Genomic DNA, 48,915 nt, shown 5'->3' on the forward strand with positions numbered 1-48,915 from the left:
CGTGGCGCCAAACATGCTGCCGCACGCGGTGACGCGGTTATCCAGGGGCACGCCGCCCAGCCATTTGCGCGTTAGAAAACCGGCGAAGCCATAGCACGTTGTTGCCACCAGGCAGGCGAGCGCCCCCCACAGCAACTGCGCATCAAAGGCCACCGGGCCGGTGCGGGTGAGCAAACCGACGCCGAGCAACCCCAGCACCACGCCCAGCGACTTGGTCGGCGTTGGCGGCTCGGCGAAAAACAGCATGCCGATGAGCACACCCATGAGCGGTGTGGTGGCGTTGAAAATAGAGGAGTAGCCAGCGGGCAAAACCATAGCGGCCAGGCAATACATGGTCGCCGGCAAGCCGGAGTTGATAACGCCCAACACCAGCAAGTGGCGTATTTTGCCGTGGAAGTTCCACTGCACACGCATGACCCAGAGAATCACGATCAAACCGACCGCCGCGAGCGCGACGCGAAAGAACGCGCTGGGCAGGGGGCCGAGCACTGGCACAATTACCCGCATGAACAGAAAGCTGGCGCCCCAAATGGCAGCCAAACTCAGCAGGCGAACGTAATCGGCAAGTCTCACAACTGTCTCCAGCCTCGGATAAAGAGGCGAGAGTGTTGCCGCTGGTTCGGCGAATGGCAATCCGATTGTTGCGCTTGAATATGCCTACGCAGGGAAGTAAGACATGCACACTTCCTACACAAGAATTAGCGCCATTACCCAATCGGAACGATTGCTTCAGGGCGTAGGGTCGGGCTCGGCAACGTCAAGACCCGCTTCTTCTTCCATGTGGGAAGGCAGCATGACCATCAGCTCATGCATGTCCACCATCAAGTAGCGACCGATGCGGCGGGTGGGCAGCACGCCTTGATCTACAAGGCGCTCAATGTGCGCTTGGCGCTTGGTTAAACCAGCGGCCTCGCAAAAACGCTGAACGCTCAAATAACGAGGGCATTCCCGGAACCATGCCTGGGTGAGCTGTATTTCTTTCATAGGGCTTCCTGCACCATCGCGACCTGTCAACGCACTGACAGGTTTGGTTTCCTTAATCTCTGCTCCGCATTCTATTACTAAAGGTTAGGTGTTTAATCCGGTTTGTACCTAACTGGTAGTAAAGATCGGAAATACGGTATCTCGACAGGAAGTACAGATGAACAATCAACGTTTTCTCTTCACCGCTGGCCAACGACTGCGCGGTTTGCGCGAGTTGATGGGCTTGAGCCGCCCAGCGTTTGAGAAATTGACGGGTATCGACAGGAAGCGCCTGGAAAATATTGAAAGCGGTCAGCAACGCATGCACGACATTGATTTTGAGAAAGTCTGCAGCCTTTACCCCGAATTCTCACGCTGGATCACATACGGCGGTCCGGTGGATGGCGAAGTGGAATTGAAGGTGGCGGATTCCGGGCAACTGAACGCGGTGTACCTGGTGCAGCGCAACCCGGCGCTGCTGGAAAATCTCGGGCTGACGCTGGAAGACTGGACCGATCGCCACCAACCGCAGTTGCAGCTGATCAGTGAAAGTGAGGCGCTGCAAGAGCGCCAGTCTGCACTTGAGGCGGAGCAGGGGAGCGACGTGGACGAAAAAGCGGCAGCGACCGACCCCGATAACGCTCAGCGCTGAGTGATCGTCTTCGCCAACTGACACAAATACGCCACCACATCCGGCGCGCCGGCCAGGCGCAAGCCTTCGCCCAAGGCGGTGGCTTCGGCGGAATGCTTGGGCAGCAACAAGAACTCTGGCGCGCCGGGAGTACGCAGCATGGCCAGCCGCGCGTAGGGCACGCCTTTGTCGAGCAACAACCCCATGAATTGCGGATCGCTCCAGGCCTGCACGGGCATGGCCAGCATGTGATAACCGGCCTGCAGGGCATGCAGCCCGGCTTCGTTGATGCGGTAGCGGGTCAGCTCGGCGGGCAAGGCCACGTCCAATCCCCGCAAACGTGCATAGGCAATGGCGCTGGCAAAGGCCTCATGGTGGTGCTCGCCGGCCCAATACACGCGATTGCCTACCCAGTCGGCCTGGCGCAGCACGATGCGCTCGCCGGCCAGAAAACGCGGAAGTGCGGTGCTGATAACTCTGACGAAATCTTTGTAGCTAATGATGCGTATGCCTTTACACGCCTCGCTGCTGGCGTACTGCTCGAAGCTGGCGAAGGGTGGGGCGCTGAGGTCGCTGCCGCACAGGCCGTCGATCAAGCGCAGGTCAAAGGCGTTGAGCTGCTGAGTGTCGTGCTCGACCACTTTGATCAGCATGGCGTGAGCCTCGGCTTTGTCTTCCTGCACCGGGCCGGAGAGCGCGTTACGCGGCAGGTCGACCAAGCGTTGCAGCGGTGCGCCGTTTTGCCACCAGATTTGCTCGCTGGGCTGCGGCAATACCTGAAACGGCAAACGCAGTTCGCTGGCACGTTGCAAGATATGCCGCGGCCCACGGCCACTCAAACCCAGGCGCTGCGCCAGGGCTGAAATGCGTTCGGTAAGGGAGGCGGGATGCTCGCTGGGACTCATGGCCAAATGCTAGTTCCTGGGTCATGCAAGCCAGTGTGGCAGACGATGTGCAAATGTGCCGGAGCAATTGTCCAACCATTCATAACGGTCGTGCAGCCGGGCATGCCCAGCCAGCGGCCATGCGCCTGCGACCCATTGGTGGTCTGTGGCAGTATTGCGGGAATCATTTGCGAGGTAGCCTCCATGCCAAGCCTGGAGTTGGATATTGCCCTATCTGTCGAACGTTTGCGCGCGGTCTATCAGGGGCAGGCCAACCGAATCCTGTTACGTAGCCGCGATGGTCGGCGTGTCAGCCTGCCGGCGCACCACTTGCGGCCTTTTCTGACCCACGACGGCGTCTACGGTTCATTCGAGCTGGAGTTTAACAGCGCCGGCGAGCTTGTCGCCCTGCGGCGTCTTACAGCAACGCGCTAGCGCCTCGCCGTGCAGCGCCGGGCAGGGCTATAATCGCCGACCTTTTTTCTCGAGCGAAGCCCGCCCATGTATACCCTGGCCCGCGACCTGCTTTTCAAACTCTCTGCAGAAACCTCTCACGAGTTGTCGATCGACATGATCGGCGCCGGCGGCCGCCTGGGCTTGAATGGCGTGTTCTGCAAACAGCCGGCGCGCGTGCCGGTGCGGGTGATGGGCCTGGATTTCCCCAACCCTGTCGGCCTCGCGGCCGGGCTGGACAAGAACGGCGACGCCATCGATGGCTTCGCCCAGTTGGGGTTCGGCTTTGTGGAAATCGGCACCGTGACGCCGCGCCCGCAGCCGGGCAATCCCAAGCCCCGCCTTTTCCGCCTGCCGCAAGCCGAAGCCATCATCAACCGCATGGGTTTTAACAACCACGGCGTGGACCATTTGCTGGCGCGGGTTCAGGCGGCGAAATTCAAAGGCGTGCTGGGCATCAACATTGGCAAGAACTTCGACACGCCGGTCGAGCGCGCCGTCGATGATTACTTGCTGTGCCTGGATAAGGTCTACGCCCACGCCAGCTACGTGACCGTCAACGTCAGCTCGCCCAACACCCCGGGCCTGCGCAGCCTGCAATTCGGCGACTCGCTTAAACAACTGCTTGAAGCACTGCGTCAACGCCAGGAAGACCTGGCCCAAGTGCACGGCAAGCGCGTGCCGCTGGCGATCAAGATTGCCCCGGACATGAGCGATGAAGAAATCGTCGAAGTGGCCAACGCCTTGGTGCAGGCCGGAATGGATGCTGTCATCGCCACCAACACCACCTTGAGCCGCGACGGCGTGCAAGGCCTGGAGCACGGTGACGAGGCGGGCGGGTTGTCCGGGGCGCCGGTGCGTGAGAAGAGCACCTACACCGTTCGTGCACTGGCCGCTGAATTGGGCGGACGTTTGCCTATCATCGCGGCGGGCGGCATTACCGAGGGCAAGCACGCTGCCGAGAAAATCGAGGCGGGCGCGAGCCTGGTGCAAATTTATTCGGGCTTTATCTACAAGGGGCCCGCGTTGATCCGCGAAGCGGTGGATGCCATCGGGGCGATGCCCAAGGCCAAATAACCCAAAGGCGAAAAAACGCAGCCAATAAAAAGGCCTCCTTAAAGGAGGCCCTGGGCTCTCGCCCGCCGTCCGGATGGGACGTGCATGGTTAAGCGGAGAGTAAATAAGTAGTCGGAGTTTCCCTGTTTAACCGACTGCGTTGAGTTCATTAAGCCTATGGATACCGGCGGTGCCGATCAGTCCGTCCCAATTGTCACCGCGACCTTCTCGCCAGCCGTTGATCCAGGCTTGGCGCACGGACGGAAGAGTAAATGGACACAATTCACGAGATTTGCCATGGACGCCAAATTGATAGCCGCGCAAAAAAGCTCTTTCTAAAGGATCACGCTTAAGTCTTCTCATAGGGTGTTGCCCTCACTTGTTGACTGTTATGTCCTGGTTCGCCTCTTGGCGAGGCCTGGCAGAAAGCCTCTGCCAGTGGAGCCCGCTGCCGGCGTTACGGTCTCCTCCCAACGCCGTTGCGACGTTGGGCTGAGTTGATTTCTATCGAATGCGGCCGGTGCTGGGAATGATCGTTTTGTCATAAGCACGTAACGTTTGTCGTGGTGCGGCCATAAGCAAACCGTTACGGTACGGCCTGCGCCAACGGGGCCGGGGCTGGAGCTGGAAATAACGGCGATTGGCCAGTGCGATCTTTTCGCACTTGCGATGTTCATCGATTCCGACGAAGGGTCTCGAATATGTTTTTTTGCGGTGTCCGTCGCCTTTTGTTGTTGTCGGATACCGCCGCCAAACCTGCAAGCAGGCGCGGCAAAGGGGTTGCGTCTAGGCTGCTTTCACACGGGCTGGCCTGGCAGCTTGAGCCGTAAGGCTCACCAAGCGCTTCATTTCGATGCGCGGGACCGGCGGGTAGAACCCCGGTTTTTAACCGGGCACGCAGCTCACCTGCGCGCCATTACGCTTAGGCACTGGAATACACATGTCGGATCGTTTCGAACTTTTTCTTACTTGCCCCAAGGGCTTGGAAGGCTTGCTTGCTGAGGAAGCCACCGCGCTGGGGTTGGAAGAAACCCGTGAGCACACCTCGGCGATCCGCGGCTTCGCGCAGATGGAAACGGCCTATCGCCTGTGCCTCTGGTCGCGCCTGGCCAACCGCGTGTTGCTGGTGCTCAAGCGCTTTCCCATGGCCAATGCCGATGACCTCTATGACGGCGTGCTGGACGTCGACTGGGCTGAACACCTGGACGCGGCCGGCAGCCTGGCTGTCGAGTTCAGCGGCAATGGCTCGGGTATCGACAACACCCACTTCGGCGCCCTGAAAGTCAAAGACGCCATCGTCGACAAACTGCGCACCAGCACGGGCGAGCGCCCGTCCATCGACAAACTCAACCCGGACCTGCGCATTCACCTGCGCCTGGACCGTGGCGAAGCCATTCTCTCGCTCGACCTCTCTGGCCACAGCCTGCACCAGCGCGGCTACCGCCTGCAGCAAGGCGCCGCGCCGTTGAAAGAAAACCTCGCCGCCGCTGTGCTGATTCGCGCCGGCTGGCCGCGCATTGCAGCGGCTGGGGGCGCGCTGGCGGACCCGATGTGTGGCGTCGGCACTTTCCTGGTCGAAGCGGCGATGATCGCTGCCGATATCGCGCCGAACCTCAAGCGTGAGCGCTGGGGCTTTACCGCCTGGCTCGGCCACGTGCCGGCACTGTGGAAGAAGCTGCATGCCGAGGCGCAGCAGCGTGCTGACGAAGGCCTGGCGAAACAGCCGTCGTGGATTCGCGGTTACGAGGCCGACCCTCGACTGATTCAACCCGCGCGCAACAACATCGAGCGCGCCGGCCTTTCCAACTGGATCAAGGTGTACCAGGGCGAAGTGGCCACCTTCGAGCCGCGTCCGGACCACAACCAGACCGGTCTCGTGGTGTGCAACCCGCCGTACGGCGAGCGCTTGGGCGACGAAGCCAGCTTGCTTTACCTCTACCAAAACCTCGGTGAACGCCTGCGCCAGGCGTGTATGAACTGGGAAGCGGCGGTGTTTACCGGCGCGCCAGATCTGGGCAAGCGCATGGGCATTCGTAGCCACAAGCAATACGCCTTCTGGAACGGCGCACTGCCGTGCAAGCTGCTGCTGATCAAGGTGCAACCCGAGCAGTTCGTTACCGGCGAGCGCCGCACCCCTGAGCAGCGCGAGCGCGAGCGTGAGCAAGCGGCCCAGGGGCATGAAGTCGAGGCGCCGGCCAGCGCGCCAGTCGAGCAGGCGCGCCTGAGCGAAGGCGGGCAGATGTTTGCCAACCGATTGCAGAAAAACCTGAAAACCCTGGGCAAATGGGCGCGCCGTGAGGGCGTGGATTGCTACCGTGTTTATGACGCGGACATGCCTGAATACGCCCTGGCTATCGATCTGTACCACGACTGGGTGCACGTTCAGGAATACGCGCCGCCCCGCACCATCGACGCCGACAAGGCCCAGGGGCGGCTGTTCGATGCCCTGGCGGCCATCCCGCAGGCGCTCGGTATCGATAAATCGAAGGTGGTGATCAAGCGTCGCGAGCGTCAGAGCGGCACCAAACAGTACGAGCGCCAAGCCAGCCAAGGCACCTTTACCGAGGTCAGCGAAGGCGGCGTGAAGTTGCTGGTCAACCTCACCGATTACCTCGACACCGGCCTGTTCCTCGATCACCGTCCGCTGCGCCTGCGCATTCAGCGTGAAGCGGCCGGCAAGCGTTTCCTAAACCTGTTCTGCTACACCGCCACGGCGTCTGTGCACGCGGCCAAAGGCGGCGCGCGCACGACCACCAGCGTCGACCTGTCGAAAACCTACCTGGACTGGGCGCGCCGCAACCTGTCGCTGAACGGCTTCTCGGACAAGAACCGTTTGGAGCAGGGCGATGTGATGAACTGGTTGGCCGCAGATCGCGAGGAATACGACCTGATCTTTATTGACCCGCCGACCTTCTCTAACTCCAAGCGCATGGAAGGCGTGTTCGACGTGCAGCGCGACCACGTGCAGTTGCTGGACCTGGCCATGGCGCGGTTGGCGGCCGGTGGCGTGCTGTATTTCTCCAACAACTTCCGTAAATTCCAGCTCGATGAAGGACTGGCGGCGCGGTATCAGGTGGAAGAAATTACCGCCAGCACGCTCGATCCGGACTTCGCCCGCAACGCGAAAATCCACCGCGCGTGGCGCTTGATGGCGAAATAACTGATCTGACGCGCACAAAAAAGCCGCTCAATTGAGCGGCTTTTTTGTGCGCGCTTACTGCGCGTCGAACGCTTGGCCGTTCACGCCTTGGCTGTCTGGCCCCATCAGGTACAGGTACACCGGCATGATCTCGGCGGGCAGCGGATTGTTCATCGGGTTTTCGCCGGGGTAGGCGTGGGCGCGCATGTCGGTGCGGGTGGCGCCCGGGTTGATGCTGTTGGCGCGCACATTGGTGATGTCGGCCACTTCGTCCGCCAGCGTTTGCATCAGGCCTTCGGTGGCAAATTTCGAGACGCCATAGGCGCCCCAATAGGCCCGGCCTTTGCGTCCTACGCTGCTGGAAGTGAAGATCACCGACGCATCGGCAGACAGTTTCAGCAGCGGCAGCAAGGTGCTGGTGAGCATAAACATGGCGTTCACATTCACCTGCATCACGCGCATGAAATTGTCGCCCGACAGCTGCTCCAGCGGCGTGCGCGGGCCAACGATGGAGGCGTTATGCAGCACGCCGTCGATGTGGCCAAATTCGTTTTCGATCATCACCGCCAGTTCGTCGTACTGGTGCGCCAATGCCGTTTCCAGATTGAACGGAATGACCACCGGTTGCGGGTGCCCGGCCGCTTCGATCTCGTCGTACACGGCGCTCAGGTTGGCTTCGGTCTTGCCCAGCAGCAGAACGGTGGCGCCATGGGCGGCGTAGGTTTTCGCAGCGGCGGCACCGATTCCACGGCCGGCGCCAGTCACGAGAATGGTACGGCCCTTGAGCAAGTCGGGGCGGGCGGAATAGTCGAACATCAGCAGTCTCTCTAGGAATAAGCCGGGCGGGCGCTGGGAAGCGGCCGACCGGGAATCAAACGGTCAGCAGCTGCACAGCGCCCGATCCAGCACGGCGCGCAGTTCCGACGGGTGATCAACCACCACGTCGGCGCCCCAATGGCGGGGGTTGTCGTCGGGGTGGATATAGCCGTAGGTCACGGCTGCGGTTTTGGTGCCGGCGGAGCGGCCCGATTCGATGTCCCGCAAGTCGTCGCCGATATACAGCACGCTTGCCGGGTCCAGGCCAAGCCGCGAGCAGGCCAGCAGCAGCGGCTCGGGGTCGGGCTTGCTGTGGGTGACGTGGTCCGGGCAGATGAGGATGGCCGAGCGTTCGGCCAGCCCCAGCTGTTCCATGATCGGCGCCGCGTAGCGCACCGGCTTATTGGTGACCACGCCCCAGATCAGCTTGGCGTGTTCGATGTCGGCCAGCAGCTCGGCGATGCCGTCGAACGGCTTCGTCAACACGGCGCAGTGGTCCTGATAGCGCTCCAGGAACTCCAGGCGCAGGGCTTCGAACTGCTCGGACATGGGGTCGACGTCAAAGGCGCGCAGCACCATGGCGCGGGCGCCGCCGGAGACGTGGTCGCGAATCAGCTTGTCTTCCATCGGCGGCAGGCCGCGCGCGGCGCGCATGGCTTGGGCGATGGCAATGAAGTCTGGCGCGCTGTCGAGCAGCGTGCCGTCCATATCGAAAAGAACCGCTTGCAGGCGCATCAGGCCCCCTTCACGGTCTGGATCATGTAGTTGACGTCTACGTCGTTGGCCAGCTTGTAGTGCTTGGTCAGCGGGTTGTAGGTCAAGCCGATGATGTCTTTGACTTCCAGGCCGGCGGAGCGGCTCCACGCGCCGAGTTCGGACGGGCGGATGAATTTCTTGAAATCGTGGGTACCGCGCGGCAGCAGGCGCATCAGGTATTCGGCGCCGACGATGGCGAACAGGTACGCCTTGGGGTTGCGGTTAATAGTGGAGAAAAATACCTGGCCGCCGGGTTTGACCATGGCGTAGCAGGCGCGAATCACCGAGGCCGGATCGGGCACGTGTTCGAGCATTTCCAGGCAAGTGACCACGTCGAACTGCTCGGGCATTTCGTCCGCCAGGGCTTCGGCGGTGCACTGGCGATACTCCACCTGTACGCCGGATTCCAACTGGTGCAAGCGCGCCACCGCGAGCGGCGCTTCGCCCATGTCGATGCCGGTGACGGTGGCGCCGCGCTGAGCCATGGCTTCGCTGAGGATGCCGCCGCCGCAGCCGACGTCGAGCACTTTCTTGCCGGCCAGGTTGACCCGTTCATCAATCCAGTTCACCCGCAGCGGATTGATGTCGTGCAGCGGCTTGAACTCGCTTTCGCGGTCCCACCAGCGGTGGGCGAGGGCGGAAAATTTGGCGATTTCGGCGTGGTCGACGTTGCTCATACAGGTTTCCTCAAATCGAATTCGGTGGCGGCCAGCAAGTGCGTGGTCACTTCAAGGGCGCGCGGCTGGTGGCGATCTTCTGGCCCCAGGCGCGGGCGCTGGCGTGCAGTTTGTCTTCGTCCATGCGGGTCAGGCGGCGGTTGTCGAGCAACTGCTTACCGCCGACCCAGACATGCTTGACGCTGTTGCGGTTGCTGGCATAGATCAATTGAGAGACCGGATCGTACACCGGTTGTTGCGCTAATTCGGTGAGGTCAAATGCCACGATGTCGGCGGCCTTGCCGATTTCCAGCGAGCCTATTTCGGTTTCCAGGCCCAGCGCGCGGGCGCCGTTCAAGGTGGCCATGCGCAGGGCCCGGTGTACGTCCAGGGCGGTGGCAGAACCGGCCACGGCTTTGGCCAGCATGGCGGCGGTGCGGGTTTCGCCGAGCAGGTCGAGGTCGTTGTTGCTGGCCGCGCCGTCGGTGCCGATGGCCACGTTCACGCCCGCTTGCCACAAGCGCTCGACCGGGCAAAAGCCGCTGGCCAGCTTCAGATTCGACTCGGGGCAATGAATGACGCTGGCGTTGCTTTCGACCAGCAATTGCAGGTCGTCGTCATTTACCTGAGTCATGTGCACGGCTTGAAAACGCGGGCCGAGCAGGTCGAGCCGGGCCAGGCGGGCCATCGGGCGCTCGCCATGCTGCTCCAGGCTTTGCTGCACCTCAAAGGCGGTTTCCTGCACATGCATATGAATGCCAGCATCCAGCTCCTCGGCGAGCATGCGGATGTTTTCCAATTTGTCGTCGCTGACGGTGTACGGCGCGTGCGGGCCGAACGCCACCTTGATGCGCGGGTGCAGGCGCAGGTCGTCGAACAGGTTCAGCCCTTTGCGCAGGGCCTCGTCGGCGTCACGGGCGCCGGGGATTGGGAAGTTCAGCACCGGAATGGTGATCTGCGCGCGAATGCCGCTGGTGTGCACCAGCTCGCTGGCGACTTCCGGGAAAAAGTACATGTCGGAGAAGCAGGTGATGCCGCCCTGCAACTGTTCGGCGATTGCCAATTCGGTGCCGTCGCGAATAAAGCTTTCATCCACCCATTTGGCTTCGGCCGGCCAGATGTGGTCTTGCAGCCAGTTCATCAGCGCTTTGTCGTCGGCCATGCCCCGGAACAGGCTCATCGCCGCGTGGCCGTGGGCGTTTACCAGCCCCGGGCTCAGCAACATGCCTGGCAGTTCGCGCACCTCGGTAGCGGGATGGCGCAAGGCCTCCTGGCGTGGGGCGATCAAGGCGATGCGGCCGTCGCGAATACCCAAACCGTGCTCCTGCAACACCACGCCGGCAGGCTCGACGGGCACCAGCCAGGTTGGCAGGAGCAGCAGGTCGAGCGGGGCGGCGGTGTTGGGCATGGCGGTATCCAAAGGCTATAACGATGGGCGTGTAGCAGTAGGCTTTCGACAGTATCGCCTACGTCTACGTAGGAAGTTGACTACGTCCGGCTCGGAACGCCGGCCTGGACGGGTTTTCGCGCCGACGAAGTATACCCGAGCGCCCAGGTGTGGGGCTCGCTATAATCCGCGGCTTTTCGCTTCTGAGTACGAGGATGGTCATGCGCGAGCAATTGTTGGCAGCAGAGAAGGTTACAGCCATCGATTGGCGGGATGGCGCGCTGTACCTGCTGGACCAGCGTGCGTTGCCTTTCGAGGAAACCTGGGTGCGCTTCGACTCGGCGGCCGGTGTCGCCCAAGCGATCAAAGACATGGTGGTGCGCGGCGCCCCGGCTATTGGTATTGCTGCCGCTTATGGCCTGGCGCTCGGTGTGCGGGCGCGAATGGCCGAAGGCGATGACTGGCAGATGGCGCTGGAAGAAGACTTCGAAACCCTCAATAACTCGCGGCCCACGGCGGTCAACCTGTTCTGGGCGCTGAACCGCATGCGTGAGCGCCTGTACCGCATCAAAGACAGCGACGATGCGTTGGCGATCATGAATGCCGAGGCCGAGGCCATTCACGAGAGCGACCGCGAGGCCAATCTGACCATGGCGCAATTGGGCGTCGACCTGATTCGCCGCCATCAAGGCAACCTGCAAACCTTGCTGACTCACTGCAACACCGGCGCCCTGGCCACTGGCGGCTTCGGTACGGCGTTGGGCGTGATTCGGGCGGCCTACCTGGATGGCTTGGTCGAGCGCGTGTATGCCGACGAAACCCGGCCGTGGCTGCAAGGCTCGCGCCTGACCGCTTGGGAACTGCTGAACGAAGGTATTCCGGTGAGCCTGAACGCCGACTCGGCGGCGGCGCATCTGATGAAAACCAAAGGCATCACCTGGGTAATCGTCGGCGCCGACCGCATCACCGCTAACGGCGATGTGGCCAACAAGATCGGCACCTATCAATTGGCCGTAAACGCCATGCACCACGGCGTGCGCTTTATGGTGGTGGCGCCGAGTTCGACCATCGACATGAACCTGGAAAGCGGCGACGACATTCCGATTGAAGAACGCGCCGGCAGCGAGTTGCTGGAGCTGGCCGGCAAGCGGGTGGCGGCGGATGTGCCGGCGGTGAATCCGGTGTTCGATGTGACCCCAGCTGACCTGATCGATTTCATCGTTACCGAGAAGGGTGTGGTCGAGCGTCCGGACAAGGCCAAGATGGCCCTGCTCATGTGCCGCAAGCGCCTGCACTAACGCCTTCATATATTAGCGTTTGTGCCCGTTCGGGTGATGTCATTTATATGGCCTCGCCTGACGCGCGGCCTGCGTTGCGGGGATAGGTTCAGGGCATCGGTTGTGGTACTCTCCGTCAGTTTTCAAGGGGGCCTGCCATGGCCACACCAATTGCGCAGATCCATGCCATAACTCGTTGATTTGTCATGTGTCGTTGTGGCCTGAAGGCGGCAACGGCGAACTCCCCGTCATTCAGGATGAATGCGCGGAGTTTCACCAGAAAAAGGAACCAGGCTTCTCATGGGCGAACTGGCCAAAGAAATCCTCCCGGTCAATATCGAAGACGAGCTGAAACAGTCCTACCTCGACTACGCAATGAGCGTAATCGTAGGGCGCGCCTTGCCGGATGCACGTGACGGCCTCAAGCCCGTGCACCGTCGCGTTCTGTACGCGATGAGCGAGCTGGGCAACGACTGGAACAAGGCTTACAAGAAATCCGCCCGTGTGGTCGGTGACGTAATCGGTAAGTACCACCCCCACGGTGATACGGCGGTTTACGACACCATCGTCCGTATGGCGCAGCCCTTCTCCTTGCGCTACCTGCTGGTCGACGGCCAGGGCAACTTCGGTTCGGTTGACGGCGACAACGCCGCCGCCATGCGATACACCGAAGTGCGCATGACCAAGTTGGCCCATGAACTGCTGGCCGACCTCGACAAAGAAACGGTCGACTGGGTGCCCAACTACGACGGCACTGAAATCATCCCGGCCGTTATGCCCACCAAGATTCCCAACCTGCTGGTCAACGGTTCCAGCGGTATTGCCGTGGGCATGGCGACCAACATTCCGCCGCACAACCTCACCGAGGTTATCGACGGTTGCCTGGCGCTGATCGACAACCCCGAGCTGACGATCGACGACCTGATGCACTACATCCCCGGTCCGGACTTCCCGACCGCGGCGATCATCAACGGTCGTGCCGGCATCATCGAGGCCTACCGCACCGGTCGTGGTCGCATCCAGATTCGCGCCCGCGCCATGTTCGAAGACATCGACAAAGTCGGTGGCCGCCAGCAGATCGTGATCACCGAGCTGCCGTATCAGCTCAACAAAGCCCGTGTGATCGAAAAGATCGCCGAGCTGGTGAAAGAGAAGAAGCTCGAAGGCATCACCGAACTGCGCGATGAGTCCGACAAAGACGGCATGCGCATCGTCATCGAGCTGCGTCGCGGCGAAGTGCCGGAGGTGATCCTCAACAACCTCTACGCGCAGACCCAACTGCAAAGCGTATTCGGCATCAACGTGGTGGCACTGATCGACGGCCAGCCGAAGATTCTGAACCTCAAGGATCTGCTTGAAGCGTTCATTCTTCACCGCCGTGAAGTGGTTACCCGCCGTACCGTTTACCTGCTGCGCAAAGCCCGTGAACGCGGCCATATCCTTGAAGGTCAGGCGGTTGCGCTGTCCAACATCGACCCCGTTATCGCGGTCATCAAGGCCTCGCCTAGCTCGGCTGAAGCCAAGGAAGCGTTGATTTCCCAGGCTTGGGAATCCAGTGCCGTGCAGGGCATGGTTGAAGCGGCTGGCGCCGAAGCGTGCCGCCCGCAAGACCTCGACCCGCAATATGGCCTGCGTGACGGTAAGTACTACCTTTCGCCGGAACAGGCTCAGGCGATTCTCGACCTGCGTCTGCACCGCCTTACCGGCCTGGAACACGAAAAACTGCTGGCCGAGTACAAAGAAATTCTCGACCAGATCGGCGAGCTGATCCGCATCCTGACCAGCGCCACGCGCCTGATGGAAGTGATCCGCGAAGAGCTGGAAGGCGTGAAGGCTGAATTCGGCGACAAGCGTCGCACTGAAATTCTCGACACCCGTCTGGACCTGACGCTGGGTGACCTCATCACCGAAGAAGAGCGTGTGGTCACCATTTCCCACGGTGGTTATGCCAAGACCCAGCCGCTGTCGGCCTATCAGGCCCAGCGTCGCGGCGGTAAAGGCAAGTCGGCTACCGGCGTGAAAGATGAGGACTACATCGAGCACCTACTGGTCGCCAATAGCCACGCCACGCTGTTGCTGTTCTCCAGCAAGGGCAAGGTGTACTGGCTGAAAACCTACGAAATCCCGGAAGCGTCCCGCGCTGCCCGTGGTCGTCCGTTGGTGAATTTGCTGCCGCTGGACGAAGGTGAATACATCACCACCATGCTGCAGATCGATCTCGAAGCCCTGCAGAAAACTGCCGGCGCCGATGAAGATCTGGACGACGCCGAAGACGTGATCGAAGGCGAAGTGGTGGAAGCCGAAGAAGCGGCGGAAGTCGAAGAAGTCGAAGGCGAGACCGCTGAGTGGGTGGCTGAGCCGACCGGCGAGTACATCTTTATGGCCACCGCAATGGGCACCGTGAAGAAGACCCCGCTGTCGCAATTCGCCCGCCCGCGCACCAGCGGCTTGATCGCGCTGAAGTTGAAAGAAGGCGACACCCTGATCGCAGCGGCCATCACCGACGGCGCCAAGGAAGTGATGCTGTTCAACGACTCCGGCAAGGTGATTCGCTTCGCTGAAAGCTCGATCCGTGTCATGGGCCGTGGCGCTCGTGGTATTCGCGGTATGCGTTTGGGCAAAGGTCAGACCCTGATCTCCATGCTGATTCCCGAATCCGGCGCGCAGATTCTCACTGCCTCCGAGCGCGGCTTCGGCAAGCGCACCGCGTTGAGCAAATTCCCACGTCGCGGTCGTGGCGGTCAGGGCGTTATCGCCATGGTCACCAAAGAGCGTAACGGCAAGCTCATCGGCGCCATTCAGGTGCAGGACGGCGAGGAAATCATGTTGATTTCCGATCAGGGCACCTTGGTGCGTACCCGTGTGGACGAAGTGTCCAGTTCGGGCCGTAACACCCAGGGCGTCACGCTGATCAAGCTGGCCTCTGACGAGACGCTGGTTGGCCTGGAGCGTGTGCAGGAACCTTCGGAAGTGGAAGGGCAAGTGCTGGTTGGCGAAGACGGTGAAGTGCTGGAAGGCGCTAAGCTGGATGATGCCGACATCGATGCTGCGGACTTGCACAGTGCCGATCTGGACGACGCGATTGACGCGGTGTCCGACGACGCTGCCGAGGCGCCAAGCGAAGACTAAGCGGGCAGGGCGCGCTGCTTTCGGTGGCGCGCCTGACACCTGCACGAATGACAGCATGCACCGTCGCTCGGTTGACGGTGTAGAACGAGAGAGACTGACGTGAGCAAGCGAGCCTTTAACTTCTGCGCAGGCCCAGCCGCGCTTCCCGAAGCTGTACTGCAACGTGCTCAGGCCGAGCTCCTGGACTGGAATGGCAAAGGCCTTTCGGTCATGGAGATGAGCCATCGCAGCGATGACTACGTGGCCATTGCTGAGAAAGCCGAGCAAGACCTGCGCGACCTGCTCGCTATTCCGTCGAACTACAAAGTGCTGTTTCTGCAAGGCGGCGCCAGCCAGCAATTTGCCGAAATCGCGCTTAACCTGCTGCCAGAAGACGGCACGGCCGACTACATCGACACCGGCATCTGGTCGAAGAAAAGCATCGAAGAAGCGCGTCGCTACGGCAACGTCAACGTCGCCGCCAGTGCCAAGCCGTACGACTACTTCGCCATCCCTGGCCAGAACGAATGGCAGCTGACCAAAGACGCCGCTTACGTTCACTACGCCAGCAACGAAACCATCGGTGGTCTGCAATTCGACTGGATTCCGGAAACCGGTGACGTGCCGTTGGTGGTTGATATGTCTTCGGACATTCTGTCGCGCACCCTCGACGTGTCGAAGTTTGGCCTGATTTACGCCGGCGCCCAGAAGAACATCGGCCCGTCCGGTTTGGTCGTGGTGATCGTCCGTGAAGACCTGCTCGGTCGTGCTCGCTCCAGCACGCCGACCATGCTCAACTACAAAGTCGCGGCCGATAACGGCTCGATGTACAACACGCCAGCGACCTTCTCCTGGTACCTCTCTGGCCTGGTGTTCGAATGGCTGAAAGAGCAGGGCGGTGTCGCGGCAATGGAGCAGCGTAACCGGGCGAAGAAAGAGCTGCTGTACGGCGCCATCGACGCCAGCAATCTGTACAGCAACCCGATCGCCGTGAATGCGCGCTCGTGGATGAACGTGCCGTTCCGCCTCGCAGACGAGCGTCTCGACAAGCCATTCCTGTCCGGCGCCGACGCCCGTGGCCTGCTCAACCTTAAAGGCCACCGTTCGGTCGGCGGCATGCGCGCCTCTATCTATAACGCCGTCGGCCTCGATGGCGTTCAAGCGCTGGTTGCCTACATGGCGGAGTTCGAGAAGGAGCACGGCTAGATGACAGGTGTACCTTCCGAGCACGAGCTCAAAGCGCTGCGGGTTCGCATCGATAGCCTCGACAAGCGAATCCTCGATTTGATCAGCGAGCGCGCCAGCTGCGCGCAAGAAGTGGCGCGCGTCAAAATGGCCGCGCTGCCCGAGGGCGAGAAGCCGGTTTTCTACCGTCCAGAACGCGAAGCCTGGGTGCTCAAGCACATCATGGAACTGAACAAAGGCCCGCTGCCAAATGAGGAAGTGGCGCGTTTGTTCCGTGAAATCATGTCGTCGTGCCTGGCGCTTGAGCAGCCGCTGAAGGTCGCTTATCTGGGGCCGGAAGGTACGTTTACCCAAGCAGCAGCCATGAAGCATTTCGGCCATGCGGTAATCACCGTGCCGATGGCTGCCATCGACGAAGTGTTCCGCGAAGTGGCCGCTGGCGCGGTGAATTTCGGCGTGGTGCCGGTGGAAAACTCCACCGAAGGCGCGGTGAACAACACCCTCGACAGCTTCTTTGAACACGACATGGTGATTTGCGGCGAAGTTGAGCTGCGCATCCACCATCACCTGCTGGTTGGCGATGTAACCAAGACCGACCGCATCACCCGCATTTACTCCCACGCTCAGTCCTTGGCGCAGTGCCGTAAGTGGCTGGACGCGCATTACCCGAACGTGGAACGCGTAGCAGTTTCGAGCAACGCCGAAGCCGCCAAACGGGTGAAAAGTGAGTGGAATTCGGCGGCAATTGCCGGCGACATGGCCGCGGGTTTGTACGGCTTGAGCAAGTTGGCCGAGAAGATCGAAGACCGTCCGGATAATTCCACGCGCTTCCTCATTATCGGCAGTCAGGAAGTGCCGCCGACCGGCGACGACAAAACGTCGATCATCGCCTCCATGCGCAACCAGCCGGGCGCCTTGCATGAGCTGCTGGTGCCGTTCCATGCCAATGGCATCGACCTGACCCGCATCGAAACGCGCCCTTCGCGCAGCGGCAAATGGACGTATGTGTTCTTTATCGACTTTGCCGGCCACCACCGTGATCCGCTGATCCGTGACGTGCTGGAAAAGATCAATCAGGAAGCGGTCGCACTGAAAGTATTGGGCTCGTATCCCAAGGCAGTGCTGTGACCTCCACGATTCTCTGAGGAGAACCCATGAGCAGTGATTTCCTCGCCCTGGCCCAGCCCGGCGTGCAAAAGCTTTCGCCTTACGTGCCGGGTAAACCGGTAGACGAGCTCGCCCGTGAGCTGAATCTGGACCCGGCTAGCATCGTCAAATTGGCCAGTAACGAAAACCCGCTGGGGCCGAGTCCGAAATCGCTGGAGGCCATTCGCCTGGCGGCCGCCGAATTGACGCGTTACCCGGACGGCAACGGCTTCGAATTGAAAGCAGCGCTGGCTGAGCGTTGCGGTGTGCAGACTAACCAAGTGACGCTCGGCAACGGCTCGAACGACATTCTTGAGCTGGTCGCCCGTGCGTATTTGGCACCGGGCTTGAACGCGGTGTTCAGCGAGCACGCGTTTGCCGTGTATCCCATCGCTACCCAGGCGGTCGGCGCTCAGGCCAAAGTGGTGCCGGCGAAGGAGTGGGGGCACGACCTTGACGCCATGCTCGCGGCCATCGACGCCAACACCCGTGTGGTGTTTATCGCTAACCCGAACAACCCGACCGGCACCTGGTTTGATGCCGATGCGTTGCGCCGTTTCCTCGCCAAGGTGCCGGCGCATGCGTTGGTAGTGCTGGACGAGGCTTATATCGAATACGCCACTGGCGGCGAGCTGCCGGACGGGCTGAATTACCTCGCCGCACACCCGAACCTGTTGGTGTCGCGGACATTCTCCAAGGCGTATGGACTGGCTGCGTTGCGCGTGGGCTACGGCGTATCGTCGCCCGCCATTGCCGACGTGCTAAACCGCGTTCGCCAGCCCTTCAACGTCAACAGTCTCGCCCAGGCGGCGGCCTGTGCGGCGCTGGCGGATGCGGACTACCTGAATGAAAGCCGCGCGCTGAACGATGCCGGCATGCAGCAGTTGGAGCAGGGATTCCGCAAACTTGGCCTCAGCTGGATTGCCTCAAAAGGCAACTTCATCGCTGTGGACCTGGGCCGCGAAGGCATGCCGGTTTATCAGGGCCTGCTGCGCGAAGGCGTAATCGTGCGTCCGGTTGCCAACTACGGCATGCCCAACTTCCTGCGCGTCACCATCGGTTTGCCGACTGAAAACACCCGCTTTCTGGATGCGCTGACCAAGGTTCTCGCCAGTGGCTGATGTCATGGCGGCGCAACAGCGTGCACCTATGATCGAGCGCCTGGTGGTGATTGGCCTGGGGTTGATCGGCGGGTCGTTCGCCAAAGGCTTGCGCGAAAGCGGCTTGTGCCGCGAAGTGGTCGGCCTCGACCTTGACCCCGAGTCGCGGCGCATGGCCGTCGAGTTGGGTGTGGTGGATCGCTGCGAAGCTGAATTGGCTGCCGCCTGTCAGGGCGCCAGTGTGATTCAGCTGGCTGTTCCTATTCTGGCGATGGAAAAGCTGCTGCGCGAATTAGCCAAGCTCGACTTGGGCGACGCCGTGTTGACGGATGTCGGCAGTGCCAAAGGCAACGTAGTGCGCGCGGCGCGTTTGGCCTTCGACGGTTTGCCGGCGCGGTTCGTGCCCGGTCACCCGATTGCCGGGTCGGAGCAGAGCGGTGTCGAAGCCTCGAATAGCGAGTTGTTCCGTCGTCATAAAGTCATTTTGACGCCGCTTGAACAGACGGATTCGGCAGCGTTGAGCCTGGTCGACGCGCTGTGGCGTGCGCTGGGCGCCGACGTTGAGCATATGGCGGTGGAGCACCACGATCAGGTGCTGGCCGCCACCAGCCACTTGCCGCATCTGTTGGCATTTGGGTTGGTGGACTCGCTGGCCAAGCGCAGCGAGAACCTGGAGATCTTTCGTTACGCCGCTGGCGGCTTTCGCGACTTTACGCGAATCGCCGGCAGCGACCCGGTGATGTGGCATGACATCTTTCTCGCCAATCGCGAGGCGGTGCTGCGCACGCTGGACACTTTTCGCAGCGACCTCGACGCCCTGCGCGACGCGGTCGATGCCGGGGATGGGCATCAGCTTCTGGGCGTTTTCACTCGCGCTCGAGTGGCCCGTGAGCATTTCAGCAAAATTTTGGCCCGTCGGGCCTATGTGGACGCTATGAATACCAACGATCTGATTTTCCTGGCTAACCCAGGTGGCCGTTTGTCCGGCCGTATTCGTGTACCGGGCGACAAATCCATTTCCCACCGCTCGATCATGCTCGGCTCGCTTGCTGAAGGCGTGACCGAGGTGGAAGGTTTCCTCGAAGGCGAAGACGCCCTGGCGACCCTGCAAGCGTTCCGCGATATGGGCGTGGTGATTGAAGGCCCGCATCACGGCCGCGTGACCATTCACGGCGTTGGTCTGCATGGTTTGAAGGCGCCGCCCGGCCCGATTTATCTCGGTAACTCCGGCACGTCGATGCGTTTGCTGTCGGGCCTGTTGGCCGCGCAACCGTTCGACGTCACCCTGACGGGCGATGCGTCGCTGTCGAAACGTCCGATGAATCGCGTGGCCAAGCCACTGCGTGAAATGGGCGCCTTGATCGACACCGCTGCTGAAGGGCGTCCGCCCATGACCATTCACGGCGGCCGTCGCCTGGGTGGCATGACCTACGAAATGCCGATGGCCAGCGCTCAGGTGAAATCTTGCCTGCTGCTCGCCGGTCTGTACGCTGCGGGTTCCACTACCGTGATTGAGCCTGCGCCGACCCGCGACCACACCGAGCGCATGCTGCGCGGTTTCGGTTACCCGGTGACGGTCGACGGCAACAAGGCCACCGTTGAATCCGGCCACAAACTGACCGCGACGCACATCGAAGTGCCGGCAGATATTTCCTCCGCCGCTTTCTTCCTGGTGGCTGGTTCCATTGCCGAAGATTCCGAGCTGGTGCTGGAACATGTCGGTATTAACCCGACCCGTACCGGCGTTATCGACATCCTGCGTCTGATGGGCGCCGACATTACGCTGGAAAACCAGCGCGAAGTCGGTGGCGAGCCAGTAGCCGATTTGCGCGTTCGCTCGGCCAAACTCAAGGGCATCGACATTCCGGAAGACTTGGTGCCGTTGGCCATCGATGAATTCCCGGTACTGTTCGTCGCTGCCTCTGTGGCTGAAGGGCGCACTGTGCTGCGCGGCGCTGAAGAGCTGCGGGTAAAAGAGTCTGACCGTATTCAGGTGATGGCCGATGGGCTGCTGGCGTTGGGCGCGAAGGTCGAGCCGACGCCGGACGGCATCATTATTGATGGCGGCACCCTGGGCGGCGGCGAAGTGCACAGCCATGGCGACCATCGGATTGCCATGTCATTCAGCGTCGCTTCGCTGCGCGCTACTGCGCCAATCCGCATTCACGATTGCGCCAACGTCGCCACCTCGTTCCCCAACTTCCTCGGCCTGGCCGCGCAAGTGGGCATTCGTGTCGCTGAAGAGGGCAAATCATGAGCATTCAGGCGCCAGTCATCGCAATCGACGGTCCAAGCGGTTCGGGCAAGGGCACCATTGCCAGCTTGGTCGCCAAAAAGCTGGGCTGGAGCTTGTTGGATTCTGGTGCGCTGTATCGCTTGTTGGCATTCGCAGCGCGCAACCATGGCGTCGACCTGACTAATGAAGAAGCGCTGAAACTGCTCGCCGCTCATCTGGATGTGCAATTCGTTGCGGCCGCCAATGGGCAGCCGCAACGCATCATTCTGGAAGGCGAAGAAGTCACTGATGCGATTCGCAACGAGCAGATTGGCGCAGGTGCTTCACAAGTCGCCGCGCTAGGCGCCGTGCGGGATGCGCTGTTGCAGCGGCAACGCGCTTTCCAGGAAATGCCCGGGCTTGTAGCGGATGGTCGCGACATGGGCACCGTGGTGTTCCCTGACGCGCCGCTTAAGATTTTCCTGACCGCCAGCGCGGAAGAGCGTGCTCGACGCCGGTACTTGCAGTTGAAGGCAAAAGGCGACGATGTTAATCTTGCGAGTCTGCTAGACGAGATTCGTCTGCGCGATGAGCGCGATACTCAGCGCACGGTGGCACCGCTCAAACCAGCGGCTGACGCCATTGTGCTGGATTCCACCGAACTCTCGATCGAGCAGGTGCTGGAACGCATTCTGAACGAAGTCGCCAACCGCGACCTCGCTGGATGACAGAGCAGGTCTGTGAGGAACCCAGTCTTTATCCCACGCCCGGCTTTTAAACTAACGAAACCCACATTGTCTGGAGTGTGGATGCTGGGCGGGTTTATCCGTCCTAGATCAATCAGGAATTAACATGAGCGAAAGCTTTGCAGAACTTTTTGAAGAAAGCCTAAAAACCCTCGACATGCAGCCGGGCGCAATCATCACTGGTATCGTTGTTGATATCGATGGTGACTGGGTTACTGTCCACGCCGGTCTGAAGTCTGAAGGCGTCATCCCGCTCGAGCAGTTCTACAACGACGCTGGCGAGCTGACCATCAAGGTCGGTGACGAAGTACACGTTGCACTGGACGCGGTTGAAGATGGCTTTGGTGAAACCAAGCTGTCCCGTGAAAAAGCCAAACGTGCAGAGTGCTGGATCGTTCTGGAAGCGGCTTTCGCAGCTGAAGAAGTGGTTAAGGGCGTTATCAACGGTAAGGTTAAAGGCGGCTTCACTGTCGACGTTAACGGCATCCGTGCGTTCCTGCCAGGTTCTTTGGTTGACGTTCGCCCAGTGCGCGACACCACGCACCTCGAAGGCAAAGAGCTGGAATTCAAAGTCATCAAGCTCGACCAGAAGCGCAACAACGTTGTCGTTTCCCGTCGCAGCGTCCTCGAAGCCGAGAACTCCGCCGAGCGTGAAGCTCTGCTGGAATCCCTGCAAGAAGGCCAGCAAGTCAAAGGTATCGTCAAAAACCTCACCGACTACGGCGCATTCGTCGATTTGGGTGGCGTGGATGGCCTGCTGCACATCACCGACATGGCTTGGAAGCGCATCAAGCATCCATCGGAAATCGTCAACGTTGGCGATGAGATCGATGTAAAAGTGCTGAAGTACGATCGCGAGCGCAACCGTGTATCCCTGGGTCTGAAGCAACTGGGCGAAGACCCATGGGTTGCTATCAAAGCGCGTTACCCAGAAGGCACCCGCGTGACTGCTCGTGTCACCAACCTGACCGACTACGGCTGCTTCGCTGAGCTGGAAGAAGGCGTTGAAGGCCTGGTACACGTTTCCGAAATGGACTGGACCAACAAGAACATCCACCCGTCGAAAGTCGTACAAGTTGGCGACGAAGTGGAAGTTATGGTTCTGGACATCGACGAAGAGCGTCGTCGTATCTCCCTGGGTATCAAGCAGTGCAAAACTAACCCGTGGGAAGATTTCTCGGGTCAGTTCAATAAAGGCGACAAGATCTCCGGCACCATCAAGTCGATCACCGATTTCGGTATCTTCATTGGTCTGGATGGCGGCATCGACGGCTTGGTTCACCTTTCCGACATCTCCTGGAACGAAGTAGGCGAAGAAGCTGTACGCCGCTTCAAGAAAGGCGACGAGTTGGACACCGTGATCCTGTCGGTTGACCCAGAGCGTGAGCGCATCTCCCTGGGCATCAAGCAACTGGAAAGCGATCCGTTCTCCGAATACGTTGCTACCAACGACAAAGGCGCGATCGTTCGCGGCACCGTCAAAGAAGTAGACGCCAAGGGCGCTGTAATCACCCTGGCCGAAGGCATCGAAGCTGTATTGAAAGCCTCCGAAATCAGCCGCGACCGCGTTGAAGACGCCCGCAACGTGCTGAAAGAAGGCGAAGAAGTAGAAGCTAAAATCATCAGCGTTGACCGTAAGAGCCGCGTAATCAGCTTGTCGGTTAAGTCGAAAGACGTTGAAGACGAAAAAGAAGCCATCAAAGAAATGCGCAAGCAGGAAGTTGAAACTGCTGGTCCGACCACCATCGGTGATCTGATCCGCGCACAAATGGAAAACCAGAACTAAGTTCTGAGCTTCCGTTAAGAAAAAAGGCGACTTCGGTCGCCTTTTTTTGTTTTTGAATTCAACAAGCTGCAGCGTTCAGGGGGCTGTTCAAAGCGCTGCGGTCATGCTAAAACCTTTGCAAGCTGATCTAGTCGCTTGAAAACGAAGGGAAAATCATGACCAAGTCCGAACTGATCGAACGCATAGTCACCCATCAAGGCCTCTTGTCTCCAAAAGACGTTGAGTTGGCTATCAAGACCATGCTGGAACAGATGTCCCAAGCGCTGGCGACGGGAGATCGTATCGAGATTCGGGGATTTGGCAGTTTTTCACTTCACTTCCGTGCACCGAGAGTCGGGCGCAATCCCAAGACCGGGCAGTCGGTTCGGTTGGACGGAAAGTTTGTCCCGCATTTCAAGCCGGGGAAAGAGTTGCGCGATAGAGTCAACGAAGACGAGTAGGCCGGCTTAACACTTCAGCGTTCACCCACCTTTCCCCATGCACACTACGCTGAACCGCTTGAACTGGTTTCTGCAAAATTGATTGCCCTGTAAGGCTCGCGAGTTATTTACCGTTTGAGGTAGAATTCGGCCTTCGCAGGATGGTCCAAGCCCTACATTTTTCAGGCTTGTATGAAATGGATTTTTCAGTTAACACGTTGAAAAATCGACGAATTTCACAGGCTTGTGGCCTGCCTTTCTCTCCTGCTTAATTATTTCGTCGCCGTGACCAACTGGCTTCGTCGCGAGCGTTCATAAGCATTGGCAGGTAAGGTTTTCATGAAAGCGGTAATTCTTGCAGGCGGCCTCGGCACGCGCATCTCTGAAGAGTCCCATCTCAAACCTAAGCCAATGATCGAGATCGGTGGAAAACCTATCTTGTGGCACATTATGAAAATTTACTCCTACTACGGAATAAATGACTTCGTGATCTGCTGTGGTTACAAAGGCTATGTAATAAAAGAATACTTCGCCAACTACTTTCTCCATATGTCAGACGTAACGTTTGATATGTCTAACAACACCATGGAAGTTCACCAGCGCTATGTAGAACCATGGCGAGTTACGTTGGTGAATACCGGTGAAGAAACGCTGACCGGCGGGCGACTTAAGCGCGTTCGCGAACACCTGGGCGATGAGCCTTTCTGCTTTACCTATGGTGATGGCGTAGCGGACGTCAACATTCGCGACCTCGTCGATTTCCATCTTGCCCACGGCAAACCTGCCACCGTAACTGCCATTCAGCCGCCAGGTAGATATGGCGCGCTTAACTTGCAGGGCGGCTCGGTGCAAAGCTTTCAAGAGAAGCCGGCCGGCGATGGTGCCTGGATCAACGGTGGCTATTTCGTCTTGAATCCCTCTGTCATCGATTACATCGCCAACGACCAAAGTAGCTGGGAAGCTGAACCGTTAATGCGTTTGGCCACCGAAGGTAATTTGATGGCCTACGAGCACAGTGGCTTCTGGCAGGCGATGGACACGCTACGTGACAAGAACCACTTGGAAGATCTTTGGAGCAACGGCACTCCCCCCTGGAAAGTGTGGGCATGAAACTTTTCGGTGATATCTACCGCGGCCGCAAAGTGCTGTTAACCGGGCACACCGGTTTCAAGGGCAGTTGGCTTGCTGCCTGGCTCACGGAGCTGGGCGCTGAGGTCACCGGGTTCGCTCTGGAGGCGGGCACCCATCCTAGTCACTGGTCGCTGCTGAACAGTTGTGCTCGAGACATTACCGGCGACATTCGCGATGCCAAGGCGGTGCAAGACGTATTTCACCAAGTCCAGCCAGACATCGTTTTTCACCTTGCGGCGCAAGCGTTGGTCCGCCGCTCGTATCGAGACCCGCTGGAAAGCTGGTCCACAAACGTAATGGGCACGGCCAATGTCCTCGAAGCCTGCCGCACGACCGCAAGCGTCACCGCCGTGGTCGTCATCACCACCGACAAGGTCTACGCCAATAACGAATGGCCGTGGGGCTATCGGGAAGTCGATCGTCTCGGCGGCCACGACCCCTATAGCGCGTCCAAAGCCGCCAGTGAGCTCGTCGTCGAAAGTTATCGCAAGTCGTTCTGGTCCAGCGAAGGCGCGCCGTTGATGGCGTCCGCGCGAGCCGGCAACGTGATCGGCGGCGGCGATTGGTCTGAAGATCGGCTCATCCCCGACCTGGTTCGCGCCGTCGCGGCCAATGCGTCGCTGGAAATACGCTCGCCGCAGTCGACGCGCCCTTGGCAGCACGTTTTAGACTGCCTTTCCGGCTACCTGCTCCTCGGTCAGCGTTTGTTACTCGGGGATAAAACCGCCGCCGATGCCTGGAATTTCGGCCCAGCACCCGAAGACAATCGAACCGTTGCCGATGTGTTGAAAAGCCTCCAGATACATTGGTCACAGATGGTCTGGCATACCTCGCAAGCCACGCAACCGCACGAAGCCAATCTGCTTTATCTGGACTGCGCAAAGGCTCATGCCCATCTCTCTTGGCGGCCGGTATGGACTATCAGCGAAAGCCTGGCAATGACAGCTCAATGGTACAAACATCACCACACCACCGGCGTGGCGCTAACGGGCGAGCAACTCAAACGTTACGTTGAAGCGGCGCGCGAAGCCGGTAGCGTGTGGGTCGAAGCATGATTGTCACTCACACCAAAATCGACGGTCTTGTGGTCGCCCAACAACTTCCATTCGAGGATAACCGTGGCGCTTTCGGCCGGCTTTTCTGCGAACGGAGCCTCGCAGAGCAGTTGGGTTCTGAGCACATCGTGCAGATCAACCATTCCCGTACCCGTACAGTCGGGGCGGTAAGAGGTATGCACTTCCAGCATCCGCCCCACGCTGAAATAAAAATGGTCCGCTGCCTGAAAGGGCGGGTTTGGGACGTGGTCTTGGATTTGCGCGCGAACTCGCCGACGTTCCTGCAATGGCACGCCGAAATGCTGACCCCGGAATCTGCGAATATGTTGGTGATTCCCAAAGGCTGCGCGCACGGGTTTCAAGTATTGGAAGCCGAGAGCGAGCTGCTTTACCTGCACACCGCTTTCTACGAGCCCGCGTCCGAAGGCTCCGTTCGTTTTGACGATCCTCTTGTCAACATCACGTGGCCGTTGCCGGTCACCGATTTATCACAGCGCGATACGAATCATCCGCTGCTAACTCCCGATTTTGCCGGACTGTATCTATGAACTGTCGTCACTGTGCCGAGCCGCTCCAACACACCTTCGTTGACCTCGGGTTCGCGCCGCCTTCGAACGCCTACCTTAGTGAGGCAGAACTCAGCGCGCCGGAAACTTACTTCCCGCTCAAACTGAAAGTGTGCAGCCACTGCTGGCTGGTGCAGACGGAAGACTACGCCCAGGCCGATCTGTTTTTTTCCAAGGACTACGCCTACTTTTCTTCGACCTCCAGCAGTTGGCTGGAACACGCAGCGGCTTACGCCAAGGCTACGACCGAGCGTCTCGCACTCGGTAATGAAAGCTTCGTGATCGAAGTCGCATCCAACGATGGATACCTGCTGAAAAACTTCGTGGCCAGCGATATTCCATGCCTGGGAATCGAGCCGACCGCCAGCACCGCAGCCGCTGCGGAAAGTCTCGGGATTCCCGTATTGCGCGAGTTTTTCGGCGAAGCGCTGGGCAAGCGTCTGGCAAACGATGGGCGCCAAGCCGACTTGATCGCCGGCAACAACGTTTATGCGCACGTCCCCGACATCAACGACTTCACTCGTGGTTTAAAAGCCGCCTTGAAACCTGGCGGTACGATCACGCTGGAGTTTCCACACCTGATGCGCCTGATCGAACACACCCAGTTCGACACCGTCTACCACGAGCACTTTTCCTACCTGTCGCTGTACACCGTCTCGCAAATCTTCGCCGCGGCGGGCTTGTGCATCTACGACGTGCAAGAACTTCCAACCCACGGCGGAAGCTTGCGCATATTCGGCGCCCACATAGAACAGGCGCCCGCTACCAGCGCCGCCGTCGCTGCGGTACTGGAAGCCGAAGCAAGTGCCGGCCTGCAAAATCTGGCCGTGTACGAAAGCTTCCAACAACGCGCGGATGAATTGAAAAATAACCTGCTGAATTTCCTTATCGAACAAAAGCGAGCAGGGAAAAAAGTGGCCGCCTATGGGGCCGCTGCCAAAGGAAATACGTTGTTGAACTACGCCGGGGTTAAACCTGACCTACTGTCCTTCGTGTGTGATGCAGCGCCCTCGAAGCAGGGGAAATATTTGCCTGGCAGTCATATTCCCGTATTTGCACCGGAAAGAATGATTACGGAGCGCCCGGATATCGTCGTGATTCTGCCGTGGAATATTGCAACCGAAGTTATGCAGCAGACTGGCTATATCCGTGAGTGGGGCGGTCAGTACGTCACTGCAGTTCCGATGCTGGAGTTAAAATGAGCGAACGCATCTATTACACCAAACCCTCAATTACCGAACTCGAGGTTGAATACGCAACCGACGCAGCCAGGAATGGTTGGGGTGATCGTTGCTACGAATACATCTCACGGTTCGAAGAAGCCTTTAAAGCTCATCTCGGCGTTAAATACGCGATCGCTACCTCCAGTTGCACTGGAGCGTTGCACATGGGCATGGCCGCGCTCGGTATTGGCCCTGGCGACGAAGTGATTATGGCGGACACCAACTGGATCGCCACTGCATCGCCGATTGTGCAGCTTGGAGCGACCCCAGTTTTCGTCGACATATTGCCCGACTCCTGGTGCCTGGACCCGGCCCAAGTGGAAGCGGCCATTACGCCTCGTACCAAAGCGATCGTCGCGGTACATCTTTATGGCAATCTTTGCGATATGGATGCGCTGCTTAGTATCGGGCGTAAGCATAACCTTCCGGTTATTGAGGATGCTGCAGAGGCCCTTGGTTCGCAATACAACGGAAATAAAGCCGGAAGTATGGGCGCGTTTGGCGCGTTCTCTTTTCACGGCACCAAGACAATGACCACCGGGGAAGGCGGCATCTTTGTAACCAACGATCCTGCACTCTACGAGGCGGTGTTGACTCTATCGAACCATGGTCGAGCGAGAAGCCAGAAAAAGCAGTTTTGGCCGGATGTTGTAGGTTTCAAATACAAAATGTCCAACATTCAAGCTGCCATTGGATGCGCTCAAATTGAGCGTATTGAAGAGCTTGTTGATAGAAAGCGTCAGATACTCTCTTTCTATCGAGATTCACTCGCTGATATTACAAGCGCTCAGCTAAATCCTGAGCCGGCAGGTTGTATTAACGGAGCCTGGATGCCAACGGTGGTTTTCACTAAAGAAAGCGGCGTGAAAAGAGAGGCATTGCAGAATGCTTTCGCTCTCGAAAACATTGACGCCCGCGTATTTTTTTATCCGCTATCGCAGATGGGCATCATTGATTCGAACGGTAATAATCCTATCGCCAAGAGCATACCGGAGCGCGCCATAAATCTGCCTAGCTTCCACGATATTACCGTGGCTGAAATGCAGCGAGTGGTTGCGGTTGTCAAGAAATGCGTGGTGGTTAATGAATAACATCGTCTTCGCTGACGGTGCAGTTGGCCTTCGACTGGTGCAGTGGCTTCTCGCTAACTATAAAGACGATATTGCATTAGTGGTGACGGTTTCAGAAAACGATATTTATGCCTGTGCACTGGCGAGCGGAGTTACCTGTGTTTGTTATTCCACGGATGCACAGTTGGTTCTGGATATAGCCGCCACTCAGAAAAAAATCGACTTCGGCTTCCTGATTTGGTGGCCGAAAATTATTCGTGAAGAAATTATCTCCACCGCAGCTAGTGGTTTTATCAATACCCACCCCAGTTTGCTTCCTTACAACAGAGGCAAAAATTACAATTTTTGGGCGCTTGTAGAGGGCGCGCCCTTCGGCGTGACACTGCATTTCGTTGACTCTGGGGTAGATAGCGGAGACATAGTGGCTCAGCGACCTATTCCTTACACATGGGAAGACACCGGCGCCACGCTTTACCATCGTGCTCAGTCCGAAATGGTTGTGCTATTTCAAGTCGCCTACCCGGCATTACGCAGCGGCACGTTTAAACGGATAAAGCAGGACCTGAGCAAAGGCAGCTTCCATAAAGCGTCTGAGCTCGAGCCAGCAAGTGAAGTGGAATTAGATAAAACCTATACGGCGAAAGATCTTATTAATTTGCTCCGGGCAAGAACATTTGAAGGCTTTCCAGCTTGTTATTTTGAAGAGCATGGCGAGCAGTACGAGATTAGAGTTTCAATTTCTAGGAGAATCAAGTGAATCATTACGAGAAATTTAAAGCTGAATGCAACGCTGAGGTCGCCGCTCAGGGTGCGGACCCCGAATTACGTGCAAAGACTCGGGAGTGGTTCAATCTGGCAAACGCCCATAAGTATTCCTACCACTTCGAAGCGCTCGGCCGGCCCATCATCCAATACCCTCAAGATATGGTGGCCATGCAGGAACTGATCTGGCAAATAAAGCCAGACCTCATTATCGAAACGGGCATTGCGCATGGCGGCTCGTTGATTATGAGTGCCTCTGTATTAGCGCTGCTCGATTATAGCGATGCTGTTACGAACGGAACCTTGCTGGACCCTAAAAAGCCCGCTCGCAAAGTACTGGGTATCGATATCGATATTCGTGAGCACAATAAGCAAGCGGTACTGGATCACCCAATGGCTGGCCGAATCTCTATGATCCAAGGCTCGTCCATTGCGCCAGAAATTATTTCGCAAGTTAAAGACTTCGCTAAAGATTTCAAGCGTGTCATGGTCGTCTTGGATTCCAATCATACCCACGAACACGTGCTCGCCGAGCTTGAGGCATACGCGCCGTTGACCAGCAAGGGCAGTTACTGTGTCGTATTTGACACGGTAATCGAAGACTTGCCGGAAGACGCGTTCCCCGATCGCCCTTGGGGTAAAGGCGATAATGCGAAGACTGCTGTATGGGCTTATCTCGACAATCTTTCGAAATCCCCAATAAAGGGTGCCGACGGTAATGACTTTGGTTTGGCGATTGATAAATCGGTCGAGAATAAGCTGCTTATTACCGTTGCTCCAGACGGTTTCTTGTTGCGTGTCTAAGGCGATAACGTGAAGCAGAGCGCAGCTCCAAACATCAGATCAAATATGGCTGCTAACCTTTTAGGTAGTGGCTGGTCTGCTGTTATGGGGCTTGCATTTGTTCCTGTTTACATAAAATTAATGGGTGTTGAGGCCTACGGAATAGTTGGGGTTTATCTTTCTCTGCAGGCAATGTTTGCAATTTTAGACCTGGGTCTTTCTCAGGTGCTTGCAAGGGAGTTGGCTCGACTCTCCGGTGAAGTTGGCGATGGAAAGCGAGCAGTTGATACTGTAAAGACTTTTGAAGTTATATACCTGTGTCTTGCTGTTGTCGTTTTCCTCTGTATCCATATGCTTTCGGGGTACATAGCAAGCGATTGGTTGAAGCCTAAAAGTATCAGCCCCCAAGAAGTTGAATTTGCGCTGTCGGTCATGGCTTTTGCTATCGCGGCTCGATGGCCCATATCGTTGTACATGGGTGGGTTCGGTGGTCTTCAGAAACACGTGCACCTAAACCTGATCGTTGCGTTTTTTGCGACCGTGCAGTCGCTCGGTGTCTTGGTTGTCTTGTGTTTCCTGAGTCCGACCATTAGCGCCTTTCTGGCTTGGCAGGCATTGGCCGCTTTCTTGCAGTTACTGGTGATGCGGCATGTGTTTTGGAAACTATTGCCCGATGTCACGGCAACCTTTTCTCCAACGATACTCAAAGATGTCTGGAGGTTTGCTGCAGGAATGACGGGCGTTGCGCTGTTAGGTACGTTGTTAAGTCAAATGGACAAAATCCTTCTCAGCCGGATTCTTACGCTTGAAGACTTTGGCTATTACGTATTTGCGTCTACCGTGGCTGCCGTCCTATTTCGACTTATTGGGCCTATCTTCTCTACATATCTGCCTCGGATTACCCAGCTTGTGGCTTCGGGCGACCAAGCTCGTCTAGGTGCTACTTATCATCAGGCGAGTCAGATTATGGCGTTAACGGTGATTCCGATAGCCGCCATATTGGCAGCGTATTCGTCGGAGGTCGTCCTGTTGTGGTCGGGCAATAGTTCGCTCGCAAGCGGCACAGGTACTCTTATTACGCTACTGGTGGTGGGGAATTTTCTAAATGGGATGGTGAATATTCCATATGCGCTGCAGTTGGCTAATGGTTGGACCAGTCTAGCCTTGGTGCAGAATATTGTGGCGGTGGTGTTTCTGGGGCCTGCTATTTACATTTGCGTCGCTAAGTGGGGCGCTGTTGGCGCCGCAGCAGTATGGGTCGGTTTAAATCTGATTTATGTTTTGGTTTCCGTGCAAATAATGCACGTTAGGTTGTTGTCGGAAGAGAAGTGGCGTTGGTATTTGGAATCTTTAATAGCGCCTTCAATCGCTGCCGTCTTCGTGGTTATTTTATTTCGCGCATTGGCGCCGAGTTCAGGTTCGCGCGTAATTGAGTTCTTTGTGTTGGCTGTTGCAGGATTAAGCTGTATTTTTTGCGTCGCTTTGGTCTTGCCCGTAAGTCGCGCGTTGATGTTCCAAAGAATTTTGAGGTTCGGTAGATGATTACAACGGTTATTCCGACATTTGAACGCTCTGCGATGCTGCGAAGGGCGATCGAAAGTGCTTTGGCTCAGGATGTAGACGGGCACGAGGTGCATGTCTGTGATAACGCATCGACTGATGATACGGCGGCAGTCGTCGCAGAGTATGTCGCCCGCGATCCCCGGGTAAAATATTTTGTTAATTCCGAGAATATCGGTGGTGCCAGAAATATTATGAGTGCGCTGGCGCGAGTTAACACCCAATATTACTCTCTGTTAAGCGACGATGATTTTCTTCTTCCTAATTTTTATGCCCAAGCTCTTCAATCTTTTGCAGAAAATCCTGATGCCGGTTTTGTGTGCACAAAGACTCTAACGGTCGACACTATTCACGAGCGAGTGGAATTTAGAAATCGAGATTGGCAGGCCGGTGTCTACCAACCGGGGCCTGAGATCAGCCGCAAAATGGCCGTGTCTCATTTCGTCACGACCTCTGTCGTTTTTAGTTCGCGCGTTAGGATGCAGCTTGGGCCATTTGACCCGTCGGGAAGTGATTCCCTATATATGACTATGGCGGCGCTGGTGTTCCCTTTCGTTGTCGTGAACTCTTATGGCGCGGCGGTATTACTTCATGAGAGCGCTTACTCGATTATGGGTGAAGGTATCTCGCAGGAAAAGATTCCCACGCTGTACGCCCATTTGGTGAAGACCATTAGCACGGTTACGGCTGCCGAGTTGCCTGAAAAAACAAAAGCGTTACTTTTTATGCAAGTTATGCACGCTTATCACCAGATGTTCGATACCAAGAGATTAAAAGGCGCTCTTTACGGGCTGGACGAGCCACATCAGGCGGAATTGTTCATGCTGCCATCGTTTATTAATAACAGAGGGATGGTGGTTAAGTTATTTAATGCTTCGCCTTCGGTGATAAAGCCTTTGGTGAAATTTCTATATCAGATTTTAAATAAGCTAAACAGGACTAAGGCCGCCTCCAAGATGGCAGAAGGTTGGACGCCGATTGGTCCTGAGACTATGGAAATGCTTTCGCGTTATGAGCCCGATGTTAAGCGCTTAAATTTTGTTGAGCCTGTTTCCAAGCCTGTCAAAAGTCTCTAGTGATAAACAATATGACCGATAAAGTCGTCTCCATCGTCATCCCTGCCTACAACCACGCCGGTTACCTTGCCGAGGCCATTGACAGCGTCTTGGCCCAGGATTACCCGAACATCGAGCTGATCGTGCTGGACGATGGCTCGACCGACGAAACGGCTGACGTGCTCAAGCGGTATGGCGATGCGTTTCGGTGGGAAACCCATACCAACATGGGGCAGGCCAATACCCTGAATAAGGGGTGGAACATGGCGCGGGGAGAGGTGCTGTCGTATTTGAGCGCTGATGACGCGCTGTTTCCTGATGCGGTGAGCCGGTCGCTGGCGTTTTTGCAGGACGACGTCGTGCTGACGTATTGCGATTTCAATTTGTTCGACCCAGCCTCGAAGGTCATTCGCAAGGTGTCGGCGCCCGATTTCAATTACGCCGAAATGTTCGGCCAGTTGGTGTGCCATCCAGGGCCCGGTGTGTTTTTTACCAAAGCGGCATTTCTGGCTGCGGGAGGCTGGAACAGCAGCTTTCGTCAGATGCCGGATTATGACTATTGGCTGCGCCTCGGGCGTCATGGCCGGTTTGTTCGGGTGCCGGAGCTGTTGGCGTCGTTTCGGGTGCACGAGGCGTCGCAAACCTTTGCGGTGGCGGATGAGGTCAAAGCGTCTGAGCCGGTGCGCATCATCACGGGTTTCATCGAGGCACAGCCGTTGCCCGCAGCGCTTCAGGGGCTGGAAGGCGAGGCGCTAAGCAGTGCCTGGATTGCTTCAGCGCAGTTGCATATTCGCGCGGGTCGCTTTGGCTTGGGCTACTCGGCTCTTCGCAACGCGTTTCGGTTGAATCCGCGTAATTTCGTCGCGCCACGCACGTTGAAGGTGCTGTTTCACAGCTTTTTCAATCGCACGTTGCACCGCATTGTGCGGCTCGTGAATCGCATCCGTGGCTGAGGTCGAAATGGTTCAGGCATCGGTTCATTCCGAACGCGCACAAACGTTGGCGGGGCAAACCGTTTGTCTCACCGGGGCGACCGGCTTCATCGGCTCTCACCTTGTGCCGTTGCTGCTCGGTGCAGGGGCGCGGGTGAAGGTTTTGACCCGCTCGGCGCAAACCTCGATTGCGGGCGTTGAATCCGTCGTCGGCGACCTGTTTGATCAATCCAGCCTTGTAGCCTTTCTCCGGGAAGCAGATGTGCTGATCAATTTGGCTCAGCCCGCCGATGCTGTGTCCGACGAACAGTTTTCCAGTGCTATCAGGCACCTTGCCCATGCCGCGCGCGAAGCTCGGGTTCGCCGGGTGCTGCATATCAGCACGGCGATGGTGATTGGTGTGCCGGCGGCTCGGCGTGTAAATGAGGACACGCCCGGCGAGGCGAAAACGGTGTACGAGCGGCAAAAGCTGTCGGCAGAGATAACCCTTCGCGCGGAGCTGGGCGCGCAGGTTGATCTCGGCATTTTGCGTCCGACGGCAGTGTTTGGCGCGGGCGGGCAAAACCTACTCAAGCTGGCCGAAGGCATCGCTACCGGTTCGGTACTCAAGCGCCACGTGTTGCGGTTTCTGCATGGCCGACGCGCCTTGCATTTGGTCAGCGTGCATGAGGTGGTGGCGGCGATCATGTTTCTCGCCTCCCTCGACCGCCCTCTGGCCGGGCAGGTGTTTCTGGTCGCTGCCGACGACCAACCCGCCAACAACTATCAGGCCGTGGATGGGCTGCTCGCGGCGGCGATGGGTAAGCCTGTACTCGGCTCATCGGTCAGGCTGCCCGGTGCGCTGCTGAAGTTTTTACTCCGCCTTGTGGGCCGTTCGCAGGCTGATCCTAATTTGATTTACGACGGTGCAAAGTTACGCAGCTGGGGGTTCGAGCCGCCGGTTGAATTTACGTCTGCGCTCCGGGAGTTTGCTGAGGCTTATATGAAGAACCGCGCCCGATGAAGGTGTTGCACGTGGCTGATGGCATTGATCCTTCTTCGGGAGGTGGCACTGCCGAGCGAACCTTTCAGCTCGCCAAGGCGCTTCAACGAGCAGGTGTCAGCTGCACGGTACTTTGCACTTCCGAAGGATTGGGCGCTAAACGCCATGCCGAGCTTGAGGGCATTCGCTTGGTGGCCGTACGCTCACTCCTGCGTCGCTTTTTATTGCCCGCTATCTCCGGCAGACGCATCGCCGCGCTAGTGGCGGAGGCTGATGTCATTCATTTCACTGGTCATTGGAGCGTGCTTGGCGCTCGGGTTTGTCTGGCGGCGTTGCGGTTGAATAAGCCCTATGTGTATTGCCCGGCAGGCGCTTTACGCATCTTTGGCCGGTCGGTTTGGATCAAGCGGATTTATAACCGGGTCGTGGGCCGCCGCATCGTGAAAGGGGCGTCGCGGTGTTTTGCCGTTACGGAGTTGGAGCGCGAGCAGTTTCACGAATACGGGGTGTCTGACGAGCGCATCGTGGTTCTGCCCAATGGCGTCGATCCTGACAGCACCGCGGTGCCGGATGTCGTTTCTTTCAGGGCGCGATATGAATTGGATGGTAAGCAGGTCGTGCTGTTTTTAGGACGGCTGAGTCCCATAAAAGGGCCTGATCTGTTGCTTGACGCGTTCGCGGCGATTGCCGAACGTCATGCTGATGCGGTGTTGGTTTTTGCCGGGCCGGACGATTCGCTGGGTCTGCAACTCAGGGCGCAGGCGCGTGACGTCGGGCTGTCCGAACGGGTGCGCTTTGTCGGGTTTCTAGCCGGACAGGCGAAGCAGGATGCCCTGGCTGCAGCCGACTTGTTGGCCGTGCCCTCGCGCCGTGAAGCCATGTCGTTGGTGGCGTTGGAAGCGGGCCTGCAAGGCACGCCGGTCATGCTTACCGACCAATGTGGTTTTGACGAGGTGCAAGGCGCTGGCGGCGGTTTGGTAGTGGCTGCCCAGGTCGATGCGTTAGCAGCGGGGCTCGATCAGCTGCTTGGCGAGCCACAAGCATTGCCCGTTTACGGCGAGAAATTGCGACAGCTGGTGTTGGCTCAGTACACCTGGGATGTGCTGCTCGGCCGGGCCGGCCAGGTTTACGAACAACTCTCGGGCGTACCGTTTCAGCCGGCTTCGGCTCCAGTGAATAAGCAAAAGTGAGCCTGGCTTGAAAATACTTATTTTGAGCCAGTACTTCTGGCCGGAAAGTTTCATCATCAACGATATCGTGCGCACGCTCGACGAGCAGGGGCACCAAGTGACCGTGGCCACGGGCAAGCCAAACTACCCGGACGGAAATGTGTTCGAGGGCTACCGGGCGTGGGGACTGCAACGCGAACGCTACCTCGACCGAGTCGATGTAGTGCGTGTGCCTCTCTGGCCGCGCGGGCAGGGCGGGGCGAAGAATCTGATTCTTAACTACCTGTCTTTTGTCGTCACCGGCTTATTTTGCCTGCCGTGGATGCTGCGCAAGCTCGAGTTTGACGCCATCGTGGTGTTCGCTCCGTCTCCGGTCACCCAAACGATTCCGGCTATTGCATTGAAGTGGATTAAAAAAGCCAAGCTGGCGTTATGGGTGCAAGACCTTTGGCCGGAAAGTCTCGCGGCGACTGGCTTCGTTAAAAACCCGCACGCACTCAAGGCCGTTGGTTGGGTGGTGAAGCGTATTTATCACCATTGCGACTTGCTGCTCGTGCAATCCCGGTCGTTTATCGACTCGGTTGCCCACTACGCCGCTCGGGAAAAAATTCACTACTACCCCAATTCTATCGATGGCCAGTCGTCGACGGCCGAGATCGCGCTGGCTCCTGAGCTGACGGAACTGCTCGATTCGCATTTTTGCGTCGTCTTCGCCGGCAATCTCGGTACTGCGCAGGCGCTGGATACCTTAGTGCAGGCCGCCGTGCAGTTGCAGGACGATCCGCAAATTCGCTTGGTTCTGGTTGGCAGTGGCAGTCGCTTGGGTTGGTTACAGGCGCAAAAGCAGCTGCTCAATCTCGATAACTTGGCACTGCCGGGACGTTTTCCGATGGAGGCTATGCCGGCGATATTCGCGCGGTCGTCAGCGTTATTGGTCTCGCTCACCAACGAAGAAATTTTTTCCAAGACTATTCCCAGTAAAGTTCAGTCCTATCTGGCCTCGGGGCGGCCGATTATTGCGTCGCTTAATGGCGAAGGCGCCCAGGTGGTGGAAGAAGCGAGCGCCGGATTCACCTCGGCAGCGGAACAGGTATTGCCTTTGGTCGCCAATATTCGGCGAATGAAAGCGCTCACGAAGGGCGAGCAAGACGCGATGGGACAATCAGGGAGAGAGTATTTTGAAGCAAATTTCAAAATGGATATGCAGGTGTCCCGCTTGGTTAACCTCCTTGGGGCGTAAGTTCTCGCTCCGCCGTTTTCTCGGGTCAAGCCGAGCAGCGAGCGTATGAGCCTGATCGTGTTTCCATTCGCCTTCATGGCCAATACGTTTGCCATGATGTTGGTGATGATTGGCTTGAGTGTGTTTGGCAAGCCGGAGCTGGCTGCTGATTTTGGTCTTATTCATGGCGCTACCGTGGCCATGTTTTATGCGTTTTCGGGCAACGCACGAAGCCTGATATTGGGTGAGTCGGGGAAGATAACCTCGGCGCAGATTCTTCGTCTGCGCTTGATCATGCTCGTGCCCCTCGCGGTGTTGGCTTTTGTATTAAGCATCGGCGTTGTCGCCTTGAGTTGGGGGTTTGTTTTACTCCTCGTGTTGCGTCGTGCGTGCGAGTGGGTGGCTGAGATCTTTCTCGGCGAACAAGAGTTACATCACCACCGGCGCGCAGCCGCGCTGTTCGCGCTGGTGCAAGGCGCGCTGAGTGCACTGCTGCTGTTGGCCCTGGTCCACGGCGGGCTAGAGGTGTTTCCGGTTCTGCTGATCTGGGCTATCTCGCCGCTATTCGGCAGTTTTGATGCCCAATTGGCCAAACGCTGCTTGGCTCGGACGGTAAGTCTGGTAGGCGCGGTGAAAGTGTTGATGCCACATGTGGGCTCGACGGCCATCATCGGCGTATCGGTGTATGTGTTTCGCTTATTTATCCTGCTAATTGCCGGCAAAGAAGAAACCGGTGATTTGTTCGCCAGTTTCGCAATGGGCGGAATTTTAGGCGCCGTTTTTTCTCAAGCACTTGGACCGACGATGGTTCGCCGCACCAACAATATGGGCGGTGGGCGTCTTAACCGGGTGTTTGGCAAGATCATGATTGGCTCCGCGCTGTTAGGACTCGTGCTGATCGTTGCTGTGAGCATTGCGCCCACGTCGCTGCAATGGACGAATAAAAGCCCGTTGTTCTGGCTCGCGGTAGGCTGTTCGCTCTTGGGCGGGCTGGTGATGGTACTGGCGCAGCGAATTCGCCTGGAGATCCTGCAGAGCAGTGGGGGAGACGACGTTTTCGGTTCAGATATGCTTGCCAATTTACTGCTGGTTTCAAGCATTCCGTTTTTCTATTACATTGCCGGGCCAACGTCGTTGGCGGCGCTGTATCTATTTGGAGCTGTACTTTCCCTAGGCTTTTATATGAGCGAACGGGAAGGATTATTAGGGAAGATAAAAATGTTCAAGGCGCATGAGCACCGCGTGCTGATCGTGTTGGCGATGCTGCTGTTTGTTCCGGTGTTTTTTCAGTTAAGCGCCGGGCTGTACAGGACGGACATGCTTGGCGGCTCCGGGGGCAGCTTGGCGCTCCTGCCTATCCCGATATCGGTTTTTGCTTGTTACGGCGGCATCGTACTGCTAGGGAAATATTCCCAGGCCAGACTTTCCCTCACTTTCCTGTTTTTCGTTTTCATCTCCATGTTGCTGACGACCGCGCTGTTAGTCGGGAGTGAGGGCAGCTATCAGGGCGCGAAGTTCATCTTGCTCGTGCAATTCATGTTGCCAATGTTCGCATTGGTGTTAGGCCAGCAATATGGTGCGCGAGTGGGGGCTACAAAGGCAGTCCCTGACGTTATCTTAGTGACGTTGATGGTCTTCGTTCCATTGCAGCTTCTAGCCACTTATCTCAGCGGTGCCTTTACACTTTCGTCTTCAGTGTTTGTTTTTAAGATCTATCAGCATCTCCAGTATGTGTCCGTTGTGTTTGCGGCCTTGTTTCTGGTCGCACTGTTTTCGCTTTTTGATAACGATAAACGTCGGCCTTGGCTGCTGCTGCTCGCTGCGGCGATGTCGATATATACACTGTTGTCAACTTCAATGCTCGGCACTGCCTTGCTGTTCGCGGGGCTCTTGGTCTTCTGCGTGCGCAACGTACTGTTGAAGCGCCATATTAAAACGTCGTTGTTCCTCGTGATTCTCTCGTTGGGAAGTGCATTTGCGAGCTTCTTGTTTATTATCAAGGCCGAGTTTGTCCAATCCAAGCTGGGCGTATCCAGCGCAGGTGCATGGGAACACGCTCCGGCTAATGCTGTAGAACGGCTCTCGTACTTACGCTTTTATTTAAGCGGTGTAGTAGAAAACGGGCAAAACTTCTTGCTGGGACACATGCAAGCCCCTGATCGGACGTTGTACCCCAGCGCGCATAACTATTATCTGGACCTGGTCTATAACTTCGGTTTTGTCGCCTTGCTGCCTTTTCTGGCGCTTATCGGCTTTACCGTTTATTCCGTATTGCGGAACTTCGCAATGTTATGGCAGCGCCCCTATGTATTGAGCGTGGCAGGTGTCGTGCTGTTCCTGGTGCTGGTTGACAATGTATTCAAGGTCGGGATGCGTCAGCCTTATCCGGGCATTGTCACGTTCTTCTTTTGGGGTGTTTTACTAACAGCATTAAATTCATTGCCTAAGGTAGATAAAAAGGTGGAGGCGCGCGAGCTACCGCATCAGTGAATGCCGAAAGTGCTTGGGCGGCATCGCTGTTTGTTTAGGCAAAATTATAACTATTAATTAATAAATGTAACCGTGGATAGATATGAACTGGAACGTTGTTGTAAGAACGATATGGTTGCTCGTGATACTGGGTATTTCTGTAATCGGTGCTGTTGCGACAGCCGAATATCAAGGTAATGCCTGGATTTATCTTCTTTTTACAGCCCTCTCCTCGATGGTTTTGTTTTTTGGTTTTGGTCCGAAAGCGATTTTCTTCGATGGTTTCATCGGTGTACTGCTCTGGATTGGTTTCTGGTTGAAGTTCAGCGTGCGGACGGCTTTTTTTGACGGGCAATTTGCCATTCCTGTGGGTGCCTTCGATGGCTCCCCGGCCGCTTTAGATCAGACGCTGATAACGGTGTCTTTTGCGCTCGCGGCGATTTTGCTTGCGCGATTTATCCGTCAACTTTTTTTCAGCTATCCAAATGCATTGCCAGATATCGCGTACACAGGGTTGTACGCCTTTTACCGGCGCCACCGTGTGCTCGTGTTGGTGGCCTTTGTGCTGGGAGTGCTGGGCATTTGCGTCTCGAATGCCTGGTTCGGTATCTATCAGCGGGGGCTGGTCGCGAGAGTTAACCTGCCGTTCGGCTTGAATGGCGTTTATGCCTGGCTGCTGATGTTCGGGATGGCATCGGTTTCAGCGGTGCTGTTGCGCTTCGAGTTTGAGCTGAACAGAGACCGTTATTGGATTGCCGTCACCATTGCCTTGCTGGAAACCGCGCTGTCCAACATATCGTTGTGGAGCCGAGGCATGATTCTGAATGGATCATCGCTGCTCTATGGTGCGATCTCTCAGTTCCGCCGAAGCGAACCGCGCTTGCGCCTGGGATTGACGACGTTTGTAGGCATCGCGTTTGTAGTCTTTTTTGCAGCTTCAGTGCTCACCGTTAACTATCTGCGTGCGAACGCCTTTTATGCGGGCGCCTCAGAGGAGCTGAGAAAGAACGCTGTTATGGAGCAGACATCGGCGCTGTTTCTGGATCGCTGGGTGGGTATTGAGGGAGTGATGTCGGTCGTAGGCGCACCGGATAAAGGCTGGGCGGTTTTTCGTGAGGCGTTGCAAGAGCGCTTCGATGAGGGCGCCAACGCGTTCTATGACCAAAAATTCATAGCGTCTCCCTACGATAATTCCCGTAGCGATGCGCTGCACTTCGTTTCCTTGCCGGGCTATCTCGCCTTCCTCTACTATCCCGGGTCGATTTTATTTCTGGTATGCGCGGTTTTTGCGTTTTCCATGGTGGCGTCGATTTTCGAGTTTCTCGTCTATAAATTAGGCGGCAAAAACTTGGTTCTCTGTGCGCTGATGGCGCAAGTAATAGCATTTCGCTACACCAGTTTTGGTTATGTTCCGATGCAGAGTTACATGCTGTTTGGCTCGATTGTATTGAATGTATTAATTCTTTTTGGCTTGGATCGAGTTTTGCGTTCCTTCTACAAAGTTTGAATTTTTAAAAGGTAGTGAGTCATGGCTCGAGTTTTAGTTTTGGGCGTTACCGGCATGCTCGGAAATGCAGTGTTCCGGGTATTCAACGCGGATGCCCGGTTCGAGGTGTGGGGCACGCTGCGAAGCGGGGCGGCCCGCAGTCATTTTCCCGAGGCGAGCCATGCGCGACTGCGCACTGGTGTCGACGTGCTCGACCAGGACTCGCTCGTCGCCGCGCTGGCTGCCATCAAGCCGGATGTGGTGATCAACTGCGTCGGCCTGATCAAACAGTTGGCCGATGCCAAAGACCCGCTGACCGCGCTGCCGATCAACGCCATGCTTCCGCACCGGCTGGCGAATCTCTGCCAATTGGTCGGCGCGCGGCTTATCCACGTCAGCACCGATTGCGTTTTTTCGGGCAGCAAGGGCGGGTATCTGGAAAGCGATGTTTCGGACGCCGAAGACCTCTACGGCAAATCCAAGTACATCGGTGAACTGAACGATATGCCGCATGCAGTCACTTTGCGCACGTCGATCATTGGTCATGAGCTGAACTCGAACTACGCGCTGATCGATTGGTTCCTGTCTCAGGAAGGCAGCGTAAAAGGTTTTTCGCGGGCGATTTTCTCGGGCCTGCCTACCGTCGAGTTGGCGCGCGTGATGAAAGACTTTGTTATTCCGCACACTCAGCTCAGCGGCTTGTATCATGTCGCCGCTGCGCCGATCGCCAAGCTGGATTTGCTGCGTTTGGTGGCCGCTCAGTATGAAAAGCAGATTGAAATACGCGCCGACGATTCGCTGGTAATCGACCGGTCGCTAAATGGTTCGCGCTTTAGCGCCGCCACTGGCTACGTCGCTCCTGCTTGGCCCGAGCTTATTCGGGTTATGCACGCCGACAGCTAAGTCACTTTAGGTTGCGCCTCGCTCCCCGCATTTAACGCGTCGGGAGCCGGGCCGTATTGATGGTTTATTCGCGTGTTCGTTTGGCGACACGCTCATGCTCTGGAAGGTTTTATGTTCGACGACAAGGTGTTGATGATTACCGGGGGAACGGGTTCTTTCGGCCACACGGTACTCAAACGGTTTCTCAATACCAACGTGCGCGAAATCCGGATTTTCAGCCGCGACGAGAAAAAACAGGAAGACATGCGCATCGCCCTGGCCAACGACAAGGTCAAGTTCTACATCGGTGATGTGCGCAACTACGACAGCCTGGCCCAGGCCATGGTCGGCGTCGATTACATCTTCCACGCCGCCGCTCTGAAGCAAGTGCCCTCGTGCGAGTTCTACCCGATGGAAGCGGTGCGCACCAACGTCCTTGGCACTGAGAACGTGCTGAACGCGGCCATCGCCACGGGCGTGAAACGGGTTGTGGTGCTGAGTACCGACAAAGCGGTTTACCCCATCAATGCCATGGGTATTTCCAAGGCCATGGCGGAAAAGCTCATGGTCGCCAAGTCGCGCATGATCCCGGCAAACGGCCCGGTGATTTGCGCGACGCGTTACGGCAACGTCATGGCCTCTCGCGGCTCGGTTATCCCGCTGTTTGTGGAGCAGATGCGTTCGGACGAACCGCTCACCGTTACCGACCCCGACATGACGCGATTCCTGATGTCCCTCGAAGACTCGGTTGATCTGGTGCTGCACGCCTTCGAGCACGGCCAGCAAGGCGATCTGTTTATTCAGAAGGCGCCGGCGTCCACGGTGGGTGATTTGGCCCAGGCGCTGAAAGAGCTGTTCGGCAAAACCAATACCGTCAAAGTCATCGGCACCCGTCACGGCGAAAAACTGTACGAGTCGCTGGTTTCGCGCGAAGAAATGGCCAAGGCCGAAGACATGGGCCGCTACTACCGCATTCCGGCTGATAACCGCGACCTGAACTACAAAAAGTATTTCGTCGAAGGCGAGCAGCGAATCTCCGAGCTGGACGATTACACCTCGCATAACACCGAGCGCCTGGATGTGGCGGGCATCAAAACGCTGCTGCTGAAACTGGATTACATCAAGGACGAACTCAATGCTTAAGGTTATGACCCTGGTCGGCACGCGCCCTGAGCTGATCAAAATGAGCCGCGTAATCGCCGAGTTGGACCGGCAGGTTCAGCATGTGCTCGTGCATTCCGGCCAGAATTACGATTACGAACTCAACCAGGTCTTTTTCGATGACCTGGAAATTCGCAAGCCGGACCACTTTCTAGGTGCGGCAGGCGAAACAGCGGCTCAAACCATCGCCGAGGTGATCGCTAAATCCGACGCCATCTTCGAGCTGGAAAAACCTGATGCACTGTTGCTCTACGGCGACACCAATACCTGCCTGGCGGTGATTGCCGCCAAGCGTCGCAAGATTCCGGTGTTCCACATGGAAGCGGGCAATCGCTGTTTCGACCAGCGCGTGCCGGAAGAGCTGAACCGTAAGGTTCTGGATCACCTCAGCGACATCAACATGGTGCTCACCGAGCACGCGCGCCGCTATTTGATCGCCGAAGGCATTCGCCCGGAAACCATCATCAAAACCGGCTCGCACATGCAGGAAGTGCTGGAGTACTACAAGCCCAAGATCGACCAGTCCGATGTGCTGGCGCGTACCGGTCTGGAACAGGACAAGTTCTTTGTCGTCAGCGCCCATCGTGAAGAAAACGTCGATACGCCGGATAACCTGCGGGACCTGCTCGGCAGCTTGCGCGCCCTGGCTGATCAGTACGGCTTCCCATTGATCGTGTCGACTCACCCGCGCACGCGCAAACGCCTTGAAGCCCTGGGTGAGTCGCTGGATCACCCGTTGATTCGCTTTGTGAAACCGTTCGGCTTGCTGGATTACATCAAGCTTCAGCAATCCGCGTTCTGTGTGCTCTCGGACAGCGGCACTATTACTGAAGAAGCTTCGCTGCTGAATCTTCCGGCCGTCACCTTGCGTAATGCCCACGAGCGTCCTGAGGGCATGGACCAGGGCACGCTGATCATGAGCGGTCTCAAGCGCGACTCGGTGCTCGATGCCGTGCGCGTGGTGACCAGCCAGCATTCGCGTGAGCGTCGGGCGATTCCGGTGGTGGCCGATTACGAAGGCGGCCCGGTGTCGCTGCAGGTTGTGCGCGTGGTGCTCAGTTACACCGATTACATCAACCGCACCGTGTGGCGCAAAGACTAAGCCTGGTTATGAATGTCTTATTAACCGGAGCAAGCGGCTTTGTTGGACGCGCGGTGCAGGAGCGCTTGTTGGCCGATGGCGTTCACCAGGTTCGCGCGGCATTTCGCGTACTTCCTACGTCAACTCCGGATCGGCTTCAGGTGTGCCATGCGCCTGACCTCGGTCCGCAAGGCGACTGGCGTGAGGCGTTATCGGGTATCGATGCGGTCATTCACTGTGCGGCCCGCGTGCACGTGATGAACGAGCAGGACGACGATCCGTTGCAAGCGTTTCGCCGCGTTAACGTGGCCGGCACCTTGCAGCTGGCTCGCCAAGCGGTAGAGGCGGGCGTTCGGCGCTTTATCTACCTCAGCTCCATCAAAGTGAACGGCGAGATGACCCGGCCGGGCCAGCCTTTCCGTGCCGATGACCCTGCCACCGCAACCGACCCTTACGGCATTTCCAAATGGGAAGCCGAGGAGGGCCTGTTCGCGCTCGCCCGTGACACAGGGTTGGAAGTGGTGGTGGTTCGACCGCCCTTGGTTTACGGCCCGGATGTGCGCGCGAATTTTCTGAGCATGATGAATTGGCTCAAAAAGGGCGTGCCGTTACCGTTCGGTGCAATCCGAAATCAGCGCAGTTTGGTTGCTGTGGGCAATTTGGCGGACTTGCTGCGCGTGTGCCTGGATCATCCTGCTGCTGCTGGCCAACGGTTTCTGGTCAGTGATGGCGACGACCTTTCCACGTCTGAGTTGCTGCGCCAGTTGGGCGTTGCGCTGCGACGTCCAGCCAGGCTCGTGCCGGTGCCTCAGGCTTGGCTTGAACTGGCGGCTCGGGTTCTTGGGCGTGACGATATCGGCCGCCGACTGTGCGGATCGCTGCAAGTGGATATCGCAAAAACCCGCACGCTGTTGAATTGGACTCCACCGTTGACGGTGGAGCAGGCCCTGGCGCTGACCGCCACGCGCTTTTTGGATAGCCAAAGCCGATGAATATTTCTGTTGTATTGGCGGTGGTGGCTATCGCCTCGTTGTCACTGACCTGGGCGGTTCGCCGTTACGCGTTGGCCGCCAGCGTATTGGATATTCCCAACGCTCGAAGCTCCCACACCCGACCCACGCCGCGCGGTGGCGGCGTCGCGATAGTCCTGAGTTTCCTCGTGGCGTTGCCCCTGATGGCGTGGCTAGGTGGCCTCGATTGGTCGTTGGTATGGGCCATGGTCGGCGGTGGCGGCTTGATCGCGCTGGTTGGCTTTTTGGACGACCACGGGCACATCGCGGCGCGCTGGCGATTGCTCGCCCATTTCAGTGGCGCCGTATGGGCCCTGGCCTGGCTCGGTGGCGCGGCGCCCTTTACGGTGTTTGGCGCCACCTTCGACCTGGGCTGGATCGGGCATGGCCTGGCGGTTTTCTACTTGGTGTGGCTGCTCAATCTATTCAATTTCATGGATGGCATCGACGGCATCGCCGGGGTCGAAGCGGTTACCACCTGCGCCTCGGGGGCATTGTTGTATGCAGTGCTGGGGCGCTCCGACCAAGCGCTGATTCCGCTGCTGCTGGCTATCGCCAGCGCGGGCTTCCTGTACTGGAATTTCCCGCCGGCCAAAATTTTCATGGGCGATGCCGGTAGCGGTTTTCTAGGGTTGATGCTGGGTGTTTTGTCGCTGCAGGCCGCCTGGGTATCGCCGCAGTTGTTTTGGGGTTGGCTGATTCTGATGGCGGTATTCATTGTCGACGCCACCTGGACACTGCTGCGCCGCCTGGTTCGCGGCGACAAAGTGTACGAAGCGCACCGCAGTCACGCGTATCAATACGCCGCGCGCCTTCATGGTCGGCACTTGCCCATCACGCTGGCGGTGCTGGTGATTAACCTGGCTTGGTTGCTGCCATTGGCGGTGTTGGTGGGCAAGGGAGTGCTGGATGGCATGCTGGGCTTTGCGCTGGCGAGCGCACCGTTAATCTATCTGGCGATTCGCTACCATGCCGGGAAGCAAGAGTAATGAATACTATGGACGCAAGTGATCAGGGACGGACGTAACGTGGTGAGTCGCGAAGTAAAAAAACATATTCCGATGCGTGATCGCCTCGTAGGGCTGCGGCGTCGCTACAAGCGCCTTTTGCAAATAGCGGCCGACATCGTGCTGGTATGGGCGTCCCTGTGGCTGGCCTTTGTCGTGCGCCTGGGCATCGAGCGCCCAATCGACCCGTTCGGTGACTATGCGTGGTTGTTCTTGATCGCTCCGATCATTGCCATCCCCGTTTTTATTCGGCTCGGCATGTACCGGGCGGTGATGCGATATTTCGGTAATGAAGCGCTCGTCGCGATTTTCAAAGCGGTGTCGCTGTCGGCGCTGGTGTTGGGCATGTACATCTACCTGTACCGCGCCGAGGTCCTGGTTCCGCGTTCGCTGGTGTTCAACTATTGGTGGCTCAGCCTGCTGATGATCGGCGGCCTGCGTTTGTTCATGCGCCAGTATTTCCTTGGCGACTGGCTGTTGGCCGGGCAGCACGTGCCGTTTTTGCGCCAGGACGATGGCCTCTCGAAAGTTGCCGTGTATGGCGGCGGCGCAGCGGGTAATCAACTCGTTGCGGCGTTGCGCATGGGCAAGGGCATGCGTCCGGTGGCTTTTATCGATGACGACGAGGGCATCGCCAACCGTGTGGTTGCCGGCCTCAAGGTTTACACCTCGCGCAATATTCAATTGATGATCGAGGAAACCGGCGCGCATGAGGTGCTGCTGGCGATTCCGTCGGCGTCACGTTCGCGGCGCCGCGAGATTTTGGCGGCATTGGAAGCCTACCCGGTGCATGTGCGCACAGTGCCGGGCTTTATGGACTTGGCCAGCGGGCGCGTGAATGTCAGTGACTTGCAGGAGGTGGATATCGCCGACCTGCTGGGACGCGACCCAGTGCCGCCGCGCGCGGATTTGTTCGAACGCTGCATCCGCAATCAGGTGGTCATGGTCACCGGAGCGGGTGGTTCGATCGGGTCGGAGTTGTGCCGTCAGATTCTCGTGTCTGCGCCCAAGGCATTGGTGCTGTTTGAACACAGTGAGTACAACCTTTACAGCATTCAGAGCGAGCTTGAAGGGCGTATTCGTCATGAGGGATCGGGGGTCAAGCTCATTCCGATTCTGGGTTCTGTGCGCAGTCCGGAGCGTTTGCTCGACGTGATGCGTACCTGGAGCGTGAACACGGTTTACCACGCGGCGGCGTACAAGCATGTGCCGATCGTTGAGCACAACGTGGCCGAGGGCGTTTTGAACAATGTGTTCGGCACGCTGCAAACCGCCCAGGCGGCGATGCAGGCGGGCGTTGAACATTTTGTGCTGATTTCCACCGACAAGGCGGTGCGTCCTACCAATGTGATGGGCAGTACCAAGCGCCTGGCGGAAATGACACTTCAGGCCCTCAGTGCTGAAAAGCAGCCGGTGTTGCTGGGCTCGAAAAGCCCGCAAGCCAACAGAACGCGCTTCACCATGGTTCGTTTCGGCAATGTGCTGGGCTCGTCGGGCTCAGTGATTCCATTATTTCGCGAGCAGATAAAACGCGGCGGGCCCATTACGGTGACCCACCCCAACATCACCCGCTATTTCATGACCATCCCCGAAGCTGCGCAGTTGGTTATTCAGGCGGGCTCGATGGGGCAGGGCGGTGACGTGTTTGTGCTGGATATGGGCTCGCCGGTGAAGATCGCCGAACTGGCGGAAAAGATGGTGCATCTGTCTGGGCTGACGGTGCGCAATGAGGGCAATCCCCACGGCGACATCGAGATTGAGTTCACGGGCCTGCGCTCGGGTGAAAAGCTCTATGAAGAGCTGCTGATTGGCGACAATGTCAGCCCAACCGAGCACCCGATGATCATGCGAGCCAACGAAGAACACCTGCCATGGGTGGTTTTCAAAGACGTGTTGGATGCGATCTTTCTGGCGGTCGGGCGTGACGATTACGAGCGAGTGCGAGAATTGCTCCGCGAGCACGTTAGCGGCTACCTACCAGAATGCGAAATCGTTGATTTGATTCATAAAAAGCGCCTGGAAACGCCCGCGCCAGGTGATTTGACACTCCACTGAGGCTGCCTCTAAGTTGGCCACCGCAGGGCCTATCGCGCCCTGCGTTACCCACTTAACGAGCTTCATTATGCGTATCGGATACGTCTCTTCCCTGTTGTTCGCCACCCTCACGTTTTTCGCTGCCGGCACCTTTGCCGCTGAGCCAGTCAAAACCGAGCCCACCCAACCTGTTGCTACTCAGCCGCTCAAAGCGCCTGAGGCGGGCACCGTCAACCTCAACACCGCCGACGCGGAAACGTTGCAGCAGGACCTCATCGGTATTGGTCAGGTCAAGGCGAAAGCGATCATCGATTATCGCGACGCCAACGGCCCGTTTACCTCGGTAGACGAGCTGCTGGAAGTGAAGGGAATTGGCGCCTCAACCCTGGAGAAGAATCGCGCGAAGTTGAGCGTCGCCAACTAAGCGTTAAGCGGGAAATAAAAGAAGGCCGATCTCAGATCGGCCTTCTTTGTTTTCGGTGTCTAGTCCTGAAATAGGTTTACACCTGTTTCAATCTCAAAACGCCCGATGCACCGCATCGGGCGTTTTGTATT

General features: G+C 57.7%; 43 protein-coding genes (1 of these 43 only partly in view). 35 read left to right on the forward strand and 8 right to left on the reverse strand.

The window, feature by feature from the left end; all coding sequences use genetic code 11:
• Positions 1 to 573, reverse strand: partial view of a DMT family transporter gene (locus AC0IW7_RS21925; protein ID WP_471820818.1) — the 5' portion only. Its footprint begins 330 nt before the window's first position; only the first 573 of its 903 coding nucleotides appear in the window; the start codon lies at positions 571 to 573; its stop codon lies off the left edge, out of view.
• A gap of 156 nt (positions 574 to 729) precedes the next feature.
• A complete protein-coding gene (locus AC0IW7_RS21930) occupies positions 730 to 984 on the reverse strand; it encodes a hypothetical protein (protein WP_471820820.1) in 255 nt (84 codons plus the stop codon).
• A gap of 157 nt (positions 985 to 1,141) precedes the next feature.
• On the opposite strand from AC0IW7_RS21930, the gene AC0IW7_RS21935 reads away from it, so the two are divergent.
• Positions 1,142 to 1,615, forward strand: a complete 474-nt coding sequence (locus AC0IW7_RS21935) for a helix-turn-helix domain-containing protein (RefSeq protein WP_471820821.1) — start codon at positions 1,142 to 1,144, stop codon at positions 1,613 to 1,615.
• Here the strand turns inward: AC0IW7_RS21935 and AC0IW7_RS21940 are convergent.
• Entirely contained in the window at positions 1,606 to 2,499 is an 894-nt protein-coding gene (locus tag AC0IW7_RS21940) for a DUF6685 family protein (RefSeq protein ID WP_471820822.1), read from the reverse strand. The two genes, AC0IW7_RS21935 and AC0IW7_RS21940, sit on opposite strands and share 10 nt — an antisense overlap.
• 183 nt (positions 2,500 to 2,682) lie before the next feature.
• On the opposite strand from AC0IW7_RS21940, the gene AC0IW7_RS21945 reads away from it, so the two are divergent.
• Together AC0IW7_RS21945 and AC0IW7_RS21950 are read left to right on the forward strand one after the other, a co-directional pair.
• The gene (locus AC0IW7_RS21945) at positions 2,683 to 2,913 is read left to right on the forward strand and encodes a DUF2835 domain-containing protein (protein WP_463382429.1); all 231 of its coding nucleotides are present in this window, start codon (positions 2,683 to 2,685) and stop codon (positions 2,911 to 2,913) included.
• 66 nt (positions 2,914 to 2,979) lie between these two features.
• Positions 2,980 to 4,008, forward strand: coding sequence for a quinone-dependent dihydroorotate dehydrogenase (locus tag AC0IW7_RS21950; RefSeq protein WP_471820823.1), 1,029 nt, complete (start codon positions 2,980 to 2,982; stop codon positions 4,006 to 4,008).
• A gap of 126 nt (positions 4,009 to 4,134) precedes the next feature.
• Here AC0IW7_RS21950 and rmf read toward each other — a convergent pair whose 3' ends face one another.
• Positions 4,135 to 4,350 carry a ribosome modulation factor gene (gene rmf / locus AC0IW7_RS21955; RefSeq protein ID WP_122453312.1) on the reverse strand — a complete coding sequence of 72 codons (216 nt, stop codon included), beginning with the start codon at positions 4,348 to 4,350 and terminating at the stop codon, positions 4,135 to 4,137.
• Between the two features lie 577 nt (positions 4,351 to 4,927).
• Between rmf and rlmKL the strand changes: the two genes are divergently transcribed.
• Positions 4,928 to 7,147, forward strand: coding sequence for a bifunctional 23S rRNA (guanine(2069)-N(7))-methyltransferase RlmK/23S rRNA (guanine(2445)-N(2))-methyltransferase RlmL (gene rlmKL, locus AC0IW7_RS21960; protein WP_471820824.1), 2,220 nt, complete (start codon positions 4,928 to 4,930; stop codon positions 7,145 to 7,147).
• A 54-nt stretch (positions 7,148 to 7,201) separates the two neighbouring features.
• Here rlmKL and AC0IW7_RS21965 read toward each other — a convergent pair whose 3' ends face one another.
• From AC0IW7_RS21965 to AC0IW7_RS21980, 4 genes are all read right to left on the reverse strand, one after another.
• Positions 7,202 to 7,942, reverse strand: a complete 741-nt coding sequence (locus AC0IW7_RS21965; RefSeq protein ID WP_463541882.1) for a YciK family oxidoreductase — start codon at positions 7,940 to 7,942, stop codon at positions 7,202 to 7,204.
• 63 nt (positions 7,943 to 8,005) lie between these two features.
• The gene (gene mupP / locus AC0IW7_RS21970; protein WP_471820826.1) at positions 8,006 to 8,677 is read right to left on the reverse strand and encodes an N-acetylmuramic acid 6-phosphate phosphatase MupP; all 672 of its coding nucleotides are present in this window, start codon (positions 8,675 to 8,677) and stop codon (positions 8,006 to 8,008) included.
• Entirely contained in the window at positions 8,677 to 9,375 is a 699-nt protein-coding gene (gene ubiG, locus AC0IW7_RS21975) for a bifunctional 2-polyprenyl-6-hydroxyphenol methylase/3-demethylubiquinol 3-O-methyltransferase UbiG (RefSeq protein WP_122497880.1), read from the reverse strand. Before ubiG ends, mupP begins: the two co-directional genes overlap by 1 nt.
• Before the next feature lie 46 nt (positions 9,376 to 9,421).
• Complete coding sequence (locus AC0IW7_RS21980) at positions 9,422 to 10,762, reverse strand: TRZ/ATZ family hydrolase (protein WP_471820828.1); 1,341 nt, start codon at positions 10,760 to 10,762, stop codon at positions 9,422 to 9,424.
• Positions 10,763 to 10,962: 200 nt separating this feature from the next.
• Here AC0IW7_RS21980 and mtnA point away from each other — a divergent pair, with 200 nt between their 5' ends.
• The 31 genes from mtnA (at position 10,963) to AC0IW7_RS22135 (ending at position 48,784) form a co-directional block, all read left to right on the forward strand.
• The gene (mtnA, locus tag AC0IW7_RS21985) at positions 10,963 to 12,039 is read left to right on the forward strand and encodes an S-methyl-5-thioribose-1-phosphate isomerase (RefSeq protein WP_122497884.1); all 1,077 of its coding nucleotides are present in this window, start codon (positions 10,963 to 10,965) and stop codon (positions 12,037 to 12,039) included.
• Between the two features lie 279 nt (positions 12,040 to 12,318).
• Positions 12,319 to 15,147 carry a DNA gyrase subunit A gene (gyrA, locus tag AC0IW7_RS21990; protein ID WP_471820830.1) on the forward strand — a complete coding sequence of 943 codons (2,829 nt, stop codon included), beginning with the start codon at positions 12,319 to 12,321 and terminating at the stop codon, positions 15,145 to 15,147.
• A gap of 99 nt (positions 15,148 to 15,246) precedes the next feature.
• Entirely contained in the window at positions 15,247 to 16,332 is a 1,086-nt protein-coding gene (gene serC, locus AC0IW7_RS21995) for a 3-phosphoserine/phosphohydroxythreonine transaminase (RefSeq protein ID WP_471820832.1), read from the forward strand.
• Positions 16,333 to 17,439 (forward strand): prephenate dehydratase, encoded by a 1,107-nt coding sequence (gene pheA, locus AC0IW7_RS22000; RefSeq protein WP_122453304.1) that lies wholly within the window; start codon positions 16,333 to 16,335, stop codon positions 17,437 to 17,439.
• A 26-nt stretch (positions 17,440 to 17,465) separates the two neighbouring features.
• Positions 17,466 to 18,578 (forward strand): histidinol-phosphate transaminase, encoded by a 1,113-nt coding sequence (gene hisC, locus AC0IW7_RS22005; RefSeq protein ID WP_471820834.1) that lies wholly within the window; start codon positions 17,466 to 17,468, stop codon positions 18,576 to 18,578.
• A 28-nt stretch (positions 18,579 to 18,606) separates the two neighbouring features.
• Positions 18,607 to 20,814 carry a bifunctional prephenate dehydrogenase/3-phosphoshikimate 1-carboxyvinyltransferase gene (locus AC0IW7_RS22010; RefSeq protein ID WP_471820877.1) on the forward strand — a complete coding sequence of 736 codons (2,208 nt, stop codon included), beginning with the start codon at positions 18,607 to 18,609 and terminating at the stop codon, positions 20,812 to 20,814.
• Complete coding sequence (gene cmk, locus AC0IW7_RS22015; RefSeq protein ID WP_122497896.1) at positions 20,811 to 21,500, forward strand: (d)CMP kinase; 690 nt, start codon at positions 20,811 to 20,813, stop codon at positions 21,498 to 21,500. Before AC0IW7_RS22010 ends, cmk begins: the two co-directional genes overlap by 4 nt.
• Before the next feature lie 124 nt (positions 21,501 to 21,624).
• Positions 21,625 to 23,304: a 30S ribosomal protein S1 gene (rpsA, locus tag AC0IW7_RS22020; RefSeq protein WP_122453300.1), complete on the forward strand. Its 1,680-nt coding sequence runs from the start codon at positions 21,625 to 21,627 to the stop codon at positions 23,302 to 23,304.
• Between the two features lie 155 nt (positions 23,305 to 23,459).
• A complete protein-coding gene (ihfB, locus tag AC0IW7_RS22025) occupies positions 23,460 to 23,744 on the forward strand; it encodes an integration host factor subunit beta (RefSeq protein ID WP_108098123.1) in 285 nt (94 codons plus the stop codon).
• A gap of 318 nt (positions 23,745 to 24,062) precedes the next feature.
• Positions 24,063 to 24,833 (forward strand): glucose-1-phosphate cytidylyltransferase, encoded by a 771-nt coding sequence (rfbF, locus tag AC0IW7_RS22030; protein WP_471820837.1) that lies wholly within the window; start codon positions 24,063 to 24,065, stop codon positions 24,831 to 24,833.
• Positions 24,830 to 25,909, forward strand: coding sequence for a CDP-glucose 4,6-dehydratase (gene rfbG, locus AC0IW7_RS22035; protein WP_471820839.1), 1,080 nt, complete (start codon positions 24,830 to 24,832; stop codon positions 25,907 to 25,909). The genes rfbF and rfbG overlap by 4 nt, the downstream gene beginning before the upstream one ends.
• Positions 25,906 to 26,457 carry a dTDP-4-dehydrorhamnose 3,5-epimerase family protein gene (locus tag AC0IW7_RS22040; RefSeq protein ID WP_471820840.1) on the forward strand — a complete coding sequence of 184 codons (552 nt, stop codon included), beginning with the start codon at positions 25,906 to 25,908 and terminating at the stop codon, positions 26,455 to 26,457. The genes rfbG and AC0IW7_RS22040 overlap by 4 nt, the downstream gene beginning before the upstream one ends.
• The gene (locus tag AC0IW7_RS22045) at positions 26,454 to 27,677 is read left to right on the forward strand and encodes a class I SAM-dependent methyltransferase (RefSeq protein ID WP_471820842.1); all 1,224 of its coding nucleotides are present in this window, start codon (positions 26,454 to 26,456) and stop codon (positions 27,675 to 27,677) included. The genes AC0IW7_RS22040 and AC0IW7_RS22045 overlap by 4 nt, the downstream gene beginning before the upstream one ends.
• Positions 27,674 to 28,789: a DegT/DnrJ/EryC1/StrS family aminotransferase gene (locus tag AC0IW7_RS22050; RefSeq protein ID WP_471820844.1), complete on the forward strand. Its 1,116-nt coding sequence runs from the start codon at positions 27,674 to 27,676 to the stop codon at positions 28,787 to 28,789. Before AC0IW7_RS22045 ends, AC0IW7_RS22050 begins: the two co-directional genes overlap by 4 nt.
• Entirely contained in the window at positions 28,782 to 29,525 is a 744-nt protein-coding gene (locus tag AC0IW7_RS22055) for a formyltransferase family protein (protein WP_471820846.1), read from the forward strand. The genes AC0IW7_RS22050 and AC0IW7_RS22055 overlap by 8 nt, the downstream gene beginning before the upstream one ends.
• Positions 29,522 to 30,334, forward strand: coding sequence for a cephalosporin hydroxylase family protein (locus AC0IW7_RS22060; protein WP_471820848.1), 813 nt, complete (start codon positions 29,522 to 29,524; stop codon positions 30,332 to 30,334). The genes AC0IW7_RS22055 and AC0IW7_RS22060 overlap by 4 nt, the downstream gene beginning before the upstream one ends.
• 9 nt (positions 30,335 to 30,343) lie before the next feature.
• A complete protein-coding gene (locus AC0IW7_RS22065; protein WP_471820849.1) occupies positions 30,344 to 31,855 on the forward strand; it encodes an oligosaccharide flippase family protein in 1,512 nt (503 codons plus the stop codon).
• Entirely contained in the window at positions 31,852 to 32,949 is a 1,098-nt protein-coding gene (locus AC0IW7_RS22070) for a glycosyltransferase family 2 protein (RefSeq protein WP_471820851.1), read from the forward strand. Before AC0IW7_RS22065 ends, AC0IW7_RS22070 begins: the two co-directional genes overlap by 4 nt.
• A gap of 11 nt (positions 32,950 to 32,960) precedes the next feature.
• Positions 32,961 to 33,881 (forward strand): glycosyltransferase, encoded by a 921-nt coding sequence (locus tag AC0IW7_RS22075; protein ID WP_471820853.1) that lies wholly within the window; start codon positions 32,961 to 32,963, stop codon positions 33,879 to 33,881.
• Positions 33,874 to 34,863, forward strand: a complete 990-nt coding sequence (locus AC0IW7_RS22080) for an NAD-dependent epimerase/dehydratase family protein (RefSeq protein ID WP_471820854.1) — start codon at positions 33,874 to 33,876, stop codon at positions 34,861 to 34,863. Before AC0IW7_RS22075 ends, AC0IW7_RS22080 begins: the two co-directional genes overlap by 8 nt.
• Entirely contained in the window at positions 34,860 to 36,032 is a 1,173-nt protein-coding gene (locus AC0IW7_RS22085; protein ID WP_471820855.1) for a glycosyltransferase, read from the forward strand. The genes AC0IW7_RS22080 and AC0IW7_RS22085 overlap by 4 nt, the downstream gene beginning before the upstream one ends.
• 7 nt (positions 36,033 to 36,039) lie before the next feature.
• The gene (locus tag AC0IW7_RS22090) at positions 36,040 to 37,251 is read left to right on the forward strand and encodes a glycosyltransferase family 4 protein (protein ID WP_471820857.1); all 1,212 of its coding nucleotides are present in this window, start codon (positions 36,040 to 36,042) and stop codon (positions 37,249 to 37,251) included.
• A gap of 45 nt (positions 37,252 to 37,296) precedes the next feature.
• On the forward strand, positions 37,297 to 39,720 hold the full coding sequence (locus tag AC0IW7_RS22095; protein WP_471820859.1) for a hypothetical protein: 2,424 nt from the start codon (positions 37,297 to 37,299) through the stop codon (positions 39,718 to 39,720).
• Between the two features lie 82 nt (positions 39,721 to 39,802).
• Entirely contained in the window at positions 39,803 to 41,206 is a 1,404-nt protein-coding gene (locus AC0IW7_RS22100) for a hypothetical protein (RefSeq protein ID WP_471820860.1), read from the forward strand.
• 21 nt (positions 41,207 to 41,227) lie between these two features.
• On the forward strand, positions 41,228 to 42,088 hold the full coding sequence (locus tag AC0IW7_RS22105; protein ID WP_471820862.1) for a dTDP-4-dehydrorhamnose reductase family protein: 861 nt from the start codon (positions 41,228 to 41,230) through the stop codon (positions 42,086 to 42,088).
• Positions 42,089 to 42,199: 111 nt separating this feature from the next.
• On the forward strand, positions 42,200 to 43,210 hold the full coding sequence (locus tag AC0IW7_RS22110) for a polysaccharide biosynthesis protein (RefSeq protein ID WP_122497927.1): 1,011 nt from the start codon (positions 42,200 to 42,202) through the stop codon (positions 43,208 to 43,210).
• Positions 43,203 to 44,330 carry a non-hydrolyzing UDP-N-acetylglucosamine 2-epimerase gene (gene wecB / locus AC0IW7_RS22115; RefSeq protein ID WP_471820864.1) on the forward strand — a complete coding sequence of 376 codons (1,128 nt, stop codon included), beginning with the start codon at positions 43,203 to 43,205 and terminating at the stop codon, positions 44,328 to 44,330. Before AC0IW7_RS22110 ends, wecB begins: the two co-directional genes overlap by 8 nt.
• A gap of 8 nt (positions 44,331 to 44,338) precedes the next feature.
• A complete protein-coding gene (locus AC0IW7_RS22120) occupies positions 44,339 to 45,301 on the forward strand; it encodes a UDP-glucose 4-epimerase family protein (RefSeq protein WP_471820866.1) in 963 nt (320 codons plus the stop codon).
• Positions 45,298 to 46,308: an MraY family glycosyltransferase gene (locus AC0IW7_RS22125; protein ID WP_471820867.1), complete on the forward strand. Its 1,011-nt coding sequence runs from the start codon at positions 45,298 to 45,300 to the stop codon at positions 46,306 to 46,308. The genes AC0IW7_RS22120 and AC0IW7_RS22125 overlap by 4 nt, the downstream gene beginning before the upstream one ends.
• A gap of 72 nt (positions 46,309 to 46,380) precedes the next feature.
• A complete protein-coding gene (locus tag AC0IW7_RS22130; RefSeq protein WP_471820878.1) occupies positions 46,381 to 48,381 on the forward strand; it encodes a polysaccharide biosynthesis protein in 2,001 nt (666 codons plus the stop codon).
• A 67-nt stretch (positions 48,382 to 48,448) separates the two neighbouring features.
• On the forward strand, positions 48,449 to 48,784 hold the full coding sequence (locus AC0IW7_RS22135) for a ComEA family DNA-binding protein (protein WP_471820869.1): 336 nt from the start codon (positions 48,449 to 48,451) through the stop codon (positions 48,782 to 48,784).
• Positions 48,785 to 48,915 lie beyond the last annotated feature (131 nt).

Source organism: Pseudomonas sp. AC229 (assembly GCF_979254655.1).

Excerpts from the sequence above, each read along its gene's own strand:
- AC0IW7_RS22135 (WP_471820869.1), top strand. The coding sequence starts at position 48,449 with ATGCGTATCGGATACGTCTCTTCCCTGTTGTTCGCCACCCTCACGTTT.
- cmk (WP_122497896.1), top strand. The coding sequence starts at position 20,811 with ATGAGCATTCAGGCGCCAGTCATCGCAATCGACGGTCCAAGCGGTTCG.
- hisC (WP_471820834.1), top strand. The coding sequence starts at position 17,466 with ATGAGCAGTGATTTCCTCGCCCTGGCCCAGCCCGGCGTGCAAAAGCTT.
- mtnA (WP_122497884.1), top strand. The coding sequence starts at position 10,963 with ATGCGCGAGCAATTGTTGGCAGCAGAGAAGGTTACAGCCATCGATTGG.
- AC0IW7_RS22120 (WP_471820866.1), top strand. The coding sequence starts at position 44,339 with ATGAATGTCTTATTAACCGGAGCAAGCGGCTTTGTTGGACGCGCGGTG.
- AC0IW7_RS22095 (WP_471820859.1), top strand. The coding sequence starts at position 37,297 with ATGAGCCTGATCGTGTTTCCATTCGCCTTCATGGCCAATACGTTTGCC.
- AC0IW7_RS21945 (WP_463382429.1), top strand. The coding sequence starts at position 2,683 with ATGCCAAGCCTGGAGTTGGATATTGCCCTATCTGTCGAACGTTTGCGC.
- mupP (WP_471820826.1), bottom strand. The coding sequence starts at position 8,677 with ATGCGCCTGCAAGCGGTTCTTTTCGATATGGACGGCACGCTGCTCGAC.
- AC0IW7_RS21930 (WP_471820820.1), bottom strand. The coding sequence starts at position 984 with ATGAAAGAAATACAGCTCACCCAGGCATGGTTCCGGGAATGCCCTCGT.
- rfbG (WP_471820839.1), top strand. The coding sequence starts at position 24,830 with ATGAAACTTTTCGGTGATATCTACCGCGGCCGCAAAGTGCTGTTAACC.
- AC0IW7_RS22070 (WP_471820851.1), top strand. The coding sequence starts at position 31,852 with ATGATTACAACGGTTATTCCGACATTTGAACGCTCTGCGATGCTGCGA.
- AC0IW7_RS21965 (WP_463541882.1), bottom strand. The coding sequence starts at position 7,942 with ATGTTCGACTATTCCGCCCGCCCCGACTTGCTCAAGGGCCGTACCATT.
- AC0IW7_RS22050 (WP_471820844.1), top strand. The coding sequence starts at position 27,674 with ATGAGCGAACGCATCTATTACACCAAACCCTCAATTACCGAACTCGAG.
- pheA (WP_122453304.1), top strand. The coding sequence starts at position 16,333 with ATGACAGGTGTACCTTCCGAGCACGAGCTCAAAGCGCTGCGGGTTCGC.
- AC0IW7_RS22010 (WP_471820877.1), top strand. The coding sequence starts at position 18,607 with ATGATCGAGCGCCTGGTGGTGATTGGCCTGGGGTTGATCGGCGGGTCG.
- rmf (WP_122453312.1), bottom strand. The coding sequence starts at position 4,350 with ATGAGAAGACTTAAGCGTGATCCTTTAGAAAGAGCTTTTTTGCGCGGC.
- AC0IW7_RS21935 (WP_471820821.1), top strand. The coding sequence starts at position 1,142 with ATGAACAATCAACGTTTTCTCTTCACCGCTGGCCAACGACTGCGCGGT.
- AC0IW7_RS21980 (WP_471820828.1), bottom strand. The coding sequence starts at position 10,762 with ATGCCCAACACCGCCGCCCCGCTCGACCTGCTGCTCCTGCCAACCTGG.
- AC0IW7_RS22125 (WP_471820867.1), top strand. The coding sequence starts at position 45,298 with ATGAATATTTCTGTTGTATTGGCGGTGGTGGCTATCGCCTCGTTGTCA.
- AC0IW7_RS22055 (WP_471820846.1), top strand. The coding sequence starts at position 28,782 with ATGAATAACATCGTCTTCGCTGACGGTGCAGTTGGCCTTCGACTGGTG.
- AC0IW7_RS22100 (WP_471820860.1), top strand. The coding sequence starts at position 39,803 with ATGAACTGGAACGTTGTTGTAAGAACGATATGGTTGCTCGTGATACTG.
- AC0IW7_RS21950 (WP_471820823.1), top strand. The coding sequence starts at position 2,980 with ATGTATACCCTGGCCCGCGACCTGCTTTTCAAACTCTCTGCAGAAACC.
- AC0IW7_RS22040 (WP_471820840.1), top strand. The coding sequence starts at position 25,906 with ATGATTGTCACTCACACCAAAATCGACGGTCTTGTGGTCGCCCAACAA.
- rfbF (WP_471820837.1), top strand. The coding sequence starts at position 24,063 with ATGAAAGCGGTAATTCTTGCAGGCGGCCTCGGCACGCGCATCTCTGAA.
- AC0IW7_RS22130 (WP_471820878.1), top strand. The coding sequence starts at position 46,381 with ATGCGTGATCGCCTCGTAGGGCTGCGGCGTCGCTACAAGCGCCTTTTG.
- AC0IW7_RS21940 (WP_471820822.1), bottom strand. The coding sequence starts at position 2,499 with ATGAGTCCCAGCGAGCATCCCGCCTCCCTTACCGAACGCATTTCAGCC.
- AC0IW7_RS22105 (WP_471820862.1), top strand. The coding sequence starts at position 41,228 with ATGGCTCGAGTTTTAGTTTTGGGCGTTACCGGCATGCTCGGAAATGCA.
- gyrA (WP_471820830.1), top strand. The coding sequence starts at position 12,319 with ATGGGCGAACTGGCCAAAGAAATCCTCCCGGTCAATATCGAAGACGAG.
- AC0IW7_RS22075 (WP_471820853.1), top strand. The coding sequence starts at position 32,961 with ATGACCGATAAAGTCGTCTCCATCGTCATCCCTGCCTACAACCACGCC.
- rlmKL (WP_471820824.1), top strand. The coding sequence starts at position 4,928 with ATGTCGGATCGTTTCGAACTTTTTCTTACTTGCCCCAAGGGCTTGGAA.
- ubiG (WP_122497880.1), bottom strand. The coding sequence starts at position 9,375 with ATGAGCAACGTCGACCACGCCGAAATCGCCAAATTTTCCGCCCTCGCC.
- ihfB (WP_108098123.1), top strand. The coding sequence starts at position 23,460 with ATGACCAAGTCCGAACTGATCGAACGCATAGTCACCCATCAAGGCCTC.
- AC0IW7_RS22045 (WP_471820842.1), top strand. The coding sequence starts at position 26,454 with ATGAACTGTCGTCACTGTGCCGAGCCGCTCCAACACACCTTCGTTGAC.
- rpsA (WP_122453300.1), top strand. The coding sequence starts at position 21,625 with ATGAGCGAAAGCTTTGCAGAACTTTTTGAAGAAAGCCTAAAAACCCTC.
- AC0IW7_RS22085 (WP_471820855.1), top strand. The coding sequence starts at position 34,860 with ATGAAGGTGTTGCACGTGGCTGATGGCATTGATCCTTCTTCGGGAGGT.
- wecB (WP_471820864.1), top strand. The coding sequence starts at position 43,203 with ATGCTTAAGGTTATGACCCTGGTCGGCACGCGCCCTGAGCTGATCAAA.
- AC0IW7_RS22110 (WP_122497927.1), top strand. The coding sequence starts at position 42,200 with ATGTTCGACGACAAGGTGTTGATGATTACCGGGGGAACGGGTTCTTTC.